Origin of the sequence: Bradyrhizobium iriomotense, from assembly GCF_030160715.1 — a bacterium.
GTDB lineage: Bacteria > Pseudomonadota > Alphaproteobacteria > Rhizobiales > Xanthobacteraceae > Bradyrhizobium > Bradyrhizobium iriomotense.
In genome coordinates this window covers 1-56,185 of sequence record NZ_BSOW01000046.1, presented here as the reverse complement: position 1 = coordinate 56,185, position 56,185 = coordinate 1, and the positions used below count along the sequence as shown (strand labels likewise).

General features: G+C 63.3%; 57 protein-coding genes and 1 tRNA gene (1 of these 58 cut by a window edge). 31 read left to right on the top strand and 27 right to left on the bottom strand.

Features of this window, described 5'->3' with window-relative positions; genetic code table 11:
• From QQL28_RS40625 to QQL28_RS40610, 4 genes are all read left to right on the top strand, one after another.
• Positions 1-184 carry the 3' portion of a TRAP transporter substrate-binding protein gene (locus QQL28_RS40625; RefSeq protein ID WP_284274696.1) on the top strand. It extends 836 nt beyond the left edge of the window, so 184 of the gene's 1,020 nt are visible here — the last part of the coding sequence; its start codon lies beyond the left edge, outside the window; its stop codon occupies positions 182-184.
• A gap of 15 nt (positions 185-199) precedes the next feature.
• Positions 200-2,089 carry a TRAP transporter large permease gene (locus QQL28_RS40620; RefSeq protein ID WP_284274695.1) on the top strand — a complete coding sequence of 630 codons (1,890 nt, stop codon included), beginning with the start codon at positions 200-202 and terminating at the stop codon, positions 2,087-2,089.
• Between the two features lie 20 nt (positions 2,090-2,109).
• Positions 2,110-3,759, top strand: a complete 1,650-nt coding sequence (locus tag QQL28_RS40615) for an acyl-CoA synthetase (RefSeq protein WP_284274694.1) — start codon at positions 2,110-2,112, stop codon at positions 3,757-3,759.
• A gap of 424 nt (positions 3,760-4,183) precedes the next feature.
• Positions 4,184-5,464, top strand: a complete 1,281-nt coding sequence (locus QQL28_RS40610; RefSeq protein ID WP_284274693.1) for an autotransporter outer membrane beta-barrel domain-containing protein — start codon at positions 4,184-4,186, stop codon at positions 5,462-5,464.
• 10 nt (positions 5,465-5,474) lie between these two features.
• On the opposite strand, the gene QQL28_RS40605 is transcribed toward QQL28_RS40610, so the two are convergent.
• From QQL28_RS40605 to QQL28_RS40580, 6 genes are all read right to left on the bottom strand, one after another.
• Positions 5,475-6,272 (bottom strand): MBL fold metallo-hydrolase, encoded by a 798-nt coding sequence (locus QQL28_RS40605; protein ID WP_284274692.1) that lies wholly within the window; start codon positions 6,270-6,272, stop codon positions 5,475-5,477.
• A gap of 115 nt (positions 6,273-6,387) precedes the next feature.
• Positions 6,388-7,164: a TatD family hydrolase gene (locus QQL28_RS40600; protein ID WP_284274691.1), complete on the bottom strand. Its 777-nt coding sequence runs from the start codon at positions 7,162-7,164 to the stop codon at positions 6,388-6,390.
• Between the two features lie 11 nt (positions 7,165-7,175).
• Positions 7,176-9,152, bottom strand: coding sequence for a methionine--tRNA ligase (gene metG / locus QQL28_RS40595; protein WP_284274690.1), 1,977 nt, complete (start codon positions 9,150-9,152; stop codon positions 7,176-7,178).
• 47 nt (positions 9,153-9,199) lie between these two features.
• The gene (locus tag QQL28_RS40590; protein ID WP_284274689.1) at positions 9,200-10,246 is read right to left on the bottom strand and encodes a DNA polymerase III subunit delta'; all 1,047 of its coding nucleotides are present in this window, start codon (positions 10,244-10,246) and stop codon (positions 9,200-9,202) included.
• Positions 10,243-10,929, bottom strand: a complete 687-nt coding sequence (gene tmk, locus QQL28_RS40585) for a dTMP kinase (protein WP_284274688.1) — start codon at positions 10,927-10,929, stop codon at positions 10,243-10,245. The genes QQL28_RS40590 and tmk overlap by 4 nt, the downstream gene beginning before the upstream one ends.
• A gap of 2 nt (positions 10,930-10,931) precedes the next feature.
• On the bottom strand, positions 10,932-12,191 hold the full coding sequence (locus QQL28_RS40580; RefSeq protein ID WP_284274687.1) for a D-alanyl-D-alanine carboxypeptidase family protein: 1,260 nt from the start codon (positions 12,189-12,191) through the stop codon (positions 10,932-10,934).
• Between the two features lie 154 nt (positions 12,192-12,345).
• Between QQL28_RS40580 and QQL28_RS40575 the strand changes: the two genes are divergently transcribed.
• A complete protein-coding gene (locus tag QQL28_RS40575) occupies positions 12,346-13,302 on the top strand; it encodes an alpha/beta fold hydrolase (protein ID WP_284274686.1) in 957 nt (318 codons plus the stop codon).
• Here QQL28_RS40575 and QQL28_RS40570 read toward each other — a convergent pair.
• Entirely contained in the window at positions 13,296-14,207 is a 912-nt protein-coding gene (locus QQL28_RS40570) for a septal ring lytic transglycosylase RlpA family protein (protein WP_284274704.1), read from the bottom strand. The two genes, QQL28_RS40575 and QQL28_RS40570, sit on opposite strands and share 7 nt — an antisense overlap.
• Before the next feature lie 836 nt (positions 14,208-15,043).
• Between QQL28_RS40570 and QQL28_RS40565 the strand changes: the two genes are divergently transcribed.
• Complete coding sequence (locus tag QQL28_RS40565) at positions 15,044-15,175, top strand: hypothetical protein (protein ID WP_284274685.1); 132 nt, start codon at positions 15,044-15,046, stop codon at positions 15,173-15,175.
• A 27-nt stretch (positions 15,176-15,202) separates the two neighbouring features.
• Here QQL28_RS40565 and QQL28_RS40560 read toward each other — a convergent pair whose 3' ends face one another.
• Positions 15,203-15,460 carry a hypothetical protein gene (locus QQL28_RS40560; protein WP_284274703.1) on the bottom strand — a complete coding sequence of 86 codons (258 nt, stop codon included), beginning with the start codon at positions 15,458-15,460 and terminating at the stop codon, positions 15,203-15,205.
• 167 nt (positions 15,461-15,627) lie between these two features.
• On the opposite strand from QQL28_RS40560, the gene QQL28_RS40555 reads away from it, so the two are divergent.
• Positions 15,628-16,206 (top strand): TIGR00645 family protein, encoded by a 579-nt coding sequence (locus QQL28_RS40555; protein WP_284274684.1) that lies wholly within the window; start codon positions 15,628-15,630, stop codon positions 16,204-16,206.
• Positions 16,207-16,208: 2 nt separating this feature from the next.
• Here QQL28_RS40555 and QQL28_RS40550 read toward each other — a convergent pair whose 3' ends face one another.
• Positions 16,209-16,526, bottom strand: a complete 318-nt coding sequence (locus tag QQL28_RS40550; protein ID WP_284274683.1) for a DUF1476 domain-containing protein — start codon at positions 16,524-16,526, stop codon at positions 16,209-16,211.
• Between the two features lie 235 nt (positions 16,527-16,761).
• Between QQL28_RS40550 and QQL28_RS40545 the strand changes: the two genes are divergently transcribed.
• The 8 genes from QQL28_RS40545 to QQL28_RS40505 all read left to right on the top strand — a co-directional run bounded on the left by QQL28_RS40545 (position 16,762) and on the right by QQL28_RS40505 (position 24,624).
• Positions 16,762-16,986 (top strand): hypothetical protein, encoded by a 225-nt coding sequence (locus QQL28_RS40545; protein WP_284274681.1) that lies wholly within the window; start codon positions 16,762-16,764, stop codon positions 16,984-16,986.
• Between the two features lie 260 nt (positions 16,987-17,246).
• Entirely contained in the window at positions 17,247-17,579 is a 333-nt protein-coding gene (locus tag QQL28_RS40540) for a DUF3551 domain-containing protein (protein ID WP_284274680.1), read from the top strand.
• Between the two features lie 726 nt (positions 17,580-18,305).
• Positions 18,306-18,461: a hypothetical protein gene (locus QQL28_RS40535; RefSeq protein WP_284274679.1), complete on the top strand. Its 156-nt coding sequence runs from the start codon at positions 18,306-18,308 to the stop codon at positions 18,459-18,461.
• 205 nt (positions 18,462-18,666) lie between these two features.
• Positions 18,667-18,942 (top strand): DUF3551 domain-containing protein, encoded by a 276-nt coding sequence (locus QQL28_RS40530; RefSeq protein ID WP_348522558.1) that lies wholly within the window; start codon positions 18,667-18,669, stop codon positions 18,940-18,942.
• Between the two features lie 2,455 nt (positions 18,943-21,397).
• Positions 21,398-21,595, top strand: a complete 198-nt coding sequence (locus QQL28_RS40525; protein ID WP_284274678.1) for a hypothetical protein — start codon at positions 21,398-21,400, stop codon at positions 21,593-21,595.
• Positions 21,596-21,910: 315 nt separating this feature from the next.
• The gene (locus tag QQL28_RS40520) at positions 21,911-22,165 is read left to right on the top strand and encodes a hypothetical protein (protein ID WP_284274677.1); all 255 of its coding nucleotides are present in this window, start codon (positions 21,911-21,913) and stop codon (positions 22,163-22,165) included.
• 518 nt (positions 22,166-22,683) lie between these two features.
• Entirely contained in the window at positions 22,684-22,896 is a 213-nt protein-coding gene (locus QQL28_RS40515; protein ID WP_284274676.1) for a hypothetical protein, read from the top strand.
• Positions 22,897-24,078: 1,182 nt separating this feature from the next.
• Positions 24,079-24,624 carry a hypothetical protein gene (locus tag QQL28_RS40505; protein ID WP_284274675.1) on the top strand — a complete coding sequence of 182 codons (546 nt, stop codon included), beginning with the start codon at positions 24,079-24,081 and terminating at the stop codon, positions 24,622-24,624.
• Positions 24,625-24,723: 99 nt separating this feature from the next.
• On the opposite strand, the gene QQL28_RS40500 is transcribed toward QQL28_RS40505, so the two are convergent.
• Positions 24,724-24,906: a hypothetical protein gene (locus QQL28_RS40500; RefSeq protein ID WP_284274674.1), complete on the bottom strand. Its 183-nt coding sequence runs from the start codon at positions 24,904-24,906 to the stop codon at positions 24,724-24,726.
• Positions 24,907-25,435: 529 nt separating this feature from the next.
• On the opposite strand from QQL28_RS40500, the gene QQL28_RS40495 reads away from it, so the two are divergent.
• Positions 25,436-25,897, top strand: a complete 462-nt coding sequence (locus QQL28_RS40495; protein ID WP_284274673.1) for a hypothetical protein — start codon at positions 25,436-25,438, stop codon at positions 25,895-25,897.
• A gap of 109 nt (positions 25,898-26,006) precedes the next feature.
• On the opposite strand, the gene QQL28_RS40490 is transcribed toward QQL28_RS40495, so the two are convergent.
• Entirely contained in the window at positions 26,007-26,183 is a 177-nt protein-coding gene (locus tag QQL28_RS40490; protein WP_284274672.1) for a hypothetical protein, read from the bottom strand.
• 648 nt (positions 26,184-26,831) lie between these two features.
• On the opposite strand from QQL28_RS40490, the gene QQL28_RS40485 reads away from it, so the two are divergent.
• From QQL28_RS40485 to QQL28_RS40450, 8 genes are all read left to right on the top strand, one after another.
• Positions 26,832-27,116 carry a DUF6894 family protein gene (locus QQL28_RS40485; RefSeq protein WP_284274671.1) on the top strand — a complete coding sequence of 95 codons (285 nt, stop codon included), beginning with the start codon at positions 26,832-26,834 and terminating at the stop codon, positions 27,114-27,116.
• Positions 27,117-27,333: 217 nt separating this feature from the next.
• Complete coding sequence (locus QQL28_RS40480) at positions 27,334-28,563, top strand: tyrosine-type recombinase/integrase (protein WP_284274670.1); 1,230 nt, start codon at positions 27,334-27,336, stop codon at positions 28,561-28,563.
• Positions 28,560-28,970 (top strand): hypothetical protein, encoded by a 411-nt coding sequence (locus QQL28_RS40475; RefSeq protein ID WP_284274669.1) that lies wholly within the window; start codon positions 28,560-28,562, stop codon positions 28,968-28,970. The genes QQL28_RS40480 and QQL28_RS40475 overlap by 4 nt, the downstream gene beginning before the upstream one ends.
• 87 nt (positions 28,971-29,057) lie before the next feature.
• Positions 29,058-29,255, top strand: coding sequence for a helix-turn-helix transcriptional regulator (locus tag QQL28_RS40470; RefSeq protein ID WP_284274668.1), 198 nt, complete (start codon positions 29,058-29,060; stop codon positions 29,253-29,255).
• Positions 29,256-29,258: 3 nt separating this feature from the next.
• Positions 29,259-29,579 carry a hypothetical protein gene (locus tag QQL28_RS40465; protein ID WP_284274666.1) on the top strand — a complete coding sequence of 107 codons (321 nt, stop codon included), beginning with the start codon at positions 29,259-29,261 and terminating at the stop codon, positions 29,577-29,579.
• Entirely contained in the window at positions 29,576-29,914 is a 339-nt protein-coding gene (locus tag QQL28_RS40460) for a hypothetical protein (protein WP_284274665.1), read from the top strand. Before QQL28_RS40465 ends, QQL28_RS40460 begins: the two co-directional genes overlap by 4 nt.
• 2,118 nt (positions 29,915-32,032) lie before the next feature.
• The gene (locus tag QQL28_RS40455; protein ID WP_284274664.1) at positions 32,033-32,332 is read left to right on the top strand and encodes a hypothetical protein; all 300 of its coding nucleotides are present in this window, start codon (positions 32,033-32,035) and stop codon (positions 32,330-32,332) included.
• 106 nt (positions 32,333-32,438) lie between these two features.
• On the top strand, positions 32,439-32,642 hold the full coding sequence (locus QQL28_RS40450; protein WP_284274663.1) for a cold-shock protein: 204 nt from the start codon (positions 32,439-32,441) through the stop codon (positions 32,640-32,642).
• A gap of 727 nt (positions 32,643-33,369) precedes the next feature.
• Here the strand turns inward: QQL28_RS40450 and QQL28_RS40445 are convergent.
• From QQL28_RS40445 to QQL28_RS40430, 4 genes are all read right to left on the bottom strand, one after another.
• Positions 33,370-33,459: transfer RNA gene (locus QQL28_RS40445), tRNA-Ser, on the bottom strand.
• A 318-nt stretch (positions 33,460-33,777) separates the two neighbouring features.
• Positions 33,778-34,104: a hypothetical protein gene (locus QQL28_RS40440; protein WP_284274701.1), complete on the bottom strand. Its 327-nt coding sequence runs from the start codon at positions 34,102-34,104 to the stop codon at positions 33,778-33,780.
• A 243-nt stretch (positions 34,105-34,347) separates the two neighbouring features.
• Complete coding sequence (ilvD, locus tag QQL28_RS40435) at positions 34,348-36,198, bottom strand: dihydroxy-acid dehydratase (protein WP_284274662.1); 1,851 nt, start codon at positions 36,196-36,198, stop codon at positions 34,348-34,350.
• A gap of 191 nt (positions 36,199-36,389) precedes the next feature.
• Positions 36,390-37,265: a VOC family protein gene (locus QQL28_RS40430; RefSeq protein WP_284274661.1), complete on the bottom strand. Its 876-nt coding sequence runs from the start codon at positions 37,263-37,265 to the stop codon at positions 36,390-36,392.
• 809 nt (positions 37,266-38,074) lie between these two features.
• Here QQL28_RS40430 and QQL28_RS40425 point away from each other — a divergent pair.
• Positions 38,075-40,321, top strand: a complete 2,247-nt coding sequence (locus QQL28_RS40425; protein ID WP_284274660.1) for a TOMM precursor leader peptide-binding protein — start codon at positions 38,075-38,077, stop codon at positions 40,319-40,321.
• Between the two features lie 95 nt (positions 40,322-40,416).
• A complete protein-coding gene (locus QQL28_RS40420; protein WP_284274700.1) occupies positions 40,417-41,790 on the top strand; it encodes a SagB/ThcOx family dehydrogenase in 1,374 nt (457 codons plus the stop codon).
• Positions 41,791-41,847: 57 nt separating this feature from the next.
• Here QQL28_RS40420 and QQL28_RS40415 read toward each other — a convergent pair whose 3' ends face one another.
• From QQL28_RS40415 to pncA, 10 genes are all read right to left on the bottom strand, one after another.
• Complete coding sequence (locus QQL28_RS40415) at positions 41,848-42,708, bottom strand: ABC transporter permease (RefSeq protein WP_284274659.1); 861 nt, start codon at positions 42,706-42,708, stop codon at positions 41,848-41,850.
• Complete coding sequence (locus tag QQL28_RS40410; protein WP_284274658.1) at positions 42,705-43,634, bottom strand: ABC transporter permease; 930 nt, start codon at positions 43,632-43,634, stop codon at positions 42,705-42,707. The genes QQL28_RS40415 and QQL28_RS40410 overlap by 4 nt, the downstream gene beginning before the upstream one ends.
• The gene (locus QQL28_RS40405) at positions 43,634-44,626 is read right to left on the bottom strand and encodes an ABC transporter ATP-binding protein (RefSeq protein ID WP_284274657.1); all 993 of its coding nucleotides are present in this window, start codon (positions 44,624-44,626) and stop codon (positions 43,634-43,636) included. The genes QQL28_RS40410 and QQL28_RS40405 overlap by 1 nt, the downstream gene beginning before the upstream one ends.
• The gene (locus QQL28_RS40400; RefSeq protein ID WP_284274656.1) at positions 44,623-45,606 is read right to left on the bottom strand and encodes an ABC transporter ATP-binding protein; all 984 of its coding nucleotides are present in this window, start codon (positions 45,604-45,606) and stop codon (positions 44,623-44,625) included. Before QQL28_RS40400 ends, QQL28_RS40405 begins: the two co-directional genes overlap by 4 nt.
• A 3-nt stretch (positions 45,607-45,609) precedes the next feature.
• Positions 45,610-47,247, bottom strand: coding sequence for an ABC transporter substrate-binding protein (locus QQL28_RS40395; RefSeq protein WP_284274655.1), 1,638 nt, complete (start codon positions 47,245-47,247; stop codon positions 45,610-45,612).
• Between the two features lie 30 nt (positions 47,248-47,277).
• On the bottom strand, positions 47,278-48,099 hold the full coding sequence (locus QQL28_RS40390) for a sugar phosphate isomerase/epimerase family protein (RefSeq protein ID WP_284274654.1): 822 nt from the start codon (positions 48,097-48,099) through the stop codon (positions 47,278-47,280).
• A 368-nt stretch (positions 48,100-48,467) separates the two neighbouring features.
• Positions 48,468-48,854 carry a GrlR family regulatory protein gene (locus tag QQL28_RS40385; protein ID WP_284274653.1) on the bottom strand — a complete coding sequence of 129 codons (387 nt, stop codon included), beginning with the start codon at positions 48,852-48,854 and terminating at the stop codon, positions 48,468-48,470.
• Positions 48,855-48,884: 30 nt separating this feature from the next.
• Complete coding sequence (locus QQL28_RS40380; protein ID WP_284274652.1) at positions 48,885-50,918, bottom strand: NAD(+) synthase; 2,034 nt, start codon at positions 50,916-50,918, stop codon at positions 48,885-48,887.
• Between the two features lie 106 nt (positions 50,919-51,024).
• Positions 51,025-52,149 (bottom strand): alpha/beta fold hydrolase, encoded by a 1,125-nt coding sequence (locus QQL28_RS40375; protein WP_284274651.1) that lies wholly within the window; start codon positions 52,147-52,149, stop codon positions 51,025-51,027.
• Position 52,150: 1 nt separating this feature from the next.
• Positions 52,151-52,777, bottom strand: a complete 627-nt coding sequence (gene pncA / locus QQL28_RS40370) for a bifunctional nicotinamidase/pyrazinamidase (RefSeq protein ID WP_284274650.1) — start codon at positions 52,775-52,777, stop codon at positions 52,151-52,153.
• A gap of 218 nt (positions 52,778-52,995) precedes the next feature.
• Here pncA and glk point away from each other — a divergent pair, with 218 nt between their 5' ends.
• On the top strand, positions 52,996-53,973 hold the full coding sequence (glk, locus tag QQL28_RS40365; protein ID WP_284274699.1) for a glucokinase: 978 nt from the start codon (positions 52,996-52,998) through the stop codon (positions 53,971-53,973).
• 122 nt (positions 53,974-54,095) lie between these two features.
• Positions 54,096-54,335, top strand: coding sequence for a hypothetical protein (locus tag QQL28_RS40360; protein ID WP_284274649.1), 240 nt, complete (start codon positions 54,096-54,098; stop codon positions 54,333-54,335).
• A gap of 11 nt (positions 54,336-54,346) precedes the next feature.
• Here QQL28_RS40360 and QQL28_RS40355 read toward each other — a convergent pair whose 3' ends face one another.
• A complete protein-coding gene (locus tag QQL28_RS40355; protein WP_284274648.1) occupies positions 54,347-54,559 on the bottom strand; it encodes a hypothetical protein in 213 nt (70 codons plus the stop codon).
• A gap of 236 nt (positions 54,560-54,795) precedes the next feature.
• On the opposite strand from QQL28_RS40355, the gene QQL28_RS40350 reads away from it, so the two are divergent.
• Together QQL28_RS40350 and QQL28_RS40345 are read left to right on the top strand one after the other, a co-directional pair.
• The gene (locus tag QQL28_RS40350) at positions 54,796-54,999 is read left to right on the top strand and encodes a hypothetical protein (RefSeq protein ID WP_284274647.1); all 204 of its coding nucleotides are present in this window, start codon (positions 54,796-54,798) and stop codon (positions 54,997-54,999) included.
• A gap of 154 nt (positions 55,000-55,153) precedes the next feature.
• Entirely contained in the window at positions 55,154-55,309 is a 156-nt protein-coding gene (locus QQL28_RS40345) for a hypothetical protein (protein WP_284274646.1), read from the top strand.
• Between the two features lie 105 nt (positions 55,310-55,414).
• Here QQL28_RS40345 and QQL28_RS40340 read toward each other — a convergent pair whose 3' ends face one another.
• Positions 55,415-56,029, bottom strand: a complete 615-nt coding sequence (locus QQL28_RS40340) for an adenylate/guanylate cyclase domain-containing protein (protein ID WP_284274698.1) — start codon at positions 56,027-56,029, stop codon at positions 55,415-55,417.
• Between QQL28_RS40340 and QQL28_RS40335 the strand changes: the two genes are divergently transcribed.
• Positions 55,959-56,185 (top strand): hypothetical protein (locus QQL28_RS40335; RefSeq protein ID WP_284274706.1); only part of this gene is annotated, 227 nt, incomplete at its 3' end. The genes QQL28_RS40340 and QQL28_RS40335 overlap by 71 nt on opposite strands.

Below are 56,185 nucleotides of genomic sequence, written 5' to 3'. Positions count from 1 at the left end.
CACGGCCAAGCTCAACGCCAATCTCCAGCAGGAGCTGGCCGGCAAGGGCCTGACCTTCAACCAGCCGGCAACGGCGCCGTTCCGCGACAAGCTGCGCAGCGCCGGCTTCTATGCCGAATGGAAGGGCAAGTATGGCGACCAGGCCTGGGATCTCCTGGAAAAGGCCGTCGGCAAGCTGTCGTAACGCATCAAGGCCGTCATGGCTCATGTCGAGGTTCAGGTGACCGAGGTGGTGGGCGAGGTGACCGTGCAGTCCCCTCGCCGACCTTCGTTTCCGGCTTCGCTGGAGCGCGTGCTCGGCTTCATGGTCGAGATCCCGGCGGCGATCCTGGTCGTCGCCGAGATCGTCATCCTGTTCGCCGGCGTGGTCGCACGCTACGGCTTGCACCGGCCACTGGTGTGGTCGGACGAGCTCGCATCCATCCTGTTCCTGTGGCTCGCCATGCTCGGCGCGGCGGTGGCGTTCCGCCGCTCCGAGCACATGCGCATGACGGCGATCGTCGCGAGCGCCAAGCCTGCGATGCGGGCCTATCTCGATCTCGTGGCGGTCTGCGCCGCGCTGGCGTTCCTCGTGATGATCGTCTGGCCGTCCTACGACTATGCTTATGAGGAAAGCTTCATCACGACGCCGGCGCTCCAGATCTCGAACATGTGGCGCGCCGCTGCGCTGCCGGTCGGCATCTGCCTGATGGCGGCGTTTGCCGTGCTGCGCCTGCTGCGCGCCGCCGACTATCGGATAGTGCTGAAGGCCGTGGTGACCGTCGCCGTCGTCGTCGGTTTGTTCTGGCTCGCAGAGCCGTACTTGCGGCCGCTCGGCAATCTCAACCTGGTGATCTTCTTCGTCGGCGTTGCCGGCTTCTGCGTCTTTGCCGGCGTTCCCATTGCGTTCGGCTTTGGCCTCGCGATCTTCGGCTATCTCGCGCTGACCACGCGCACGCCGGTGATGGTGCTGATCGGGCGGATGGACGAGGGCATGAGCCATCTGATCCTGCTCTCGGTGCCGCTGTTCGTGTTCCTGGGGCTTCTGATCGAGATGACCGGCATGGCGCGGGCCATGGTGGCGTTCCTGGCGAGCCTGCTCGGCCATGTCCGCGGCGGGCTGCATTATGTGCTGGTCGGCGCCATGTACCTCGTCTCCGGCATCTCCGGCGCCAAGGCGGCCGACATGGCGGCGGTCGCACCGGTCTTGTTCCCCGAGATGAAGCAGCGCGGCGCCAAGCCAGGCGATCTTGTCGCCCTGCTCGCGGCCACCGGCGCGCAGACCGAAACCATTCCGCCGAGCCTCGTGCTGATCACCATAGGCTCGGTCACGGGCGTCTCGATCGCGGCCCTGTTCACCGGCGGCCTGTTGCCCGGCGTGGTGCTGGCGCTGACGCTCTGCATGCTGGTCTGGTGGCGCTACCGCCACGAGGACATGAGCCATGTCCGCCGCGCCAGGGCGTCCGAGATCGGCAAGACCTTCGTCATCGCCCTGCCCGCGCTCGCCCTGCCCTTCGTGATCCGCTACGCGGTGGTTGAGGGCATTGCGACCGCGACCGAGGTCTCGACCATCGGCATCGTCTATGGCGTGCTGGTCGGCCTTCTGATCTACCGCCGCTTCGACTGGCGACGGCTGTTTCCGATGCTGGTCGAGACCGCGGCGCTGTCCGGGGCGATCCTGCTGATCATCGGCACCGCCACGGGCATGGCCTGGGGCCTGACGCAATCCGGCTTCTCGCGCTCGCTCGCATCAGCCATGACGGGCCTGCCCGGCGGCTCGGCCTCCTTCATCGCGGTCTCGATCCTGGCCTTCACCATCCTCGGCAGCGTGCTGGAGGGGATTCCGGCGATCGTGCTGTTCGGACCGCTTCTGTTTCCGATTGCCCGCGCCGTCGGCGTGCACGAGGTGCACTATGCCATGGTCATCATCCTCGCCATGGGCATCGGCCTGTTCGCCCCGCCCTTCGGCGTCGGCTATTATGCGGCCTGCGCGATTGGACGCGTTGACCCCGCCGAGGGCATCAGGCCAATCTGGGGCTATCTGCTGGCGTTGCTCGTGGGATTGATTATCGTTGCAATCTTTCCGTGGATTTCGATCGGATTCCTTTGAAGCGTTGAGGGAGGGTGCCGATGAGTGAGAGGCAGAACCACTACAATATCGGCCTGGACAAGACGCCCGCCAACTACGTGCCGCTGACCCCGCTGAGCTTCCTCGCGCGCAGCGCGGCCGTTTATCCCGACCATGTCAGCACCGTCTATGAAGGCCGCAGCTTCACCTGGGCGCAGACTTATGAGCGGTGCCGGCGCTTTGCATCATATCTGGCGGGCAAGGGCATCGGCGTCGCCGACACCGTGGCGGCCATGCTGCCGAACGTGCCGGCGATGAACGAGGTGCATTTTGCGGTTCCCATGACGGGTGCCGTGCTCAACGCGCTCAACATCCGCCTCGACGCACCCTCGATCGCGTTCCAGCTCGATCACGGCGGGGCGAAGATCATCCTGGTCGATCCCGAGTTCTCCGGCGTGATCACCGATGCGCTGGCGCAGATGAAGGGACCAAAGCCGTTCGTGATCGACGTCGACGACGCCGCCTTCAACGGCGGCAAGCGCATCGGCGAGATCGAGTATGAAGCAGCGGTCGCGCAGGGCGATCCCGGCTTCACCGCGATCCCGCCGCAGGACGAGTGGGACGCCATCGCGCTGAGCTACACCTCGGGCACCACGGGCAATCCCAAGGGGGTCGTCACCCATCATCGCGGCGCGTATCTGAACGCCGTCAGCAACATCCTCGCCGGCAATCTCGGCCAGCACCCGGTCTACCTCTGGACGCTGCCGATGTTCCATTGCAACGGCTGGTGCTTCCCCTGGACCATCGCCGCATCCGCCGGCATCAACGTCTGCCTGCGCAAGGTCGAGCCGACAAAGATCTTCGAGCTGGTCAAGCAGCACGCCGTCACCCACATGTGCGGCGCGCCGATCGTCTACAACACGCTGATCAACGCGCCCGATGCGCCCAAAGGCAACGCTGCGCGCCGCGTCGTCGGCCTGATCGCGGGCGCGGCGCCGCCAGTCGCCGTCCTCGAGGGGGCCGAGAGCATCGGCATCAAGCTCACCCATGTCTATGGCCTGACCGAGGTCTATGGGCCCGCCTCGGTTTGCGCCGAGCAGCCGGGCTGGGACGAGCTGTCCGCGCCGGAGCGCGCGCGGATGAAGCGACGGCAGGGCGTGCCCTACCCGCTGGAGGAAGGCGTCACCGTCATCAATCCGCAGACCATGCAGGAGGTGCCGCGCGACGGCGAGACCATCGGCGAGGTCATGTTCCGCGGCAACATCGTGATGAAAGGCTATCTGAAGAACGACAAGGCGACCAAAGAGGCCTTCGAAGGCGGCTGGTTTCACACCGGCGATCTCGGCGTGCTCGACGAGCACGGCTACGTCATCATCAAGGACCGCTCCAAGGACATCATCATCTCCGGCGGCGAGAACATCTCCTCCGTCGAGGTCGAGGACATCCTCTACAAGCACCCGGCCGTGCTGTTCGCGGCCGTGGTCGCAAAACCCGATCCGAAATGGGGCGAGGTGCCCTGCGCCTTCGTCGAGCTGAAGGACGGCGCCAGCGCGAGCGAAGCCGACATCATCGCGTTCTGCCGCAGCCACATGTCCGGCTTCAAGACGCCAAAGGCGGTGGTTTTCGGACCAATCCCGAAGACGTCCACGGGCAAGATCCAGAAATTCCTGCTGCGCAACCAGGTGGACTCGGCAAAGGCGATATCGGCCTGATTCGCCGCGCGAATTGCGACCGCCCGTGAAACCCCGGAAACGGTCGGAAAAGATATGAAAAAGATGGAGACGCGCCTACGGTTCCTCAGGATCGGATTCGCTGATTCCCGAACGAGGCGCCGCGCGATTCGTGTGGCGGGCGACCGGACCGGTGGGGCGCTTCATGCGATTTGTCTTGCGCACAGACGCATCTTTGCGTCTGGCGCCGCTATTGATGATCGGATTGCTGCCGGGCATCGCGCAGGCGCAAGGCCTGACGGAGCCTCCCGTCAGTGCGTCCGCGCCTGAACAGACCATCGCTCCCGCACCTTCCCCGCAAACCGCTCAAACGCCCACAAGCCCGGCAGTGCCAGCGAGCCCGGCAGCGCCAACGAGCCCGAGTGCCGGCAGCGCAGCCACCGCTTCAGTCGCGCCCAGCGTCAGCGTGGCCACCGCCAGTACGACTTCATCTCCAGCTGCCAGCCAGCCGAGCGTCGCCACCGCGCCACCGTCACAGTCAGCTTCGTCGCCGGCCGCGAGTGCCACCAGCGCCACGACCTCGCCTTCCGCCGGCGGCAATCCGACCAGTCAGCCGAGCGTCGCTGCGACCACCGCGCCGACCACGGGTGCGAATGCCAGCTTCGGTCCGGCATCGTCGCCCGGTCCGGCAGCGCTGTCGCAGGCCGAGACCGCGCAGGCGACTCTCCTCGCGATGACGCAGTTCACACAGACGCTGCTCGATCCCACGATCGACGGCCGCGGAGTGGATGCATCGCCGGCGCTCGCCGACGAAACGCTGGCGGCCTATGCCGCGATCCCATCGGATCGAATGCGTGGCGGTGTCGGGCGCGAGGTCTACGAGGCCGTCTACGGCAAGATGCCCCTCGCCGGCTCCTCTTACGCACCGCATTGGAGCATCTGGGCTTCGGGCATCGGCGGTTCACAAGTGGCGGGCAGCAACGTCGCACCGGGTGCGAGCTCATCGAGCCGGATTTTCGCGACCGTGGTCGGCGCCGATTATTCGCTGTCACAGCAAACGCGATTTGGCTTTGCGATGGCCGGCGGCGGCACCAATTTCGCCGGCAGCGCCGGCAGCGGCCGTTCCGATCTGTTTCAGGCCGGCGCCTTCGTCCGGCATACGGTCGGGCAGGCCTATGTCGCCACGGCGCTTGCCTATGGCTGGCAGGCGATCACCAGCGATCATCCCGGCATCGATCAGCTCAACGCGGCCTTCAACGCCAATGCCTATTCCGGGCGTATCGAAAGCGGCTACCGCTTCACCACGCCCTGGCTCGGCGTGACCGCCTACGCCGCCGGACAGTTCATGGCCTTCAGCCTGCCGGCCAATGCGCAGCAACCGGCCTTTGCTACGAATGCGTTTGCCGCGGCCTTCGGCAGCGATCGCGTCACCGACAGCCGCAGCGAAGCAGGCTTGCGCACCAATGCGTCCTTCGCGCTCCAGGGCGGTGTGCTGAATTTACGCACGCACCTCGCCTGGGCACATGATTTCAGCGCCGCGAACACGGTTGCACCGGCCTTCCAGGCGCTGCCCGGGCTTGGCTATGTCGCCAGCGGCGCAGCGCTGGCTCCGAACTCGGCGCTCGCGGGCGGGGCGATCGAGTTAAAATGGCTGAATGGCTGGGCCGCGGCCGCAAGCTTCGACGGCGAATTCTCCAGCCAGGTGCGGTCCTATACCGGCAAGGCCATCATGCGCTACGCTTGGTAGGACACGCGCTTTAGCGCGTTTCCAGCCGCATACCGTCATAGGCCGGCACCACGCCCGCCGGCAGCGACTGCCTCACCACCTCGTAATCGACGTCAGCGGTCATGTTCGTAATGACGGCGCGCTTCGGCTTGAAGCGTTCGATCCAGGTCAGCGCGTCGTTGATGCTGAAATGGCTGACGTGACCGGTGTAGCGCAGACCATCGACGATCCAGAGATCGAGATTTTCCAGCGCACCCCAGCTCTCGCGCGGAATGTCGTTGAGGTCGGGCGTGTAGGCGGCATCGCCAATGCGATAGCCGAGCGCGGGGATCTGGCCGTGCTGCACCAGGAAGGCCGTCATCTTCACGGCACCGCCCTTCCCCAAGATGGTCTGGGTCTCGCCTGCCTCGATCGAATGCCGCGTCAGGATCGGCGGATAGTCGCTGCCCTCCGGCGAGATGAAGCAATAGGAGAACCGCGCCATGATGTCCTTGGCGGTCGACTGATTGAAATAGGTCGGAATGCGCTTGCGCATGTGCAACACGACCGAGCGCAGATCGTCCATGCCGTGAGTCTGATCGGCATGCTCGTGCGTCAGGAATACCGCGTCGATGTGATCGACATTGGCATCGATGAGCTGCTCGCGCAGGTCGGGCGAGGTGTCGATGACGATCCGCGTGGTGCCGTGCTCCCCGGCCTGCTCGACCAGCAGCGAGCAGCGGCGGCGGCGGTTCTTTGGGTTGTTGGGGTCGCAGGCGCCCCAGCCGAGCGCCGGGCGCGGCACGCCGGCGGAAGAGCCGCAGCCCAGAATCGTCAGCGTCAGTGTCATGCGGCGTCCCTGCTTTAAAGCATGATCCGGAAAAGTGTGAAGCGGTTTTCCGAAAAGATCATGCGCAAACAACAACCTAAAGCGCGACGACGATTCATCCTAATCTCATCGCGCTTTAGGCATTCACCCTGGAGAACAGGCGGAAGAAGTTGTCGGTGGTCTGGCGCGAGATCTCGTCAAGCGATACGCCGCGCGTCTCGGCGAGGACCTTTGCCACTTCCACCACATAAGCCGGCTCATTGCGCTTGCCACGGAATTTGCCGGGCGCAAGATAAGGCGAATCCGTTTCAACGAGGATGCGGTCCGCCGGCAGCTCGGCCGCAAGCGCGCGCAAGGCTTCCGACTTCTTGAAGGTCAGGATGCCCGTGAAACCGATGTAAAGCCCGAGCGAGATGGCCTTCAGTGCAAGCTCGCGTCCGCCCGTGTAACAATGCAGCACGGCGGCAAACGATCCTGTCGCGACCTCCCCCTCCAGAATGCGCGCGCAGTCCTCGTCCGCCTCGCGGGTGTGGATCACGAGCGGCAGGCCGGTTGCGCGTGCGGCCGCGATATGGGCGCGAAAGCCCCTCGCCTGCGCCTCGGGTGAACCGTTGTCGTAGAAATAGTCGAGTCCCGCCTCCCCAAGCGCAACCACTTTGGGGTGCTTCGTCAGCGCGATCAGTTCGTCCGGCGAGATGCCGTCCTCCTCATCCGCATTGTGCGGATGGGTGCCGACCGAGCAATAGACGTTGTCGTAGCGCTCCGCGATAGCGATGAGCTGGTCGAACTTGCGCACCCGCGTCGAGATCGTGACCATGCGGCCAACGCCAGCGGCAGCCGCACGCGACACGATCCCGTCGAGATCGTCCGAGAAATCCGGAAAATCCAGATGGCAGTGACTGTCGACCAGCATCGTCTTAAGCCTTAGGCCGCCGGCTCGACGTAGCGCGGGAAGGCCGGCATCGGCGCGGGCAGCGTCGAGCCGGGCGCGATCCGCTTCTCGCCGCCGAGCATAGCGAAAGTCCGCTCGCCTTCGGGGATGCCGAGGCTGTCGAGCAGCTTGGCTGAGGCGCTCGGCATCGCAGGCTGGGTCAGGATCGCGATCTGGCGCACGACTTCGGCGGTCACGTAAAGGACCGTCTTCTGCCGCGCCGGATCGGTCTTCGCCAGCGCCCAGGGCGCTTCGCCCGCGAAATAGCGGTTGGCTTCGGCGACCACGGCCCACACCGCGTTGAGCCATTGATGGATCTGCTGCGTCGCCATCGCTTCGCGCGCCGCTGCGATCATGCCGTCAGCTTGCGCCAGGATCGCCTTGTCGTTGTCGCTGAACTCGCCCGGCTCCGGCAGCACGCCGCCGAGCTGCTTGGCGATCATCGACAGCGAGCGCTGCGCGAGATTGCCGAGGTCGTTGGCAAGGTCCGCGTTGATGCGCGCGACGATGGCCTCATGGTTATAGTTGCCGTCCTGGCCGTACGGCACCTCGCGCAGGAAGAAATAGCGCATCTGATCGACGCCATACTGGTCCGCGAGATTGAAGGGATCGACGACATTGCCGACCGACTTCGACATCTTCTCGCCCCTGTTGAACAGGAAGCCGTGGGCATAGACCCGCTTTGGCACGGGAATGCCGGCCGACATCAGGAACGCAGGCCAGTAGACGGCGTGGAAGCGGATGATGTCCTTGCCGATGATGTGCACATCGGCCGGCCAATAGCGCCAATTGCCGTCGCTCTCGTCGGGGAAGCCGACGCCGGTGATGTAGTTGGTCAGCGCATCGACCCAGACATACATCACGTGGTCTTCATCGCCGGGCACTTTCACGCCCCAGTCGAACGTGGTGCGCGAGATCGAGAGATCGCGCAGGCCGCTCCTAACGAAGCTCACCACCTCGTTCTTGCGCGCATCCGGGCCGATGAACTCGGGATTGTCCTCATAGAGCTTCAGGAGCTTGTCCTGATACGCCGACAGGCGGAAGAAATAGCTCTTCTCCTCGACCCACTCGACGGGCGTGCCCTGCGGGCCGAGCCGCACGCCGTCATCGTTCAGGCGCGTCTCGTCCTCGGCGTAGTAGGCCTCGTCGCGGACGGAGTACCAGCCGGCATAGGTGTCGACATAGATGTCGCCGCTCTCAGCCATCCGCCGCCAGATCTCCTGGCTGGAACGATGGTGCTGCTCCTCGGTGGTGCGGATGAAGCGATCGAACGAGACGTCGAGCCGCTGGTCCATCTCCCTGAAGCGGTTGGCGTTGCGCGTCGCGAGCGCCGACGGCGTCAGCCCCTCGTTCTGCGCGGTCTGGATCATCTTCAGCCCGTGCTCGTCGGTGCCCGTCAGGAAGAACACGTCCTTGCCGTCGAGCCGCGCAAAGCGCGCGAGCACGTCGGCCGAAATCGCCTCGTAGGCGTGGCCGATATGGGGCTGACCGTTGGGATAGGCGATCGCGGTCGTGATGTAGAACGCGTTGCCGCGCGCAGCTGCGGCGGCGGGCGCTGCCACTTGCGGAGCAGCCACCTTCTTCGCAGGCGCGCGAGGTGCCTTCGGCTTCGCGACTTTCGGAGGCGCCACGACCGGAGCTGGCGTCGCGGAAGGCGCTGCTGCCACGGTCGTCTTGACGGCCTTGGCCGGTTTCTTGGCGACTTCCTTCTTGGCAGCGACCTGCTTCGTCCCGCTTGTCTTGCTGGCCTTCTTCGTCGTCTTGGTTACGCGCGCCTTGGCCTTGGATTTGGACTTCTTCGCTGCCTTGGCTGCAGCCTTCTTCGTCGTCTTGGCAGTCTTGCCCGCACGCGACTTCGCCGACCGCTTCGCGGCCTTCTTGGCAGCTTTCTTGGCGGTTTTTTTGGCGACCTTCTTTGCAGCCTTCTTGCCGCTTTTGCGTTTGACGGTTTTCTTAGCTCGCGTTGCCACCACGAATTCCTTTACCGGCTTCTCAAAATTTGGAAACGAACCTGCGCCTAGCGCGTTGCGTCCGCCAGCCAGCCGAACACCGAGAAAACCAAGGGCTTTCGCTCCAGATTGTAGGTTTCGGTGTCGCGCGCGGCGCGGACGATCTTTTCCCATACCTCCGCAAGGCGCGCAAGGCGCGGCAGGTTCTGGTTGGCGCTCGCCTCATCGGCATGCAGCCGCTCGGCGATCCAGCGGTCGATGCCGTCGATGAAGGCGGCGAGCGCCACGCGGTCGCTGGTCCCGAGCGAATCGCCAAGCGTGTGCAATTCCTTCGGATCGACCTGCGGCAGGCGCGCGAGCAGCGCCGCGGTGCGCTGCTGGAGCTTCAGCGCATCGCCGCCGAGCAGCGTCAGCGCGCGCGCGACACTGCCCTCGGCGGCATCTGCGGCCTCACGCAGCGACGGATCGGCCTCCTCGATATCGGCAGCGATCGCAGCAGCTCCGATCACCTCGTCGGTCGCAAGCGCGCGCAGCCGCAGCTTGCGGCAGCGCGACTGGATCGTCGCCAGCACCCGCGCCGGCGCGTGGCTGACCAGCAGGAACAGGGATTGCTGCGGCGGCTCCTCGAGGATCTTCAGAAGCGCGTTCGCCGCGTTCGGATTGAGCTCGTCGACGGTGTCGACGATGCAGACGCGCCAGCCTTCGGCGGCCGCCGTCGAACCAAAGAATGCGATCGTCTCGCGCGTCTCGTCGACGGTGATGACCGTGCGCATCACGCCGCGGTCGTTCGCCGTGCGCTCCAGCGTCAGCAGCCCACCATGCGAGCCGGCGGCGACCTGCCGCGCAACGGGGTCGTTTGGATCGATCGACAGATCCCCGGCCCGCTGTACGGCGGGCGCGAGCGGATGGCCGTGCGCGAGCACGAAGCGCGCCATCCGGTACGCCAGTGTCGCCTTGCCGATGCCTTGCGGTCCGCCGATCAGCCAGGCATGCGGTATGCGCCCGCTGCGATAGGCTGACAGCAGCGCCGCTTCGGCTTCGCGATGGCCGAACAGGCGGCTGGTCTCGCGCGGATGCGGGACCGCGGTCTCGCGCTCGGTCTGGCGAGGGCTCATGCGGACGCCGCCCTGGTCGGTGCGCTAAACACACGATCGCGCACCGCCGCCCAGATTCGCGCGGCGACCGTATCCGCATCGCCGCTGGCGTCGATCAGCACGCAGCGCCCGGGATCGCCGGCTGCGATCCTGCGATAGGCCTCGCGCAGATCCTGGTGGAATTTGAGGCTCTCGCCCTCGAAGCGATCCGGTGTGCCGCTGCCGCGCCGCGCGGCCGCGCGCTGCAGACCGATCTCGACCGGCAGATCGAGGACGATCGTGACGTCCGGCTTGAGATCACCGATCGTGACCCGCTGCATCGCGTTGATGACGCCTTCAGGCACGCTGCCAAGGCTGCCCTGATAGGCCCGCGTCGAGTCGGCGAAGCGGTCGCACAGGACCCAGGTGCCTTGGTTGAGTGCCGGCTCGATCACGGTGCGGACATGGTCGTCACGGGCAGCCGCGAACAACAGCGTCTCGGCATCCGGCCCGAGCAGCTTGCCCATCCCCGACAGCACGAGATGGCGCATGATCTCCGCGCCCGGCGAGCCGCCAGGCTCGCGGGTGACGATGGTCTTCAGCTTCGTGGCGTTGAGCCGGTCGGCGAGCCGCTTGATCTGGGTCGACTTGCCGGAGCCCTCGCCGCCTTCAAAGGTAATGAATCGCCCGCGCCCGGACGGCGGCTTCACTGCGATCTCGGTCATGGTCAGAGCTTCTCGGCGCCCGCGCGGAACATGCCGATCACGAGCTCGCTCGCGCCGTCAATCGCGCGCCGCATGGTTGAGCCGGTGCCGATCGCCTCCGCCGCATAGACCGGTGTCTCGACCGCGATTTGGCCGCTGCGCCAGACCCGCACCACGCCGACCGGCTGCCCCTCCTGGACTGGCGCGCGCACCGGGCCGCTATAGACGATGCGCGCGATCAGCTTGTCGCCGCCATTCTTGTGCACCATCACCTTGACCGGAGTTTTGGCGACGAGCTTGACCGAGCGGCTCTCGCCGCCGAACACCTTTGCGTAGCCCACCGGCTGATCGGCTGCGATCAGGGTCCGGGTCTCGAAGTTGCGAAAGCCCCATTCCAGCATTTTCTTGGCTTCGGTGGCGCGATCCTCGGAGTCTTCCAGGCCGTTGACGACGACGATCAGCCGCGTGCCGTTCTGCACGGCCGAGCCGACCATGCCGTAGCCGCCCTCCTTGGTGAAACCGGTCTTGAGCCCGTCAGCGCCCTCCATGGCATTGAGCAGCGGATTGCGGTTGGGCTGGCGGATCTTGTTCCAGGTGAACTCCTTCTCGCCGAACAGTTTGTAGAACTCCGGATAGTCCAGGATGATGTGGCGCGCGAGGACGCCGAGCTCGCGCACCGTCATCTTGTTGCCGGGGTCGGGCAACCCGTTCGAATTGGCGAAGGTCGATTTGGTCAGGCCGAGCTCGCGGGCGCGCTTGGTCATGAAATCGGAGGCGAACAGGCGCTCGTTACCCGACAAGCCCTCGGCGAGTGCGATGCAGGCATCGTTGCCGCTCTGGATGATCGCGCCGTGCAGGAGATCGTCGACCGACACCTTGCTGTTGATGGCGGCGAACATGGTCGAGCCGCCGGAGGGCGCACCGCCCTTCCGCCAGGCATTCTCGCTGATCCGGTACTCGTCGGTCAGCTTGATGTCGCCCTTCTTGACCGCGTTGAAGACGACCTCCGCGGTCATCAGCTTCATCATGCTGGAGGGCGCGCGCAGCTCGTCGGCGTTCTTCTCAAAGAGGACGCTGCCGCTCGACGCCTCGATCAGGATCGCGGTGGGCGCGTCGCCGTCAAAGCCGGCCTCTTCCTTCTTGGCGCCCTGCACACTCTGATTGGCGGCGTAGAGCACCCCGCCCCAGCCGAGGCTCAAGGCCACGCCGGCCGCCACGAGCCCGCGCGCAAGCCACCTGGCGGTGAACCGGGTTGGGCGGGTCGGAGGAAAGCGAAATGCCATGGCGAAGCCCTGAGAGCGGCGTTCTAACAGTTGGCCCCTGCGCAAACAACACGGGGAACCGGATCATCACCCGAAGATTGCACAGGTGGGCCGGCGTCCCTATCGTAGCGCGTCACGATTTCCGACCAAACCTCTGAAAGAAGGCGGAAAAGCGATGTCCTCCTCCCGCGTGATCTCAGCCAATGGGATCGATCTTTTCGTCCGCGAACAGGGCCAGGGGCCGCTGGTCGTGCTGTGCCACGGCTGGCCGGAACTGTCCTACTCCTGGCGTCATCAGATCCCGGCGCTGGCGGCGGCTGGTTTTCGCGTCGTTGCCCCGGATATGCGGGGCTACGGCCGGACAACGGCACCGTCCGGCGTTGCCGCCTACTCCATCTTCGACACGGTTGGTGATGTTGTTGCCCTCGTGCAGGCGCTTGGCGAGACCAAGGCCATGGTCATCGGTCACGACTGGGGCGCGCCGGTGGCCTGGCATGCGGCGCTATTCCGGCCGGACATGTTCACGGCGGTGGCGGGTCTAAGCGTCCCGCCGCCGTTCCGCGGCCACGGCAAGCCGCTCGACCTGCTGCGCGAGAACGGCATCACCAATTTCTACTGGCAGTACTTTCAGACGCCCGGCGTCGCCGAGGCCGAGCTCGAGCGCGATGTCGCCCACACCATGCGCATCGTGCTGGGCGGGCGCGGGCTGTCCGATCCGACGGCGGCGATGTTCGTTCAGGACGACAAGGGCTTTCTCGGCCACGCCAGCGGCTCGGAGCCGCTGCCGAGCTGGTTGACGGAGGCGGACCTCGCCTATTTCACCGAGACCTATCGCAAGTCCGGCTTCCGCGGCGGCCTCAACTGGTATCGCAACATCGACCGCAATTGGGAACTGACCGCGCCTTGGCAGGATGCGCAGATTCATCAGCCCTCGCTGTTCATCGCCGGCTCCAAGGATGCCGTCATCACAGGACTGATCGGTGCCAGACGCGTCAATGAGCTCGATCGCGTGCTGCCCAACCTGAAGCGCAAGCTGATCATCGACGGCGCCGGACACTGGGTGCAGCAGGAGCGGCCCGACGAGGTCAACGCGGCCCTGGTGAAGTTCCTAAAGGAAAGCGCGGTTCAGTAGAGCCCGCGACCGCTCAGGATATTGCGCGCCTCGGCCGCACCGTCGTCGGAGACATAGGCTGCCGATGGCGCCGTATCCGACGCATAGCGGCCGTCCTGGTCATAAGACACCGCGCGCGCGTTCTGGAGCGCCCGGCCGCGAGTGCGGCTCGAGGCCGACATTTCCGAGGTCGCGTTGATCGAGGCGACGTCGGGCGACGTGTTGCCGAGGCTGTAGGGCCGCCCTTCCGGCAGCGGAACCTCGCCACGGATCGCGCCATGGCTGGAAACGGAGAGCTCCGGGACGAACGGCCTGGCCGAGGCGACGCGGACCATCGAGGGGGTCGGAGCCGGAATGCCGGTGCGCAAGGTGGCCATCAGCTGGCGGTCGTCGGAGCCCTCGAGGGGCGCCCGGCCGACATATTCGACGCGCACCTTGGCGACGCCATTGCCTTTGAATTCAAGCAGTTCAGCGGCCTTGTTCGAGACGTCGATGAGGCGGTTGCCGTGATAGGGCCCGCGGTCATTGACCCGGACGATCAGCGATTTGCCGTTCGAAAGGTTGGTCACCCGCGCGTAGCACGGCATCGGCAAGGTCGGATGCGCCGCGGTGAGCGAGCCCATGTCGAAGATTTCGCCATTGGCGGTCAGGCGGCCGTGGAAGTCGTCGCCATACCAGGAAGCGAGGCCCTCGGCGCGGTAGTTGGCGTCCTCCTCCGGCACGTAGGTCTTGCCGGCCACCACATAGGGCTTGCCGACGCGATAGGTGCCGCCGCCCTTGGGCACGGGATCGCCAAAAGCCACCACGCGCGGGCTGGAGGACACGCCGTATTTCGGATCGACGCGGCTGGCGAATTTGCCCGATGAGGCGCAGTTGGCGAGCGCGAGGCAGGTCGCGGCAGCCGCAACACCACGCGCGGCCCGCATCATCGAATCTGACCGTCGGATCCCCATTCGCCCCAATACCATCTCGCCGGACGCGTGCCCACAAGGAGGCCTTCTGCCGGTCTTTGCCCGAAACGGCCCACCACCGGTTCGGAAGTGGTGACGATATCGCAACGTGATCACGGCGGAAATGGGGAGCGCGCGGCCCTCGCGCCGAGATGGTAAACCAGAAGTTCGCGTTCTCTCCGTTGATCTACGGAGCGTCGGCGCGCGACGCGCGCTATTCCCGTCCCGGTCCTGGACAAACTGTTGCGCCGAAGCCTCACTGCTTCCCCATTGCAAGCGCGCACATTGGAATCCTTTTGACTGTGCAAGGCGGTACGCGTTTTGTCGCGTGTGCGAGGGGCGCAACGGAAGTTTGCGATGATTGAGACGGTTTCAGCACTGATGGGTCTGGTGAGCGCGGGAATCTTCCTGGCCCATGCATTCGAAGGATACCGCACGAGGGCATAATGCCTCGTGCGGAAGCATCACCTCTTTCAATTGAGCGCGTTCGGAAATTTTTAATCAATCCGGTCGAGCATCGAGTACGAGAGCGGCAGGTGTCCTATGCGCAACCATGATCTGGTGTCCGACGGCTTTCTGGCGTTGACCGCAGGCGGCTTGGTTCTGCTCTGCTCGAGTCTGATGGCCCTGGCGTTCGCCTGAGCCGCGCCAACTTTTTCCTGACCCAACGGCCGCCATGCTGCGGCGCACTAGTTGCCGAGTGACAAGTCCAGTCGTTTTCGCGACGCGAGCCTCCCTTTTAGTTGATTGAATTTCCGCCCCTCGCGCCTCGACCTAAATTCAAGAGGCCATCACCAACGAGGGTGAGAAACATGCTTTCCGAGAAATTCATACTGGTTCTGGAATCGCTGATCCGCACCGATCGCACCCATCCCGACGGAAGCCCGCGCGTCGTCAGCACCTCCCCGCACGTGCCGGTCAAGCTGCCGAGCGAGAGCAAATAGCCCGCAAAGCACCCGGCCTGCGCGAGCTCAGCGCACGCCCAGCACCGAGCGGCGATAGCCGCTGGTCCTGGCTTCGTTCAGGCAGACGAAGCTGCCATCGAAGCCCTGCCCGTAGAGCTTCTGCCCCTTGGCGTAGTAGCGGCCCTTCCTGAAATCCAGCCACACCACCTTGTCGGTCGGACAATAGCGCTGCGCCTGGTCTGCGTAGCGAAATGGCGTCAGCGGCAACGCGACCGCTTTGCTGATCACGGCTCCGCAGAGCACGATGGTTGCAACAGCCGCAATCGTCCGCACGATGTCTCCAGTGATGTCAGCCGAAAATCAGCGCCGCCCGGAGGTCAGGATAGCATCATGTCGCAGGCGGCGCATGATCCTGACGTCGCGTCTTCCGCAAGCCATCGTGCCGGGCTACATCTGGTCGCCGTGCAACCGAAGCGGGGAATTGCCTGAAAATGTCGAGCGAGCCTGAGACGACACGCCAGCCCCGCCTTCCGGCTCCGCCGCGCCTGCGCGTGCTGCCAATGGTCATCTTCGGCTCGCGCTGGCTGCAATTGCCGCTCTATCTCGGGCTGATCGTCGCACAATGCGTCTACATCGTGCTGTTCCTCAAGGAGCTCTGGCACCTGTCCTGGCACGCGCTGGATCTGACCGAGCAGCAGATCATGATGAGCGTGCTGGCGCTGATCGACGTCGTCATGATCTCCAACCTGCTGGTGATGGTGATCGTCGGCGGCTACGAGACCTTCGTCTCGCGGCTCGATCTCCAGGGCCATCCAGACGAGCCGGAATGGCTCGGCCACGTCAATGCGAGCGTACTGAAGATCAAGCTCGCGATGGCCATCATCGGCATCTCCTCGATCGCGCTGCTGCGTACCTTCATCGAGGCGGGCAATCTCGGCTCGGGCCGCGCCGGCTTTACCGAGCAGGGCGTAATGTGGCAGGTCCTGATCCACATCACTTTCATCCTCTCGGCGATCGGGATTGCCTTCGTCGATCGCCTGAGCGACGCGGCCTTGCGCAACCACGAATAATCCTATTCGGGGCCCTTCAGCTGCTGCACGGCCTGGTGCAGGAATTCCTGGAGCTTCTGTGCGACCTGCTCGGGCGAGATCCCCTTGCCGGCGAGGTCGCCGGAGACCTTTGCCAGGACATGATCGACGGTCTTGTTTTCGAGATTGGCGGTCACGAGCTCCGTTGAGTAACGGGTTGCGGCATCACCGCTCAGCCCGAGCTGTCCCGCCGCCCACATGCCGAGCAGCTTGTTGGACCGGGCCGTGGCTTTGAACATGAGCTCCTCGTCGTGAACGAATTTGGCCTCAAAGCCCTGCTCGCGCTTGTCGAACGTGGTCATGGTCAGGCTCCCTACCGTTACGATCGTCTCCGTAGTCGCTTTGCCATCTGCTTCAGATTGCCTGGCCGAGTCGCCGACCGAGCGGTGGAACCGCGGTTAGCCGACCATTGCGGATCAGGTCATGTGTCGGACTATAGCACAGGCGTAGTCACCAGCTTGTGGCCAGCCCCGCCTGTTTTACTACTCATTAAGGAGAATCGCGGTTGGCTTGTCTCCAAGCACCGGGAGACAGCGCATGAATAGAGAGCTGCGGGAATTCCGCCGTTTGGAGCGTGTGTGTCTGGAGCAGGCGGAGCTCTCCACCCTCGACCTCGCGCGGATCGGCCTTCTGAAGGTTGCCGCGGATTGCCGTGTGGCGGCGGAAGCAATTGAAGCCAAATCGCCGGCGCGTCCGACCACGGGCTTCATCGCGGCGCTGAAGCAATCCCTCAGTCCCGTGCGCTCGTCCGGCCGGCACTGAACGAAATCGCCACCTGACCGGATTCCAACAAGGCGGCACCCTCGCCCCAGGACCGCACACGCAAAAACACCCCCGGCATGCGACTGCCGGGGGTGTGTTTTCTAAATAATGGATAAGTAAAGCAATGCGTGCTCTATAACAGGCGATCGGCACCCCCAATGTGAAGCAGTTCACAGATGGCGAGAAAAAAAGTGCGCCTACGTAGACCGGCGGGCCTCTTGGCCTGATCCTCAACATGCTTGATCGCGTTGAGGCGGCATATGCAATCGTTCGAGGTCTCGCCGACCGCCAAAGACCTCATGACAGGAGATATGATCATGCGCACGACGCTAGCCATCCTGGCCCTGCTGGCCGCAGCAACAGCCGCTCACGCGGGTCCCACCTCTCCCGTCTCCTATGACTACCCCTGGTGCGTCTTTGGAGGGCAGCTCGGCTGGTCCGGTGACTGCTCGTATGAAACGAGGGCACAGTGCCTCGCATCCGCTTCGGGCCGGTGGAATACCTATTGCGACCTGAACCCGCGCGTCCTGTGGCAGCAGCAGACCGGACAGCAGCCGGGCGCGCAGCAGCCCCGGGCGTACCGCAGGCAGTGAAGCTTCCGGCGCCCAAACAAAAATATCGAAAACAACCCCATGCAAAGGGGCGCAGCCGCCGCCCGATGGCCGGAAAAAGCGCGGCCATCCGCACCGCCCGCGTGGCGAGGCGCGGCACGATCCTGCGGCGGACCGAAGCCCTGCCTAGAGCATGATCCGGAAAAGTGTGGAGCGGTTTTCCGAAAAGATCATGCTCAAACAACAACCGAAAGCGCGATGACGATTCATCCTAATCTCATCGCGCTTTAATGGGATGCTTTCTGTCGGGCAGCATTCAGATCCGCTTTTATTCCCGGCACCGCCGTTTCATTGGCGGGCTCTCGATTTGGAGGCGGCTCATTGAGGTCGCGGGCCCATGATGCGCCCGACCGAACTGTCGGCCTCGCATGGTCGGAATTCGCGCAAGCAGAGACGAGTAGACCAACAATGGTCAGCGAACCTGTCCATCTCATCACCCGAATGCGCATGCGCACCCAACCGATTGCCCCGAGAATCGATCCTCGATCTCGCAATCACTGAGCGGGGAATTCTGGGGAACGGCCCGCTCCGCCGGGCAAGGCAGCGCGCGGGGACTCCTCCGGCCCCGCGGCTGCGATCGTGATTTTGTCCATCCCGATTCGGCGTTCGGCACGTCCGTCGCTCCATTGCTACTTTTAGGACGCCTTGTGGCCGCCCCGGGGTTGAGGGACACTGTTCGCATTTCAGGCAGTTATTTGGGGGCAGGTCATGCCCAAGATTCTGGAAGACCTATTGTGGTGCGCGGCCCTCGCGACATGGCTCACGCTTCTCTGCGGCTTCACCGTCGCGGCGTTGCGGCCTCTTGCAAAGACCATTCGCCAGCAACTCGAGCTGAGGCTGAGGTCGAAAGAGAAGCGAAGCTGAGCGAGTAGTCGCCTTCGCGAAAGCGACAGGAGAGAGAAGAACGCGCCGCAGTTTTGAAGGCATTTCTGCATGCCCACGACGCGTAGGGCAGCGCAGCGAGGCCCAAAGCGTTTGGGGTGAACCGTGACTGTCCGGGGTTGGTATCAGGGCGAGGATCTGAAGATGCTCGCTCCAACCTCAAGCACTTTCGACAGGACATACGGTCATGCGCACAATGCTTGTCATATTCGCCTTGCTGGCAGCAGGGACAGCCGCTAGCGCAGGCTCCTCTCTTCCCATCTCGTATGACTACCCCTGGTGCATCTACGGTGGGGAACTCGGCTATTCCGGCGATTGCTCTTATGAGACGAGAGAGCAATGCTTGGCCTCGGCGTCCGGCCGGTCGAACGTGATATGCAAGGAAAACCGGCGCCTTCTATTCAACCAGCAGGCCTTCCCGCAGCAGAATGTGCAACAGCCGCGGGCGCCCCGCAGAAATTGAGAAAGCTGGCTTGAACCCGCGGCCGCCCGGTCCCCCCCCCCCCCGTGGAGACCACCCGGTGACCGGCGTCGAGCCCCCGCGCCGTAAGGCTCATGTCAGTTTTCGGTCGTAGCATCCGATGGCCTTGCAGGCTGGGACGAATAAGGTGATCGCGGCTGGCGACCACCATTTGAATTATTCGGCCTCGGGCCGCCGGTTATTTCGAGGTCTGCGCCGACGGCCCTACTGCCCGGGAAGGCGTCGCGTTTGATTGAGCGCGAGGTGATCGGTTTCCGTCCTGGCTGCGTATGCACGCCCTAGAATCCAATGCCGTGAATGGCAGCGGCGCCAAGCGCTATCTTGTCTATCCACCGCAGCTTGCGCAGGCCGTGTTGTTGTCCATCCATCGCCGTGTGGCCTCGTCGGTCCAACCCGGGACGGCAAAGCCGGGGGTCGCCACACCTTGATCGTGAGGAATGACTTGAGCGGGAGGAACGACGACATGTTGGCGCATGCGTAACGGCACTGTGGAGCGATGCACCGTGGCGGCATTCGCAACAGCACTCAGAGCAATCAATAGGCTCAAGGCCAAAGCGGAGCGCATCATTAGCTGTTTCCGACCGAGCGTTGCCAAGCCAGGCATGTGGTTCGGCCCTCAATCACCCCCAAGCGCTGAAGGCTTCACGATCGGTCAATTCGGCGGGAGGACGTGCGGGGAATTTTCCGCGCGCCCTCCTGATCTCTCTCATGCGCCAAGCCAGTTGCCATCGTGGGACTGGCGCGGGCAACCGGGGCGCCGGGGCAAGCCTGGCGCCCCACCAACACTGCACGCGGACCGAGCCCCGCGCGCCGCGTCACAGCCTCAGCCTGCGCACCTGACCCGCCCTGAGTTCATCGGACTTCCTGCTCGGCGCAAACCGATGGATCGTAAGCCTCGCAACGTAGTTCCAGGGCACCAACGCTTTTACGGCAGCGACAGCCTTGTCCGGATGGACCGCGGCCACCCAAAGGGATCTGCCGCCGTCGGGAGCGGTGACTTCGATAATTGGCCAACGGGTATGAACGCTGTCGTCCATGTCAGATGTCCGTCTCCGGACGATGTGCCACAATGTCGCACCCCTAGCAGTTCACAAACGCCTGATGGCGCGACTGGGACACTGCGAAAAATCCGAGGTAAATCGGTTGCACCATGGCGTGGTGTTCGGCCTCGGGCGCATCTTGGCACGCTTGGGCCAGCGTCCAGCTTGGTTGGTCCGGTAACATGGCCTCAGCTTCACCAGCCTCAAGTCGGGGCCGTTTTTGTGCGACACTCGCGGCGGGGTTCTGGAACCGTCAGGCCAAAGCCGAGATTAGATCGGCCAACATCGGAGGTGCCAATTGAGCATCCTCTCCGAAATCCAGTATCCGCACTGGCTGATGGTGGCTGGGGCAGTCTTGGTGGTTCTCGGGTTTATCGGTCTCGCGTTTCAACGAAACAGGAATGCTGAGCCCGATGGCGAGCCGTAGGAAACGCAGGCGAATGGGAAATGAAAACGGCTGCCGACTGGTCGAACTCGGGCTGAGGGCGAAGGAGAAGCGAAGCTGAGCAGCGGCACATTGGCCAAACTCGTTGTCGTCGCATTGCTCCTGGGCGCTTTCACGGTATGGCGCGCATCGGAACGCATTCTCGCGTCCTGCCACCACCATTGCCCCACCGACTTCTCCGCCATTCGTCGATAGTGTCGCGCCACGAAATTGCTGAAAACGGCCGTGACCCTGTTCGCATGAGGGGCAGCAAAGCAATCGCATCCGTCTTGGCGGCATCCACTGCGCTTGCCGTTGCTATCTGGGCGCTTGCTGGTCCACCGCCGGCCGACGGTCACCATCAAGGTCGGCTACCAAAACAAGTTGCCGTCCAGCCGTAGCCCGCCCCTCGTGCTATCCCGGCGGTTGAGGAAACTTCGGCTGCTCGCCCTCCCTTGCAGGCGGACACAAGTGCGGCAACGGCATTGCGGAAAATCCGAGGTAAATCAGCTGCCCCATGGCGCGGAGTGCTGCCGACAGTGCATGCTAGCGTGCCTGGACTGGTGAATAGTCTCGCTAAGTTCAGCAACTCGGCCTCAGCTCTACCAGCCTTGAGTTGGGGCCGATTTTTGACGGGCACTTGCTTCGCCATGACGCGCAAGGGGTACCTCCTTAGAGGCGCGGAACAAACGACTTGGCAGAGAGTCAATTTGAAGCTTCCAGCCGGAAAGGACAGCCCCCCCGACTGCTGGAGGAAAACCCCTATCGTATGGGTTGGCGGCCCCCGGTTGGGGCCGTTTAACTGGCGCTGCACTTCACGCAAGCACGACCATGAAGTGCAGCTCTACGTATTCGACATTCTGGCGATGGGTGGAGAAGGCCCTTAGCTCGCTCAGCAGCGCCGGATTGTAGTTAATAGACCAGCAAGGCTACTGGCGTAGGATGCAATCAGCTCACTGCCAGGACGCTCGAAATGGCCGAGTACGTCATCAGGGAAGTTGGCCTTCACCAATGGCTCGTGTTCGCCGATCGGAAGTGCATTGCTTTCTGCGCCGCTGAAAATGAGGCGGTGAAAGCAATGAACGAACATAGCGCGCGCAGCCGTCGACCACCTGACTCAATGCATATTGAGCCGGGCCAAAGCTCTCCGGTTCGAGCCGGCGAGCTGTAGCGCGGTTCTCTGTTACCGCGTCGACCGGCGGGCATTGCTTCGCCAGCCGCTGCCGGCAGCGCTTCATATGCGATCGGCGCCGCGCTTCATTTGCCGAGCTCGTCGACCGTCCCTGGACAAACTCTCTTGCGGATTCCGAGAGCGCGCCGCTTGCAGCGATCGCGCTGCAATTGTCGGCGGATGGCCTTGAGTTTGATCTGAGCCTTGTCGACGTCGAACCGACATCGCGCAGCTCCCGGGGTAATCCGCTTGCGCGCGCGCATGTATTTCCGAGACACCCTACGGTAAGCGAACGGCTGACCCTCCGGCAGGGAAATGGATAAGCAGCGCCGATACGAAATACAGGACATGGCTGACCGGCTAGATGCGATCATTCAAGAAATGATCGCTTTAGCCGATGAGGAAGAAACTGCGTTCAAATCGCGTCCACCCGCCTCTCAGTTGAGCGTTGCCGGTCAAGACTCGCAGGAGGCCTATGAGGCCCTTCGGCTGATCGCCGCTGCCATCGCAGACGAGACACTAACGCTTCGCGAAATCGGCGAGCCTCGCCCCAAACACCAGCGTCTCTAGCGCCATGCCCCAGCCCCCTTGCGCTCGCCCCTCGCCTGCCGAAACGTCGACTGGTCCCGGTCGGAGGCGCGCGACGATCCGAATCCTGCTGACCGCGTCCGTGGTGCTCGGTTGTCTTTCAACGGGTGCCCAAGCGCAAAACTGCATGCAATATCCCCCGGGGCCGTTCCGTCATCAGTGCGCCGCTGCAAACAATCCGCGGTTCGAAGCAAAGCTGGAAAGCTGCAAGGACGAAGCCCGAGCGATGGGTCTCGGCAAGGGAGATCCCGGCCTCAAGGAGTACGTGCAAGCGTGTATGCACCGTCGATAACCGCGAGGAGAAACGGACGAATCCATCACTGAGGGAGCGCATCGGTGCCACCAATTGTAACGGCGGCTTCGCTACCGACTCGGTCGCCCGGCATGCGTCGCCTTTGAGCAAGAGGTGATCCCTTCCTGGCACAAACTGCATAGCCAGCATCTTAAGAAAGCAACGGCACTATTCGTTACTGTTTGATTTTAGTTCTGAGGTGATTTCCATGGTCGAAACGAATTGCGTAACCGTACGCGCTTACGGCAGGCAGCTGGATCAACTGCGCGCAGAGGCGTCGCGTATTGCACGGGGAACCAGGCTTGATTGGTGGATCGAGCGAGCCGACATCGGAACGCGCTTTTGCTTCGAGGACGCTGAAGCGAAACGGGCCTTTGCCTCAATCTGCGAAAACTTCGCCGTTTCGTTCATCGATGCCTGAAGGAAACAGTTCCACCGGGACTGATGAAAAGCGAGCGCGGCTTCCTGCTGTCGCGATCGCCGACCTCGTCCTTCATGAGCTTCGCAAAATAGACGGCTTTCCGATATCCGGAGTCTCTATCACTGTTTACGGATACCGACGCTGGAACGCCATGATCCGGTTTGCGCCGTTCTCGACCACCACCCAGAACGCGGCACGTCTCCGTCAGGCTTTGCCGGACGTTGTGTGCAGGCTTCGTGAATACATCGACCTCGAAGGATAGCAGTCATAGCCACCTTGTGATCGCACGGTCACCGCCTGCGGTGGCCAACCGACGACCAGGTCGCCAGCATCTCGCTCATTCTGACGCAACCGCAAGTATCCCGATCGCGCAACACCTCATGCGTCTTCCCTGGGCTGCGTTAACCCTGCCTCCGATCTTATCCCGTATCAGCGCCGGCTCGTTCACTTCTGCCGCCAAGCCGCCTCATTGGATCTCTGCAATCGCCTTCGATTTTCGGGAGCTCATTTCCGGCGGGCTTTGAGCGAGGCTTCCTCCTCGGACAGCGTGAAATCAGATGAGAGCGGCTCTCATCATTGTTGGCCTCAGTACACTCGCGGTGATGGAGCTCAAGGCACCGCAGCGCACGACAAAGCCTATAAGCGAGCCGCCCGCTCAGACGGCCGTTGGCTCACGCGATACGCTGACGACGGCGGACCGTCTCGAAATCCCGCATAGGCTTGCGGCGCCCCCGCAGCCGATCTCGTCGAGCGAAGTGACGCCACCGCCGGATCAAACCTCAAATGTTGCGCAAGAACCTTCGAAGCAAGCGCCTTCGAAGATTCTCGAGCAACACAAGCACAGTGCACGCAGAGGAATATCCGCGGTTGTGCTGCCCAGAGCTCGGCCCGAGCGGGGAACTTCCAAGGCAACTGCGAAACTCGATCGCGCCAAACCGGTCGCGGAGGTCAAACCCTGCCCGTCAGGTGTCTTCGATGACCTGCTCCGAGCATTGAGCCTACCAACGCGATGCCAGACCTAGCGCCACGGTCCCCGAAAGCCGCGGCGACGAAAAGGAAGGCTCCTCCACCGCGGTCTGAGGCGAACCGAGCCCAAATCATAGTAAACCAGCCCTTAACCTGCGGTTGGTATGGTCGCCTCGTCTGGGTGGTGACCGTCCGATCATACGGGAGCAAACACACATGCCCGTCGAGATGCTTACTTACGCCGAGTTGGGCGAAAGGTTGAAAATTTCTCCGGAAGCTGCGAGAGCGCTCGTCAAGCGACATCGATTCCCGCGCTCGCGTTCGAACGATGGCAAGACGTTGGTCCAGATCGACCTCAGCGAGATCAGCCATTCTCCTATCACACGCGCATCCCAGTCCCCCGCCGGTCAGGAGGTGGTCACCGCCTTGAAGGAGCACATCGCGACCTTGCAGGCGGATCTCTCGGAGATGAAGGTCATCGCCGGCGGTCACCGGGCGGACTTCGAGAGAGAGTGTGGCCGCACCAGCAAGCTCCTGGCCGAGCTGCTGAAAGCAAACATTGAAACTACGGCAGCCCGAGAGAAAGCCGCTCACCTGGAGGGACGACTGTCGACTGTAACGCCGCCCTGGTGGCGACGACTCACGGAAACCCTGACGCATATCCCGCTCGGTGCCGTTCGGCGGAATTGGCCATTGCCAAGTCACGCAATCAATATCGTCGCGCGCGGAGACGAGAAGCAGGACGTCGCCAGCGCGGTCTGAGCCGCACCCGTCCACGCCAGCACGTGCGGTATCCGACGGCGGCTTCATCGCCTCGGGTTTTGATCGCGCTTGACCACCCGTGGCCAGCGATCTGCGCTGCTAATCTACCTTGTCATCTGCCTTGGCCTCATAGGCCCGAATCAGCGCGAGATTCTTCAGAACGCGCTCGGCCAAAGCCTCCTGCTCGGAACCGCTGTCGCAATCCGAGCGTCGGTCTGACTCATAGTTAGCGAGGTCCTTGCGGTCGTTCTCTACCGCCCAACGTAGCCGGTCGGATTTCATTCGAATTGTCCGCCACAATGTGCCCGTATCGGCGGCCCAGCACACTGCCCCCGCCGAAACGTGTGCCGGGCCTAGCCAGTCTCGGCTGGTCGAACCCTGACCGGCTAGTGTCGATATTGGGGCAACAATGTGATTTTGAAAATTGCTCCGCTGCAACACTCGATAGTTTTTTCCGAGCGGTTGCACGATGGCACGTGCCACCGGCCAACCTGCGCCGAGTCATCGTGGGTAATACGAATGATGCCACGCATTGGCCGCCGACAGGCCAGAATCACAGTCGCATTGTGACTCGTCGAGGACCTTGGTCGATTTCGGCGTTGGTACGATCGAAAACCTCGACTCCCGCTCCATCGCTATTCAGCCCCCAGCCCCAGCGATGGAGCGGGGCAGGAACCGCCTAAAGATATTCGCCTGCGGGATCCTCAACCGAGCGCAGTCCAGGACCTAACCCGCTGCATAAGCCTCTCGTCTTATTCTGGGCAAATTCCGACTCGACGCTTGGCGCGCTTGACGGTCGGGACCAATCGACATGATCAGGATGATTGCCGCTTGCACGATGTGCGTGGTTGGCGTGGTTTCCCCGCTCGGCCCGAGCCGCGCGCCGGCACCGGCTACCGAAGTCGGCATGGCATCGAGTTTTCCGGCCGTCAGCGGCAACAAGGGCGATCGGCTTCCGATCTACACGGAAGCAATCGCGCCCAAGACCGCCGCCGAGGTGGCTAAGCCACCCGAACTGACAACTCCAATCGCTGTGGCTCCGCCGCTCGCCAGCCCCACTGCCGATCGAACGCAGCCCAAGTTCATTGCGCGCCATTGGCACGACCCGGCGTCTTCCAAGTATCAGATCAAAACGCGCAGGGCCGCTGATGCGAAGACGTCACAGACACCTCCGATCGACAAGTCAAAGCAAGTGAGTGAAGTGAAACCCTGCAGTTCGGACGGACTGGCTCCTCTCCTGCGAGGCCTCAATCTGCAGCCACGTTGCGAGTGACAAGGAGCGTGCGGACCGAACTGTCAGGAACAGGGCGCAACGCCTGTCGCTCGAGGCGTTGCGCTCGAACCGGCAAATGCTTGCACCGCTTTGAAAGGCCCGCCGGCCTTTATGCGGCGATATCGAACGACGCAATCAGGGCGCGCAGATCGTTTACACGATCGCGATAGCGCTCGCCTAGCCGCAGGTATAGCTCGCGCTTGCTTCCATCCATTCGCGTGGCAATCAACTCGCATTCGGCAGCGAGGCTTTCAAAACGTTCTAGCTTGGCTTGGAAACCGGTCATCGGGGCCCCCGAACTCTGCACTAAGCGGGACGCGGACCTTAATCGCCCGATTAGGTCAGAGCTAACATTGTTACCAAGCATAACTAATTGAGCTGAGACGCTGCGCGCGCCAACAGGGCTTCCCGCGTTTCGGCAAGTGCAAGCCTAGCCAAAGGCGCGAAGGCTGAGTGTTCACCCCTGAACCGAGCGGCCCCGACAGCTGGCCGGCGGCTGCCGACGCTAACCATAACCACGACCATGTCTTGTTTTTGTAACTCCTTAAACTTACAGTTGCGGCTTTCAGTATGGAATTCTTTGATGATGGTCCGCTTACCCATAGTCGCGGTCATCTCGACCGACGGGGAAAGGTCATACTGGGTTGCAGCGGTCGAGCCAGAGCGCGCGGCCGAAGCTGTCACGCTGGTCGTCGGCCAAGGGCACGTCATGAGGCTCTTGCAGCACCGCTTGCGCGTGAAATCAGATGCGCTCCGACCAGGCGAAGTCCGCCGGCTCGGGCTCTGACCGGAAACCTACCCATTAAGGGTATTCATCTCCCTCAAAAGAGCCGCCTTCCGGGTTCCACGGCCGGTCTATTTTTGTCTCGTCACCCACATTGGCGGAGTGAGATCGGGCGCTCTCGCTGCCGTCCCTGGGAGGGGAGTCGTGCGGATGACCCGCTTTTTCTTCCACGTTCACAACGGCATTTCCGTCTTCGATGACGTCGGGCTGGAGCTTCCGGATATCGAAGCTGCAGAAGCTGCGGCGATCGAATTGAGCGGCCAGATTCTCGACGATGGACCCGACGGTCCGTTGTGGCGGGACAACAAATGGCGTGTCGAGGTTACTGACGGCCCCGGAATCCGCGGGCAGACTTTCCTCATCGTTCAGTTTTCGATCACGCGCACGGCGATTAACCCAGCCGCGGCGGCCGGCAGAAGTTTTGGTCCCGGGTGAAGAACCGCAGCGGACGAGGCGAGAGAGTGGCGGAAGGGGTGTCCGCTCTGGAACTCTGCGCACCATTGCGCACCAATGCAAATACTCAATAGAAATCAGAAATATATGGAGATTGTCATCGCGGACTCTTGCGCACGGTTACGGACACAACCATAATCAATTTGTGCGTAGGTTTGTCGAGAGGGCGATCGTGGGGCGCGCAACGAATAAGCTTTCAGTGAAATTTGTCGAGCGTAAGGACCTAAAGCCAGGCCTCTACGGGGACGGAAATGGTCTCTACTTACAGGTCAGCAACCGCAATACGAAGGCCTGGGTCTTCCGCTTCATGATCAATCGCGTTCCCCGGAAGATGGGGCTTGGCGAGGTCGCGAAGGTGAAGCTGGCGGATGCCCGCAAGAAAGCCAACGCCGCGCATCTGCTGGTGGTGGACGGGGTCGACCCCATCGCTGAAAGGGATGCCAGGAAGGCCGCGCTGGCCGTCGAGAAGGCCAAAGCGATGAGCTTCGAGGAGTGCGCCAAAGGCTACATCGAGGCGCACCAGTCTGGCTGGAAGAGCCCGAAGCACGCCAAGCAGTGGGAGGCGACCCTAGAGGCGTATGCGTATCCGGTTATCGGCAAGCTGCCGGTCGGATCAATCGACGACGCGCATGTCATGAAGATCCTCCAGCCGATCTGGAACACAAAGACCGAGACAGCCAGCCGCGTCCGTGGCCGCATCGAAAAAGTTCTAGACCGGGCCAAGGCTCTCAAACTGCGGACCGGCGAAAACCCGGCCAGATGGAAGGGCCATCTAGATCAATTGCTGCCGGCGAGGTCTCAAGTCAAACCGGTTCGTCACCACCCTGCTCTCCCGTATCGCGAGTTGCCTTCGTTCATCGCGAAGCTTCGCGCCCGCGACGGCGTCAGCGCCCGCGCGTTGGAATTCACAATCCTGACGGCCGCGCGCACTCAGGACACGATCGGGGCCACCCTGCCCGAGTTCGACCGCAAGGAAGGCACCTGGACCGTTCCCAAGGAGCGCGTGAAGGGCAAGAAGGGAGCGCGGAAGCGTGACCATGTCGTCCCCCTGTCCGACGCCGCCCTTGCTGTGCTGGAAGCACTGCCAGCCGTTGATGGCTGCAAATTTGCGTTCCCCGGCGGCAACGAAGGCGAAGGCCTGTCGAATATGGCCATGGCAGAAACCCTCAAGGAAATGGGCTATGAGGGCGACGTGGCGACAGTTCACGGCTTCCGCTCCGCGTTCAAGGACTGGTGCAGCGAGCAGACCGCCTACCCTAACGAAATGTCAGAGATGGCGCTATCGCATTCGGTCTCCGATAAGGTCGAGGCGGCCTACCGGCGCGGCGACATGCGGGAGAAGCGACGGCGCCTGATGCAAGACTGGGCCGACTACTGCAGTAGTAAGAAATCGACAGACGGCAACGTCACTCGAGGGGCTCGCCAGTGAGGGGTAACAAGCGAGCCGCATTTTGGACGCGGAAGCTTCGCAAGCGCTTCGGAGACGACTGGACGCTCCGTCAAGTCGACGAGTTTTTTGAGCGCAAGCGCACCAGAAGCACCGGCCGCCCCCAAAAGTGGGACGACGATATCGCTGGAGATGTCTATCTGATGGTCCGCGGGATCATGAGTCGGGGATTCAAAAAAACTGAGAGCCTGCGAATGCTCGCTCAATATCCTGGAGCGAAGGGAGGCTGGTTTTCATTCGAACAGGTGAAGCGCGGCTTTAGACGGGGAGAGGAAAATCTCGGCAAGCTGCTGCCAAAAGAGCTTGATCAGCGTAGCGCAGATATTTTCGAATGGATGCCCTTGCTTAAAATATATGTCGATGGACAGAAGCCCAAGTTGCGAAAATAGCTAATTCGACATCAATACACACCCGACTTTTTCGGGCACTTCTCCGAACGCAAGCGCACTTAGGCGCACGCAACGGAGAACAAATCAATGACACTGCGACTGGAGCGCATCCGCAGCGTTCAGGAACGGACTGGCCTCTGCACTACCGAAATTTATCGGGGCATGCGTGAGGGCTGGTTTCCCAAGAATTTCCCCATTTCGAAGCAGTCCCGCGCGTGGAATTCGGAAGAAGTCGACGCCTGGATTGCATCGAAGATTGCGGCGCGCACGACGGAGGCCGCATAGATCATGGCCTCTGACATGCAAAACCCGGCGCTGGCGGGCGCCGGGGTTCGCGGAAATTCTGACCAAGCTGGACGGCAGGTCGAACGCGAATATAACCAGCCCTCTGCTAGGCCGCAACGGCTCATTGCCTCGGTCACGAAATCTGGACGGGAAGAGTTTCGCGTCACGCTGCGTGACTACAACGGGACGATGAAAGCTGAGATCCGCATCTTCGAGCGCAGGCAAGACGGCAACTGGATTTCGACGCCGCGCCATATCGTCGTAGGACGCGGATCGCTCACGGAGATGATTGACGCACTTGTCGAGGCGGAGGCTCGCCTATGAACAAGCCCGTTATCCCCAGACAGCTTGAAATGACCTGCGGCCTGCCTCTTGTAGAAAGCCCCACGCTCAAGGCGGACCTAGCGAAGCTCGATCAGATGACCATCGCGGAGGTTACTCCTGTGGGCGAGGCGGAAGATGACTTCGACTGGAATGATGACGATTCCATCATCCTTAAAGAGCAGCGTGCGACAGCGGCCTATCGCAACAAGGCCGGTGAGCTAATCATTCGCCAGCGCGCAAGCTGGGACGAGGAGCGCGACACGTTCGTCTTTATCTCGCGCGAGAACGAGGTGACGTTCCTGGAAGGCCTCGCCAAGCGAGCCAAGGAAAGCTGATCGCTTGGGCAAGAGGCGCAACAACCAGATAGACGGGCAGTTCTCTGCCCGTACTATCGAGATGCTGTCCAGTCCACCATGGCGCGTGCTGAGCCTTTCGGCACACCGCGTGTTCGACCGCATCTGTATTGAGCTGGCGCAACACGGCGGGAACGACAACGGCAAGCTGCCCGTCACGTATGAGCACTTCGAAGAATATGGGGTGGATCGCCAGGCCATCGCGCCGGCAATCCGCGAGCTTGAGGCGTTGGGCTTTGTGGAAGTGACGCAGCGCGGACGACCGAGCGCAGGTGAGTTTAGGTGGCCAAACCTGTTTCGGCTAACCTGCATCAATTGCAAGAGCACGCCGAACCCGACGCACGAATGGCGTCGCATCAAGTCAGTCGACGATGCAATTCTGCTTGCGCGACTCGCCCGCAAAGCCAAGTCGAGGACATCGCGAAAACAAAATCCCAGGGTGGAAAACCCACACTGTCACAGTAGGGAAAACCCACACTGTCAGGAACAATCCCCAGGGTGGGAAACCCACACTACTGTCCTAGGAGGGAAAACCCACACTACCTCTATATCTCGGGGTGTTCCCCCGAAGTGTGAGGGATGATGGTGGCAGGCCACGGTTGCCAAACCTTCTAAGTCGGAAGGTTCTGTCCTCAGATATAGAAATAGACCAGAGGCAGAAAGACGTATGTCCACCAGGCTAAGCCGGCCAACCCGGACAGCATGGCCATATCCTCGTCGCTCATGGGATCTCCCGAGAGCAGTTTCGATTACTCTCCAACCAACGAGCAGCGGTGCGCGTTTCAATCGCGCATCAAAATATCCTTCAAAGGGGAACAGTTTTATGTGGCACCGTAGCACTGTAGCAGTAGCGTAGCATTCTGTAGCATTGCTACGGGGCATGGGGTGTAGCGTAGCACACCCCTTTAGGGGTGCTACGATTGCTACGCCTGCCGCCTACTCGATCATGGCCTATGGTGGCTTTTCGAGAGAACCATGCAGCGCCTAAGTCTGCGGCGCAGGGAGGTTGTGAACATTATGTAGAACAGCGCTCCGGCCGCGAAGGTGATGAGACTAAAAACTTGGTCCAGAGTCATGTTCGTCTTCGCCGCCCTAGTTCCTGGGCTGCATTGTGCAGCCATGAACCGGACCATGAAGCGATCGAGACCAAGCTTCCGTGATGATGCTCACATGACTCGGCGAGGGTTCGACTGAACGCGATATCCTGTGACTTGTGTCAGTTTCGCTCTCGGGAAAAGTTGGCAGCAGCCGTCTGAAATCCTAAGATTCTCACTCAAATCCCTGGGTTTCATGAGATTTGGCCATGGGTATTTACTTGCTCTCTCTTGTGGCGTGCGTTGTTGGGGTTCTTCTCGTCATGGCATTCCGATAGGACCGACTACGGGCGCAACAGTTGCTTTGAATCCTCAGCCGAAGGCCGAAATTAAGAGTTTCGGCGGGTTGTTTTTGACTGTGCACGCATCAGCGCGTTCAATTCCCATGACGGGAGGTGAACGTGATTATTACGTGGCTGCTTGTCCTGCTCATCGCTGCCAGCGTAGCGGTCTTGATCGCCCACGCGATCGACGCAATGCGCTCACGCTAGTTCGGCATTTCTTCGATCCGGCTCGGCCATTTGACTTTTTCGTGAGTTGGATCTGACCGCCGCGTGGCCTGTAAGTGACTTGAATAACATTCTGGCAGATCTGTTATCGCTTAGTATGTTGCTGCGGGTCCTTGATGCGACACCTCGAGCCCTCCAGCCAGAGCCTCGCGCCATCCACCTGCACAGCCCCCGTCGAACACATCGGCGGGGGCTTCCTCCGTAAGGCGAACCCATTCGAACTCGCCAGCGCGACGCCGATCGGTGGCTGTTGCACTTCCCTACCCTCATTCTTGATCGCGTTGGCGGAAACAACATCCGTCAACTTGTGTAGATTTTCCCGATATTTCTGCAAATAATTTGTAGTCACAACGGTACGCACACCGCTGCGTACAAACTCTTCCTTGAACGCGACGGATTATCGCGTATATTTCCACCATCGAGTTCGCTCGATGTGCTCATGGGTCGCGTAGATCGCGCGGCAGCGGGCTTCCAGGTTCAACACGGAAGCACTGCGCATGGGCGAACGCATCGCCAATCACCGTTGCCAGGTCTGCCGCCATCCCGAGCGATGGCGCGTTGAATTGCTGCGTGCTGGTGGCGCGTCTCTCGATGCGCTGGCCGACAAGTTCAGCCTGGACCGTGACGCGATCTGGCGACACTGGACCAAGCACGTCTCGCCCGAGATGAAGGCCAGTTACGGGTGCGAGTGGCCGCACCTTTACGATCTGGAAGATCCCGAGTGCGAGCATACCAAGCCTTGGGAGTTCTTCCTCCATCGCACTCTGGTCCGGTCGCTTGAGGCCATTGCGGTGTAATCCGTCTTAGACTGACAGCAGGGCCCGCTGGCTTGCCGCGGGCCCTTTGTTTCGCCAGATTTCTGACCCCATCCTTTCATGTTTCGAATTAATGGGGAGAATCGACGTGGCTACAGGGATAGTGAAGTGGTTTAACCCGACGAAAGGTTATGGGTTTATTCAGCCTGACAAAGGCGGCAAGGACGTATTTGTCCATATCTCGGCCGTTGAGAAGGCCGGCCTGAGCAGCCTCAACGAGGGCGCCAAGGTCAGCTATGAAGTAGTCACGGACCGCGGCAAGGAATCCGCCGGAAATCTTCGGGTTGGTTAGAGCTTGCAAGGCCCGCCGGGTTCACGCTGGCGGGCCTTACTCCTTCGACGGTTGCACGGGCGTCTTCGTTTGAGCAATTCTGCTACAGCGGGGGCAGACGAACTCGTGCAGTATCATCTGTTCAGACGCGATGAGGACGGAGCGGGACCAAGCCATCTCGATGTTGCAGGTCCCGCAAACCGGAGTGGTTACTTGCTCTAACGATCGTCTGAGGATTTCCATCCGAGGCGCGCCCAATTCGGCTCCCATCGGAACATCTTAGGCCCGTTGGACGGAACCGGACAACAAACTAGGACACTGTTAGATTTCACCACAAAAGGACTTGGGCACCCTCAGCGACGCTCTGCGAGATGAGCCGCTGGTTTCTGGTGGGTTGCCTGAAGGCGCCCCCATGATCGCCCATATGGGATTGCTAAGGCCAGGGCCGTCAAGGCGGTGGACGATCGGTAACCGTCTGGCTCGAGCCATTACTGTGACCGTTCGAGCTTCCGGATCTCCTGCAACCGAGTTAGGCAATAGTCCCGATACAGATCTTCAATGAATGCCCACATGACCGAATCCCCATTGGTCTATGTGCGCGAGCTTGGGCCGGCTCTATTTCGGGAGCACTTCGCGGAGCCGGCAAACAGGTTTCGTTGGAAGGCACGCCCGCTCGTTGAGGCCTTGTACGTTCATTTGTGCGCTGACCGGCGAAATCAGGACTAAATATTTGATTTTGCTGATGTTTTGGCGGAAGGGGTGGGATTCGAACCCACGGTACCCTTGCGGGCACGCCGGTTTTCAAGACCGGTGCCTTAAACCACTCGGCCACCCTTCCATGGCAGGAATTTCAGTCGCTTAACGCAGGCGGCACGCAAAGACAACGCGAAATTGGGCGGGTCGAGGCGCGAAGTGCCCTCGCCCACCGGAACCAGCTGTAAGGTCGCTGTCAGCTTGGCGCTTTAAGCTGCGCGCGTTCGCGACGGCCCTCGCGACGCGGCCGGACACAATCAATTTCGCAACATCGGCGCCGCCGCCCAGGGCATCGCCGGTTACGAGGCCCGGTTGGACTGGTCTCCAACTCCGGGCCTCGTTCGCTTCAAACGAAAGCGCGGCGCCAGGGGCGCCGCGCTTTTTGTCTGCAACCTGGTCCGGTTCAGTAGCCGCCGCAGGAAGCGCAGCCCGTCGCGACCGGCGCGTAATAGGAATAGCCCGGCGAGACCATCTCGACGCGCTGGCGCGTTGCATACTGCGGCGGGATGCGCTCGTACTGCACGCCGGGCGGCGCGACCATCACCGTCTGCGGGACCATCACGGTGCGGTACTGCGCGGGCGTGCGATGGGCGACAACCGAACCGGGCGAGACCATCACGGTCTCATCGACGGTGCGATACTGCGGCGCCACGTATTGCTGCTGGTAGCAGGTCGTGCACGGCGGCGGGGTGTAGCAATTGTAGCAGCCGGCGGACGCTGCGCCCGTCATGGCGATGGCGGCGGTTGCGCTGGCGAAAACGACGGCAATGGTACGTGACATAGTGGTGGTGCCCCAGTTGCGCGGAAAATGATTTGGATCCGAAGCTCGGCGTGCAGCAGTATACGCTGCGAAATCCGCATCGACGAAAGTTCGTTGGGGCATCCTTAATGTGACCGGACAATTCTGGCCGGCCGCTAACGCTTCATTGACCATGCACGCCGTGATCGCTGGTCGCTGCGCGCGATAGCCCGCTCAGTTCGAGCGGCGCTTGACCTCGCGCACGGCGCCGCGCGCGGCGCTGGTGGTCAGTGCGGCATAGGCTTGCAGCGCAGTCGAGACGTTGCGCTTGCGGTTCTGCGGCTGCCACGCGCTCTCGCCCTTGGCCTCCTCCGCCGCGCGGCGCTTGGCGAGCTCCTCGTCGGAGACGTCAAGCTGGATGCTGCGGTTCGGGATGTCGATCGCGATGCGGTCGCCGTCGCGCACGAGGCCGATGTTGCCGCCTTCGGCGGCTTCGGGCGACAGATGGCCGATCGACAGGCCCGAAGAGCCTCCGGAGAAACGACCGTCGGTGACGAGCGCGCAGGCTTTGCCAAGGCCGACCGACTTCAGGTAGCTGGTCGGATAGAGCATCTCCTGCATGCCCGGCCCGCCGCGCGGACCTTCGTAGCGCACGACCACGACTTCGCCTGCGACGACCTTGCCGCCCAAAATGCCTTCAACCGCCGCGTCCTGGCTCTCGAACACGCGCGCGGGGCCGGAGAATTTCAGGATCGAGGCATCGACGCCCGCCGTCTTCACGATGCAGCCGTCCTGCGCGAGATTGCCGTAGAGCACGGCGAGGCCGCCGTCCTTGCTGAAGGCGTGTTCGAGATCGCGCACCACGCCCTTCTCGCGGTCGAGATCGAGCTCGTCATAGCGGCGCTCCTGGCTGAAGGCGACTTGGGTGGGGATGCCGCCGGGCGAGGCGCGATAGAAGGTGCGGACCTGTTCGCTCTTGGAACGCTTGACGTCCCAGCGCTCCAGCGCGTCCGCCATGGTCGGCGCATGCACGGTCGAGACCTTGGTATCGATCAGACCGGCGCGGTCGAGCTCGCCCAAGATGCCCATGATGCCGCCGGCGCGGTGCACGTCCTCGACGTGGACGTCGGCCACGGAAGGAGCGACCTTGCACAGCACGGGGACGCGCCGCGACAGACGGTCGATGTCGCGCATGGTGAACTCGACCTGCCCTTCATGGGCAGCCGCAAGCAGATGCAGCACGGTGTTGGTCGAGCCGCCCATCGCGATATCCAGCGTCATCGCGTTCTCGAATGCCGTGAAATTCGCGACGTTGCGCGGCAGCACCGAGGCGTCGTCCTGCTCGTAGTAGCGGCGGACGAGGTCGACGATGGTATGGCCAGCCTCGACGAACAGGCGCTTGCGATCGGCATGGGTCGCGACCACCGAGCCGTTGCCGGGCAGCGCCAGGCCGAGCGCCTCGGTGAGGCAGTTCATGGAATTGGCGGTGAACATGCCCGAGCACGAGCCGCAGGTCGGGCACGCCGAGCGCTCGATCACCTTGACGTCTTCGTCGCTGACCTTGGAATCGGCGGCGGCAACCATCGCGTCGATCAGATCGACCGCATGCGTCTTGCCGTGCAGCTTGACCTTGCCGGCCTCCATCGGCCCGCCCGAGACGAACACCGCGGGGATATTGAGCCGCAGCGCCGCCATCAGCATGCCGGGCGTGATCTTGTCGCAATTGGAGATGCAGACGAGGCCGTCGGCGCAGTGCGCATTGGCCATGTACTCGACGCTGTCGGCGATCAATTCGCGCGACGGCAGGCTGTAGAGCATGCCGTCATGGCCCATGGCGATGCCATCGTCGACGGCGATGGTGTTGAACTCCTTCGCCACACCGCCGGCCTGCTCGATCTCGCGGGCGACGAGCTGGCCGAGGTCCTTGAGGTGGACGTGGCCCGGGACGAACTGGGTGAAGGAGTTGACGACCGCGATGATCGGCTTGCCGAAATCCGCATCCTTCATGCCCGTCGCGCGCCAGAGGCCGCGCGCGCCCGCCATGTTGCGGCCGTGGGTGGTGGTGCGGGAGCGATAGGCTGGCATAGCGGTTTCCGTCCTGGTTGGAGTCGGCCCGGGCGGGGAAATTCGGAAGCCGCCTCAGGCCTTTCCGGCCGGATAGCGCACGGGCTGGCCCTGCGCAACGGGAACTTGGCCCGAACCGGGCCCAAAAGCCGCGTGCGCAGGCCTCCCCTGCTCCCGGCGCGGCTCATGGCCGCGTCGGCGCAAGGCAGACGCTAGAGCGGGCGCTTTGGCTTGGGCAGCACCATTCTGCCCTGAGAAGCAATGCCACCCCACTTGGCGGACCACCCGACTTCCGAGGCAGAGGATCGCTCGATGCCTGTCTGACCTCGAGCACCTTGCAACGCAAACAGGGCGCCTTGAGGATCGACACATCGCGCGATCCAGCAGCCATCAGGCAATTCGATCGGCCCCTGGAGGATCCGGCCTCCGCCAGCATTCACATGCCTTGTGGCCGCGCCCATGTCGTCGACATTGAAGTAATGCAGCCAGCACGGCTGCGCTACGCTCGGAAGTTTTGTGAGCATGCCGCCGACCGTCTGCCCACCCGCCGAAAACAATTGATACAAGTCCGCCGATTCGGTTTGAGCGTCGGCCTTCTGCCAACCAAATTGCTCCCTGTAGAAATCGAAGATCACGTTCCGGTCTGCGGCCAGGAGCTCATGCCAGCCAACGCGCCCCGGCGCGTCAAGCCCGTGAGGTTTCCATCGGGCGCGTGTCGGTTCCTCGATCAGCCCAAACGTCGCCTTTTGCGGATCGGCAACCACTGCAATCCGGCCAATATTGGTGTCGGTCGGCGGCACAAAGATCGCGCCTCCGAGGCGCCTGACCTGCGCGGCGGCCCCATCCAGGTCATCGACGGCGACGTAACCGATCCATCTCGGCGTTGCCCCCAATCTCCGCCCCTCTTCCGGGAGATCCATAATTCCGCCTACCCGAGCGCCGCCACGACCAAGCACCGTGTAAGCCAGCTCCGGCGTCGATTCATCCTTCACACTCCAGCCGACGACCCCGCGATAAAAGGCGCCGGCTGCCGCGACATCCGTGGTCAGGAGTTCATACCAAGCGAAACGTCCGAATTGATCCGCCACGCCGATCTCTCCGTTCAGGCTTGGATGCAATAGCGGCTGCACCAGGCTGCACGCAGTGCACCTGCGCAACGTGCGTGGATCGTCCATGCCCTGTCAACGGGACGTGCCGATATCGTTCATGAAGATGAATGCACCCGGAACGTGCGCCACGTTTTCTACGCGTGATTCTTGCTTGCCCTGTTTCCTGGGCGTAGAGTTACCGAGGCTGGGATACCTTGCAATGCGCGGAGGTTCGACCATGCGGCAGGCGAAGCAATCTTCTAAACGGAAGAAGCGAGTGACCAAAGTGGCCGTGCCGGCGTTCGGAGCCGCAGGGTTGACTTTCTCGCTGGCGGGAGGCGCATCGGCGTCAGCCGTGCCAGCAGCCGACGTACAGCAAATGCCCCACCTTGTACCCGGTCAGGCAATCACGCTCGGCGAAGAGGAAATGGCCGACGTCAGCCTCGCCACCTTCCATCTCTTCGACAAGGAAGACGTGGCCGGCGGCGTGCAGGTGGCCTGGCGCGGATGCGGCGGTTGCCGCGGCTGCAGAGGCTGTCGAGCGTGCCGAAGCTGTCGGTGTGGCGTCGGTTGCCGATGTGCCGGATGTGCCGTGGTGGGATGTGCCGTGGTATCATGCGCAGGTTGCTGCGCATCGTGGGGCCGCTGCCGCTGGTGCTAGGCCACGGCGCGTTCCGATGGCGTGTCCACAAGCCGATAATATCATTGGCCGGCCGCGAGAAACGGGCCGGCCAATTCCTTGGGTTGGTTACGACGCGTGCCTCTGCGGCGATCTAACGTAGCGTCAACAGGATCAGCGTGCTGACTCAATGACTGGCAATCGCAAGACCCGCGTTGTGCGGCAGACCCGCAAAGACATCCTGCGATTTGCACCGAACTTCACCGCCTATGTACTGCCTCCCGATGCGGTTTGTCTCTACTCCGAGGATCGCAAGTTCTTCCTGCACGGCGAACTCTATTGCGCCTTGGCCACCGCGATCGGAAAGCATGGCAAGGCGAGGCGGGAGATCATTCGTCAGCTTTCGAAGTCGTTCCCGGCCGACAAGATCGATGAAGCGCTCAAGCGGCTCCTCGATCGCCGATATGTCGTCGCGCAGACCTCACAAACATTCGACGGCGCCACCGGCGGTTTTTGGGCGAGCATCGGCTTGTCTTTGGAGGTCGCGGAACAGAATCTTCGCGATTGCCCCGTGCAGGTCGAGTCGATCGACGTCAAAGGCGCCAGCGAGCTAACGGCGGCCTTGAGCAAGCTCAGCGTTCAAATCGCCAAGCGCGCGCCGAAGCTCAAGATCACGCTGGTGAACGATTATCTGGACCGTCGGCTCGCTGAACTGAACCAGGAGCGTGTGGCCGGCAAGACGCCCTGGCTGCTGGTACAACCGTCCGGCGCATTTCCGCTGGTCGGGCCCATGTTCAAGCCCGGTGAGAGCTCGTGCTGGACCTGCCTGTTCGATCGCATGATCCGCAACCGGGAGATCAAGGGGTTTCTTGACCGGGCACCGGCGCGTGCGGTCGCCGTTTCGCCGCTCGCCAACGATAGCGTCGGACAGACCGCAATCCATTTCGCAGCCGTCGAGATCGCCAAGGCAATCGCCTCGGGCTTTCGCACCGATCTGCGCGATCACATCGCAAGCTTCGACCTGACCGGCGCCGTCATCGCCAAGCACTACGTCGCGCGGCGCCCGCAATGTCCGACCTGCGGCAGCAAGAAGCTGCACAGCCCGCGCCGATCTCCGACGCCGGTTGAGATCGGCGAAGGCAAGAAGCTCGTCATGACCAGCGGTGGTTATCGCACCGTGACGTCTCGGGCGACGGTGTCGCGCTTCCGCAAGCATGTGAGCCCGCTGACCGGCGTGGTGACCAGGCTCGAGCGGATCGACGCCGATCTGCCGATGAATACCAACTACTTCGCCCAGCACAATTTCTCCGCACCGGCCCGGAGCATCGACCAGCTCAGGTCCGGATTGAGCGGCGGAAGTTTTGGTAAGGGCTCGACCGCCGAGCAGGGCGAGGCCAGCGCGCTGATGGAATCGATCGAGCGCTATTCGGGTATTTTCCAGGGCGACGAGATCAGGACGACTCGCCGCTTCGTCGATTTCGCGCCCGGCGAGGCCCTACTTCCCAACGATATCCAGCTCTTCAGCGAAACGCAGTTCATGAACAGGTTTCTTCAGCAGCCGGACGATCCCCATCCGGTTCCCGAGCCGCTCGAGCCATCGACGAGGACCGAGTGGTCGCCGGTCTCATCGTTGCGCGACAAACGCTTCAAATATCTTCCGACCGGTCTCTTGTACTTTTTCTATGGCGGCTTCCATACGGATTCCAACGGCTGCGCGGCCGGCAACACCCGCGACGAAGCCGTCGTTCAAGGCTTCCTCGAACTGATCGAGCGCGATGCCTACGCGATCTGGTGGTACAACCGCGTGCAGCGCGCCGAGGTCGACCTCACGCAATTCGACGATTTCTATGTCCGGGACCTCCAAGCCCAATTCACGGAAGCCGGGCGCAAGCTGTGGGTGCTCGACGTCACCAGCGATCTCGGCATTCCGACTTACGTGGCGATCATGCACTGGATGCAGAATGGACACGAGAATATCGAGTTCGGCTCCGGCGCGCATTTCGACCGCCGCATAGCCCTGCTGCGTTCCCTCACCGAGCTGACCCAGTTCATGTCCGTCGGCATGATGGGCGGCGCAAGCGGCGAGAAGCCGACGCTTGACGGCGTCACACCGCTGCGCCTGGAAGACTACCCGTTCCTGATACCGAGCGAGACCCCGATCATCCCCCCGGCGCCGAGCTTCAAGGTTCACAACAATACGCGTGATCAGGTCAATGCCTGCGTCGAGATCGCCACCCGCGCAGGTTACGATTTCCTCGTGCTTGACCAGACACGGCCCGACGTTGAGGTCCCCGTCGTTAGAGTGCTCGTTCCGGGCTTGCGTCATTTCTACCGCCGCTTCGCGCCGGGCCGCCTTTACGACGTGCCGGTGAAGCTTGGATTGCTGGAGCGGCCGCGACTGGAAAGCGAACTGACTTCATTCCTTCCACACACCTGAAGGACTGCTCTTTCGTGCGCGCTCCCCGGAAAAAGCCGACCAGGAAGACCGCGCCAGACATCGCAGCCCGATTGAGCCACCGTTTCTCCCTCCAGATGCAGGCGGACGGCAACATCACCGCCTCGCTGGGCGACTATTCCGTCAGCCTCGGACAATTCAGCGGGGCCGCGATGGACCGGGCGCGAAATCTGAGCACCGGCCTTCCGCTCGCGTCCTTTACAGGCAAGAGCCTCCTCGCCAGGGAAGTCGACGCCCTGGTGCATCGGTTGGCCCGGCACGGGCTTCTCGAATACCGCCTCGCCTCCTCGCGTGAGGAGCAGGACCTCGTGGTCATCGAGCCCCAGGTCCCCGAATACTGGCCGCGACGGGCGAAGCTGAGCAGCCGTGACACCGTTGTGTTGTCGCGTTTTGCCCATCTGCGCCGGCGCGGCAATGAGATGGTGCTGGAATCACCGCGGGCCGGCGCGCTGTTCCGGATTGGCCATCCCGCCATCGCCGCCACCCTCGCTGCGCTGTCACAGCCTCAGAAGATCAGCGAGCTCAACCGGCAGGGAGCCACCTTCAACCTCTATCTGTTCGAACTGTTGCTGGACAGCCAGATCCTGCTCAAGCTCGATGCGAAAGGCGGCCAAGGCCTGCGGGTGAATGAAGGCGACGGCAATCTCGTTCTCTGGGATTTCCATGATCTGGTGTTTCACACGCGGAGCACGGAGGGCCGGCAAGCCAACCCGGTCGGCGCCACCTTCACCTATGCGGACGCAGTTCCGCCGCCGCCCGCAGTGCGCCCGTCCTGGCCCGGCAGCAGGATCGACCTGCGCAAATTCTCCGCGGAGCCAAGCTCCCCCTTCGCGACGCTGTTGCGCGAACGCCATTCAACACGGGATTTCGACGACAAGCATCCCGTGACGCTCGGCGAACTCGCGCAGTTTCTCGACACCACGGCACGCGTCATGTCCGAATGGAAGGGCGGCCCGTATTTTGATGGCGGTCCTGAGGTCACCTACGGCACTAGGCCGTATCCGTCGGCCGGCAGCGCGTACGAGTTGGAATTGTACCTGACGGTCTCGAACTGCGAAGGGCTTGCGCGCGGACTCTACCACTACGACGCAGGGAGCCACGCGCTGGTGGCGATCACCGCCTCCGCCCAACAACTCCAGGCGCAGTCGGTGGCGGCCCAGTTCGCCATGGACGCGCCCGGTCAGCCGCAAATCCTGATCACGATCGCCGCGCGCTTCGGGCGGATCTCCTGGAAATACAGCTCAATCGCGTATTCGTTGATCCTGAAGGATGTCGGCTGCATGATCCAGACGTTCTACCTGGCGGCGACCGACATGGGCCTCGGCGGCTGCGCCATCGGTAGCATCAACATCGACCTGTTCGCGAAAATGACGGCGCTGGAATTCCATATAGAGGGCCCGGTCGGTCAATTCGCGCTCGGGCGCGGCAAGAAGCTGGAGGTCCCGAGCTAGAATCTCGCCCCATCAGGGTCCGACGCGCAAATCGACGTACGCGTCCAGCCAGTCGTGCTATTGCAGCGTCGGATCGAGCTTGTCACGCAGCCAGTCCCCGATGATGGAGACCGCCAGCGTGGTCACGACAATCGTTGTGGCCGGCGCCAGCATGATCCAGGCCGCCCGGGTCAGGTATTCGCGGCCGTAGCCGACCATGTTGCCGAGGCTGGTCATCGGCGGCTGCACGCCCAGCCCAAGGAAGGACAGGCCGGATTCCAGCAGGATCACCTCGGGAAAGACCAGCGTGGTCGAGACGATCAGGGTCGAGGCGATATTGGGCAGGATATGCCTGAGATAGATCCGCGACGGTGTCGCGCCGAGCTGCCGGACCGCGGCCGCGTAACCCTGCGCATTGGCGGAGATCGCGAGCCCCCGCGCGATGCGGGCGTAGCGCTCCCAGCCGAACAGGCCCATCAGGCCGATGAGCAGCGGCAGCGAATTGCCGAAGAAGGCGAGCACCGCGAGCGCCATGATCAGGAAGGGCATGCTGGCCTGGAAGTCGGATAGCATCAGGACGATTTGCTCGACGAGCCCGCGGAAATGCGCAGCGAGGAAGCCGAGCATGGTGCCGGCGACGGCCGAGATCGCGGTCGCGCCGAAGGCGATCAGGAGCGAGATGCGGATCGAAACCAGGAGCCGCGACAGCACGTCGCGCCCCAGTTCATCCGTGCCGAGCCAGTGCGCGACATTGCCGGGCGCGGCGAGCCGGTTGCGCAGGTCCAGCTGGGTGAAGCCGTAGGGCGCGATCTTGTCGGCAAGGGCCGCGATCACCAGCATCGCGGCGATCCAGGTGACGGCGAGGGCGACCGAGACCGGGATCGCGGGACGGTTGATCCGGCGGCGGACGGCCGTATCCTTCAGCGTTGCATCGGTCATGCATGCGCTCCCTTGGCGCGCAGGCGCGGATCGAGGAACCCGTAGAGGAAGTCGACGATCAGGTTGGACGTGACCATGGTCAGCGCGACCAGGAGCAGGATGCATTGCACGACGGCGAGGTCGCGGTTGGCCACGGCAACGACGAGCAGCCGCCCTACTCCCGGCCAGGCAAACACGCTCTCGACCACGACGGCGCCCGCGATCAGCGTGCCCACCATGAAGCCCAGAACCGTCACTGTCGGGATCGCCGCGTTCGGCAAGGCGTGCGAGGTCACGACCTTGCGCCATGGCACGCCCTTGGCAGAGGCGGTCCGGATATAGGGCTGGCCCAGCACCTCCAGCATCGCGCTACGGGTGAAGCGCGCCAGCACCGCGGCGCCGCCAAGGCCGAGGGTTGCGATCGGCAGGATCGCGTGGCGCCAGCCCTCCTGCCCGCCTGAAGGCAGCCAGCCGAGCTGCACCGCAAAGACCAGGACGAGCAGCAGCGCCAGCACGAAGCTCGGCACCGTGAAGCCCGCCACCGCCGTGATCATCACCGCGCGATCGATGGCCGAGCCGCGATTGAGCGCAGCGTAGATGCCGGCGGGAATCCCGAGCGCGACCTTGAAGGCAAAGGCCGGCAGCGTCAGCGCCAGTGTCGCGGGGATCCGCTCCAGCACGAGCTGGATCGCGGGCCTGCCGTCGCGCATGGAGCGGCCGAGCTCGCCTTTGGCGATGGCGCCGAAATAATCGACGTACTGCATCCAGATGGGATCATCGAGGCCCCAAGCCTTGCGGAAGGCGGCAAGGACCTCCGGGGGTGCTTCCGGCCCCAGGATCATCAACGAGGGATCGCCGGAGAGGCGCAGCACGACGAAGGCGAAGGTGACGACGAGGATGATCGTGAGCAGCGCGCGCGCGATGCGGATGGCGAAATAGCGTCCCATCACGCCGCATCCCGACTCTGGGCCTCTGGTCCGGTCACGAGATGGCAGGCGACCTGGCGGTCGCTCGCCACGGAGGCCAGCGCCGGCAGCTCGGTCACACAGCGCGCGATGGCGAGCGGGCAGCGCGGATGGAAGGCGCAGCCGGAGGGACGCGCGGCCGGATTCGGCGGATCGCCCGACAGCACGATGCGGCCCGCGCTGCGACGGCCGGGCGCCGGCGAGGCCGAGACCAGCGCCTGCGTGTACGGGTGTTGCGGACGCGCGAAGAGATCGTCGGCGCTGCCGGTTTCGACAATGCGGCCGAGATACATCACGGCGACGATATTGCTGATCTGCCTGACGACGCGCAGATCGTGGCTGATGAACAGCATGGTCAACCCGAGCTGCGCCTGGAGGTCGGCAAGCAGGTTGACCACCTGCGCCTGAATCGAGACGTCGAGCGCGCTGACCGGCTCGTCGCAGACCAGGAAATCAGGTTTCGTGGCGAGCGCTCGCGCCAGCACGATGCGCTGGCGCTGCCCGCCGGAGAGCGCGCCCGGATAGCGCCGGCCGTGCTGCGCGCTGAGCTCGACTGACCTGAGCAGCTCCTGCACGCGCACCTCGCGCTCGGCCCTGGTGCCGAGGCCATGGATATCCAGCGGTTCGCGGACTTGCTCGGCAACGACCAGCCGGCGGTCGAGCGCTCCGAGCGGATCCTGGAAGATCATCTGCATGCGCGCACGCTGAGCGCGCCATTCTCGTGTTCCCGGCGCGGCCATCGGCTCACCGTCGAACCGCACCTCGCCGGCGTCAGGCGGCTCGAGCCCGAGCACGATGCGTCCCGTCGTCGACTTGCCGGAGCCGGACTCGCCGACGAGGCCGAGGGTCTCGCCTTTACGGATCGAGAATGACACGCCGTCAACGGCGTGAACCGCCGTACTCCGCCCGAACATACCTGAGCGCATCGTGTAGGTGCGCGAGATCGCGGAGACCTCGACGAGCGGCGCGCTCATTCCGCAGCGATCCCGAGCAGCGCGCGCCGCGAGGCCTCGGCGCGGATGCAGGCGACGGCGCGCGCGTCGCCGAGCGGCGCAAGGCTGGGTGCCCCCACACCGCACTGTTCGCTCGCCACGGTACAACGCGGCGCGAACGCGCATCCTGCGGGCATCTTTGAAGGATCGGGAACGGTCCCCGGAATGGCGGTCAGCCGGCGACGCGGTCCGTCCAGCGGCGGCAGCGCGCCGATCAGGCCTTGCGCATAGGGGTGCCAGGGATCGTCGAACAAGGCCGTCGCCGGCGCCTCCTCGACGATGCGGCCGGCATACATCACCGCGACACGGTCGCAGTTTTCCGCGACGACGCCGAGGTCGTGGCTGATCAGCACCATCGCCATGCCCATCTCGCGACGGATCTGTGACAACAGATCGAGGATCTGTGCCTGGATGGTCGCGTCAAGCGCAGTGGTCGGCTCATCCGCAACGAGCAGATCGGGGTTTCCCGCGAGCGCCATCGCGATCATGATGCGCTGGACCTGCCCGCCGGAGAATTCATGCGGATAGGCCGAGAGCCGCCGCGCCGCATCGGGAATGCCGACGAGATCGAGCAACCGCCGCGCTTCAACCTTCAGCGCGTCGCCCGAGAGATCGCGGTGCAGCGCCAGGGCCTCGCAAAGTTGCTTGCGAATGGTCAGCACCGGATTGAGCGCGCTCGCGGGATCCTGGAAGATCATGGCGACACGGCCGCCCCGCACCTGATCGAGCGTCGCGGCGGGCGCGCTGAGGATCTCACGCCCGTCCAGCCGCACCGAGCCCGAGACGCGCGCGTGGCGCGGCAATAGCCCGAGCGCGGCCAGCCAGGTCACCGACTTGCCTGATCCGGATTCGCCGACGAGGCCGATGGCCTCGCCTTTCCGCAAGGAGAGATCGACGCCGTGCAGCACCGGCACGCCGTTGAAGGCAACGCTGAGGCCCTCGATGCTGACCAGCGGCGACACCGCTTACGCCTCGAAATTGCCGGCACGGAAGTCCATCGCGAACGCGGGCGCGGCCTTCCACCTGATCGACTTGGGCTTGGCGGTGAAGGTCGCGTTCTGATGCAAGACCGTGTAGGCGGGATCTTCCCGCTCGGCGATCTCCAGCATGCGGCGGAATGCTTTCTTGCGCGCCTCGCGATCGGTCGAGGTCTCCAGGAACTCGGAGAGCTTGTTCAGCTCCGCATTGGTCCATTCGCCGATCTGCTGCTGCTGGCCGTTCGGACCGTGCTGGGCAACCATCGACGAGACGGGGTCGTTGAAGGCGGCCGAGTTCGACCAGTCACGCACCGCGCGGGTGTCGCCGCGCTCCATGATCTGCGACCAGTTTTCCTTCGTCTCGATCTGCACGTTGAGACCAACCTGCTTCCACATCTCGACCAGGATCTGCGCGGTCGCGACCTGGTTGGTGTAGTAATTGTTCAGCAGGCGGTAGGGAATCGGGTCGCCCTTGTAATTGGCTTGCTTCAACAGATCCTGCGCGAGCTTCGGATCGTAGGCCGGCACGCTCCAGTCGGCGTTGAACATGTCGCCGTAGAACTCCCATTGCAGCCCCTTCGGCACTCGGGTGCGGCCAGCCCACAGGCTGTCCACGATCGCCTGCCGATCGATCGCATGGGTGAACGCGCGCCGCACCAGCGGATTGGCGAGCTGGGCGTGGTTCTTGTCGAACACGGTCAGGCGGTGATTGAGGATGGTGCCGCCCTGCACCTCGAACGCGGCGTTCTTCTCGATGCCGGCGATCTGGTCCGGCGGAATGTCGCAGGCGAACTGGTATTCGCCCGAGAGCAGCCCGTTGATGCGGCTCGCGACTTCGGGCACCTCCAAGAAGCGGATTCGCTTGAGCGGCGGGCGGCCGCCCCAATATTCGTCATGGGCCTCAAGCGTCAGCGAGACGTCCGGCTTGAGCTCGACGACCCTGTAGGGTCCGGTTGTGATCGGCTTGCGCGCCCAATCCAGGTAGCTCGCGGACTCGTCCCAGGCGCGGCGGTTCATGATGTCGGAGCCGTAGCGCTGCAGCCGGCCTTCGATCGTGACGTCGGGCGTCGCGTTGTAGAAGCGCACCGTGTACTTGTCGACGGCGTCGACGCGGACGAGGTCGGGCCAGATGCGGCGCGCGACGGCCGGCACGTCCGGCGGCAATTCCTTGCCCGGCCGCGGCGTCGGGATTTTTTCGAACGCCTGGATGGTGCTGCGGCTCTTCGCCTCGGTCTCACCGAACATGCGCTCGCGGCTGAAGGTGAAGACGACGTCTTCCGAGGTCAGCTCGTCGCCATTGTGGAACTTGACGCCCTGGCGCAGCTTCACCTCGACGGTCTGGTCGTCGATGCGGTGCCATTCGGTCGCAAGCCCCGGCACGGCCTCGAGATTGCCGCGCCAATTCTTCGAGATCAGGCCTTCCCAGATCGACGAGAAGAACACGCGCTCGCCGACGTTCGACTGCTCGCGCAGCACGTCGAGCACGTTCGCATTCGTCACCTTCTGAACCGCGATCGTCACCGCGGGACGGTTATCGCCCTGCGCGATCGCAAAACGCGGCAGGATCAGCGCGCCTGCCGCGCCGGCGCCGGACTTCAGGATGGTGCGACGGGTGAGCTTGCTCATGACGATGACCCCTGCCCTTATTGGTGTTGGCTATTCAGCGAGACCGAGCGACTTGAGATATGCCGCGCCTGCGCGCACATGATCGTGATTGCGCAATTCGAGGATCAGCCGCGGATTGGAAGTGAGCCGTCCCAGCGCACGGAACACGGCGGTCCAGCGGATGTTGCCCTCGCCCGGCGCCCAATGGCGGTCGGCAAAGCCGTCGGTGTCCTGGAGATGCACATGCGTCAGCATGTCGCCGGCCGCATCGACGTAGTAGTCGACCGGCGGCGCGCCTGTTGAGACATGCGCGTAGTTGGCATGACCAGTGTCGAGCGAGACGCGCACTTTCGGGCTCTCGAGCGCTTTCGCAAGGCGCACGCGATCACGGGGATCCTTGTCCTCGATGTTCTCGATGACGACCTCACAGCCGATGGTTTCGGCCCGCGCGATCACTTCGGCGAGCGTCGCCCGGACCCGCTCAACGAGCGTGCCGCGGCTCTCGGGATAGAGATCGAGATTGTTGTGGTCCCAGGTCGTGAACGGCGAATGGATCACCATCTGCGTCGCCCCAAGGAAGTCGGCTGCGTCCAGGCCCTGCAGCAGCCGCTTCGTGACCGCCTGACGGATCATCGGGTCGTGGCTGTCGATCTTGAAACCCCAGAACGGGCCGTGGATGCCGAGCCGACCGGTGTGGCCCGCGAGCATCTGCTTGATCTCGCTCGCCGTTGTGCGCCAGTCACTGTCGAGCAGGTCAGCGCGGAAGAAGTCCTGGATCTCGAGATCGCGTTGGCGTTCGAGGAGCCAGTCGCGGTGCGCGGGGATCGATCTGATGGACAGAGCAGCGCCCAGAACAGGCAGCACAGCGGACATGTCTTGAACTCCCTTGGCCATCGCGTGATGACAGGGGCAGCGCTAACGCAGTTCGGTGACAGGCCAGTGAAAGGCAGGTTTCCGACGTCCAGCAGATGTGGACATCGCCCGGGTCGGCCCACGCACGCGTCGCACCAAGACAGACGTTCACGCCCGTAATGACGCGGATAGCAACGCGATCGGATTTCGCGTATCCCCGCGCGACCGACGGCCAACGCGCATCACACTTTCCTGGCCGCGTCACATGGGCGGGGGCCTCATGGGGCGGGGGATGAAGTCACGAGGTCCGGACTCCTAGGCACTCCGGACCTCGTGCTCTCTTCAGATCACAGGCGGATCAGGTTACATGCGGCGATACGCCGCCGCACCTACATCGCCTCTTTCAGCGTCAACCGCGCCGTGAAGGTCACGCTGGTCTTGCCCACCAGCGCCATGCCTTCGACCTCGGCGCCGCCGGCGGAATAGCCGCCGGAGAAACCGCAGGTGACCTCCCTGCCGGCGAACGCCAGCGACTTGCCGACCGCCTCGGTGTGCTGATTGACCGTCATCTCGCCGCGCCACTTGCCGTTCCGGAAGGTGTAGTGGCCGGTGTAGTAGAAATAGCTGTCGCCACCCATGATCCTGCCGTCGCAGAGCACGGCGACGCCCTTGGCCTGGCCGCGCCTGCCGTCGCGCATCTCGATCTCGAACAAATAGAGGCCGTTGACGACCCCGGTGTGATCATCGGCCGTTTCCGGCCCTGCCTTGGCCGCCATCAGCCTATCCCCTTCTTTCGCCTGTCTCCATTATTTCGGCACGTTGCGCGCGAGATCGTCGAGCCAGGCGGCGGCGCTGGAATCGGACGGCGCGCGCCAATCGCCGCGCGGCGAGAGCGAGCCGCCGGCCGAGACCTTTGGACCATTTGGCATCGCCGAGCGCTTGAACTGGCTGAAAGCGAAGAACCGCCGCAGGAACACTTCGAGCCAGTGGCGGATGTCGGCGAGCGCATAAGCCCTGCGCCGATCGTTCTGGAACGCCGGCGGCCACTCGCCCCCGGCAACATCCTTCCACGCATGCAGCGACAGGAACGCGATCTTGGACGGGCGGAACCCGTAGCGCAAGGTGTAGTACAGGTTGAAATCCTGGAGCTCATAGGGCCCGATCGCGGCCTCGGTGCTCTGCGGCTTCTCGCCGGGCTTGACCGGCACGAGCTCGGGCGAGATTTCGGCAGCGAGGATCGACGCAAGCGTGCGATTGACGTCATCGGTGAACTGCTTCGACGCGATCACCCAGCGGATCAGATGCTGGATCAGCGTTTTTGGGACACCGGCATTGACGTTGTAGTGCGCCATCTGGTCGCCCACGCCATAGGTGCACCAGCCGAGCGCGAGCTCCGACAGATCGCCGGTGCCGATGACGATGCCGCCGTGGTGGTTGGCGAGGCGGAACAGGTAATCGGTGCGCAAGCCCGCCTGCACGTTCTCGAAGGTGATGTCGTAGACCTTCTCGCCCTTGCCGAAGGGATGACCAATGTCCTTCAGCATCTGCGTCGCCGTGGTGCGGATGTCGAGCTCCTGCCAGCTCGTCTGCAACGCCTTCATCAGCGCGAGCGCGTTGGTCTTGCTCTCGCTGCCGGTGGCAAAGCCCGGCATGGTGTAGGCGAGGATATTTTCGCGCGGCAGTCCGAGCAGGTCGATCGCCTTGGCCGCGACGATCAAAGCGTGGGTGGAATCGAGACCACCGGACACGCCGATCACGACGCGCTTTGTCCCCGTCGCGCGCATGCGCTGCACGAGGCCGGCAACCTGGATGTTGTAGGCCTCGTAGCAGTCCTGCTCGAGCAGATGCTCGTCGCTCGGCACGAATGGAAAGCGCTCGACCTTGCGCAGGAATCCGATGTCGGCAACCGGCGGCTTCAGGGCGAATGTGATCTTCCGGAAGCTTGCCTCGCGCTGACGACGGTTGTCGTCGAACGTTCCCATCAGCGAACGCTCCTGCCGCAGCAGGTCGAGATCGACGTCGGCAGTCGTGATCTGTCCGCCCTGCCGGAAGCGCTCGCCCTCGGCCAGCAGAACGCCGTTCTCGTAGATCGAGGTCTGGCCGTCCCAGGCCAGGTCGGTCGTCGACTCGCCCGCGCCCGCGGCTGAATAGACGTAGGCGGCAAGGCAGCGCGCGGAGGTCGATTGGCAGAACAGCGCGCGCGAGCGTGCGCGGCCAATCGTGATCGGGCTGCCCGAGAGGTTGATCAGCACGCTCGCTCCCGCCAGCGCCAGTTCAGAGGCCGGCGTGACCGGGATCCACATGTCCTCGCAGATCTCAACCCCGATGGTCAGGCCCGTGACGTCCTCGGCCGCGAACAGGAGATCGACGCCGAAAGCCGCGCGTAAGCCGCCGACCGTGATCTCCTCGCCGACGATCCCGGCGCCGGAGGCAAAGTGGCGGCCTTCGTAGAACTCGCGATAGGTCGGAAGGTACGTCTTGGGCACGACGCCCAGAATGCTGCCGCGATGGATGACGGCCGCGCAATTGTAGACGCGCGCGCCATGGCGCAGCGGCGCGCCGACGATCAGCACGGTCATCAGCGCAGACGACGCCTCGACGATCGGAGCAAGTCCGCGCTCGACCGCATCGAGCAGCGGGTCCTGCATCACGAGGTCTTCGATCGCATAGCCGGACAGGCACAGTTCAGGGAACACGGCGACCGCCACCGACTGCTCGTGGCAGGCGCCCGCCGCCGCGACGATGGCCGTCGCATTGGCGGCGGGATCGGCCACGTGCGAGGTGGTGACGCAGGCCGCCACGCGCGCAAATCCGTGGGCGTAGATCGAGTGAAAGCTCATTGCGTACCTTTTGTTCACCGTGCGGCGTCGTTGTTGCGAACCATTCTTAGCCGATTGCCGCGGATCAATGCACGCAATTCACCATCATGCATAACGGCCCTGTCGCTCACGCCCTCCGCGCGAGAACGCCGCCGCCGAGATCGGAACGCAGCCATTCGGTGATGCGAGGCCAGGCATGTGCATGGGTCCGCGCTCCCATGAACAGCCCGAGATGATCCGACGGCTCCGACGCCGCCGCGATGAATACCGGCGACGTCCCCACGAGATCGGCGGTCGCCAATGCCTGCGTCGCCGGCACGACCTCATCGTCGAGCCCAGCGAGCAGGAAGATGGGTGCTCTCACATCCTTCAAATCTATCCGCCTGCCGAGCGCCACGAAATCTCCCGCTGCGATCCGGTTCTCGCGGAAAATCCAGTTGACGATCTGGAGATAATAAGCGCCCGGCAGATTCATGGTCTCCTCATTCCAGCGATTGAAGCGTTCCAGGAGCTCCGGACCGCCCTCCTCCGACAGGCTCCTTTGCAACGCCACCGCGATATCATCCGCACTCAGTGACCTCGACCAAAAGCGCAGCATCTCCTCGCCGCTGACATTGCCGCCGCCGCGCGCCACGAGCTGGTCGTAGACCAGCTCCGGCGCATTGCGCGCAAGGCGGGACAATGCGGACTCGATCGCGAGGTCGACGGGGGCGCCGACCAGCACCAGGCGGCGCACCTTGTCCGGGAAGCGCGCGGCGTAGAGCAGCGAAAGCCAGCCGCCCTGACAGAGGCCGATGAGGTCGGCCGGCGCGCCGATCTCATCGATCGCGACGTTGAGATCGCCGAGATAGCTATCGATCGAGAGATAACGCATCTCCGGCGACGCCGATCGCCAGTCCGTGAGATAGACCCGATCAACCCCACCCTTAAGCAGAGATTCAACGACGCTGTGCCCTGGCGCAAAATCGGCGATCAACGCGCGATGCAGGGCATAGGGCGCGCAGACCAGCGCCGGCGCGCCGGCGCGCTTCCTCGTGCAGTCGCGCAGGCGCATGGTCGAAAGTTCCAGCGCGACCTTGTTAGGCGTGGTCCAGGGCAGTTCCGTCTCGCGCGGTTCGGGCGAAGAGCGCTCCAACCACCAGAACGCGGTTTCCATAGCGAGCTTGGCCGCTGCAAACGGCCACAGCAGCGGATCGTCGGAACTGGTCCCGGATCCCGTCTGCGTCGGCGGCTTGTTGGTCCCTTGCGCCATCTCAGAAGAACGCCTCGATGCTGACCACGGGAATGCCGAGCGCCTTGAAGCTTTGATGGGTGGCGGCCACCGATCCGTCGAGATCGATGCCGCGGCAGGCATCCTCGACTACGGCGACCTCGAGCCCCGCCTTGCGGGCATCCTCCGCCGAAAAGCGGATGCAAAAATCCAGCGCCAGGCCCGCGACGAACACCGTCTTCAACTCACGCTCGCGCAAATAGCCGAGCAGCCCGGTCGGCGTCCTGTGGTCGTTCTCGAACAGCGCCGAATAGGAATCGATGCCGCGGCGAAATCCCTTGCGCACCACGAGGCTCGGCCGGCGGACGTCGAGATCCGGATGGAATTCGGCACCTGGCGTGCCCTGCACGCAATGGGTCGGCCACAGCACCTGCACCCCGTAGTCGAGGTCGATCGCCTCGAACGGCCGCTTGTTGGGGTGATTGGAGGCAAACGAGACGTGGTCGGCAGGATGCCAGTCCTGTGTCAGCACCACGTTGGCGAATTTTTGGGCGATACGATTGATGGCAGGCACCACCCTCTCCCCGCCCGGGACGGCCAGCGCCCCGCCGGTGCAGAAGTCGTTCTGGACGTCGATCACGAGCAGGACGTCCCGGTCGGATATCTTCATCGCTGGTCTCCACCCGGTCTGGCCCCAATGTCGATCTTCCGGCGCCGCTTCGCAACCGCCTCCGTGGTCGCGGGCGGATTGCTGCCGGCGCAACGGTTCGCCCGCATCGACGTTGACGACATCATCAAGCCGCGGTGGTATGCGAATCTGACCGCGAAGCAATGGAGACAAAGGTTCCCGCGATCACCCATGACGGTGGACGCGGCGGCCACGAGGACATGACCAGTCGGACGACAAGAGGTTGCGCATTGCTCGCCGACATCGGCGGCACCAATTCGCGGTTCGCGCTGATGGAGGAGGACGGCCGGATCGGGCCGGTCACCTATGCGCGGGTCGCCGACTTCCCCACCGTTCGCGACGCCATGGCCGACTTCCTGGCGCGGCAGGCCAGTCGCGCGCGCGTCGGCACCGCCGTGCTCGCCGTCGCGGGACCCGTCGTGAACAACCGCTGTGTCTTGACCAACAGCCCTTGGATCATCGATGGCAATGAGCTTCGGGGGGCTTTTGGCCTCGACGCGGTCCAGGTACTCAACGATTTCGAGGTGCTGGCCTGGGCGCTGCCGGCCCTGCAGCCTGCCGACCTGTTCCCGCTCGATACCCAGACCGGCGCGGCCGGCGAGCCATTGCTGGTGCTCGGACCCGGCACGGGCTTTGGCGTCTCCTGCCTCGTCGAGCGTCACGGCGCCCGGGTGGCCGTGATCACGGAAGCCGGTCACGCGACCCTGCCGGCGGAGACCGAGCGCGAGGAGCGCGTCATCGCGGCGATGCGACGGCGCATGGGCCATGTCGAGATCGAGCTGGGCGCGCTGTCCGGTGCGGGGCTGCAAAACCTCTACGAGGCGGTCGCCGAGGTCGATGGCATCAAGGCCCCGCAACGCGACGCGGCCGCCATCACCACTGCCGCCCTCGACGGAAGCTGCGACCTCAGCCGCACGGTGCTCGAGATGTTTTGCGCCATCCTCGGCTCGGTCGCCGGCAATCTGGCCGTGACCTTCGGTGCCCGCGGCGGCGTCTATGTCGCTGGCGGCATCGTCCCGCGCTTCCCGAAATTCCTCGCCGCCTCCGCGTTCCGCGAGCGCTTTGAAGCCAAGGGACGCTTCCGGGATTACCTGCATCCGATTCCGACCAGCATCATCGTCAAGCCGGACGCAAGCTTTGCAGGCCTGAAGGCCTTTTGCGATCACAGCACGACCTGACTCCACCTCCTGCGGCGAGCCCCCGGCCGAGCGCCGATATGGTGGCACCCAATAGTGAAACGCCTCACTGCGTGCCGTCGCGCCATGCTAGGATCAGCGGGTTGGGCTCGGGGAGGCTTTTTGTGATTCACCTGATCCGGATCATTGCGATTTCGTTTGTTTTGATGACCCCCGTCTTTGCGCAAAAACTGGTCGATCCAGCCATGGTTGCGCCGGAGTACCGCGACGCGGCGGAGCATCGCCGCGCCGAGCAGTTGAAACAGCGCGCCTGCGGCCTCAAGGCGGAGCAGGCCAAGATCGTGCTGCGCGACCGCGCCGCCTTCGTGTTGAAATGCATGGATGCAGCGGACGCGAGCAGATAGCCCGCCGTCTGCTAGCGACGCTTGCCAAGCTCGCCGCGCTTGCGGCCGAGCGTGCCGGCAAGTGTCACGAGTGCGATCAGAACAGCCGTCAGACACGCCCATCCGCGCAATTGCGCGAGCGACCAGCCAAGCTCGGCCTGGGCGAGGTAGTCCAGCATCATGGCGACATAGCCGGCCACCCAGACGGCGACGATGATCGAAATGAAATCGAATTCGTCTTGCATTCTCGTGTTCCAATGCCCTGCCGCTTAGCTATAGGCCCGGGCTGGCGAGAGCACTGTGACCTCATTCACAGCGGATGCGCGTTTTGCTGTTGATCTCGCGCAAGCCGCGCGGCGCAATCCACAGCTGATTGCATCGATTCACGTCACCGAACGCGAGTTCCTGCTTGCCCGCTGCCGTCGCTTGAGAAACAATTCGCCCGTGATGCGTGTGTGTGCGGTACGGGGCGGGGCGTGGCATGCGTAAGCAGGATATCGGGTTTGACTACCATCGCTATCACCGGTTGCTGACCGAGGCGGTGGATGAGGACAGGCGATTGGCGCTCATCGATCTATTGATCGCGGAAAAGGCCAGGGATCGGCTGGCCGCGCAGCGTGCCTCCGACCGGGCGGCGATGACGGCGCAAACCATCGCCAAGGTGCTGGGAACGGGCCGCAACTGATCGCCGGGACGTCGGCCCTGCTTGATCGCCGCCGCCGCGGAGTCGGGTACCGATTGCGATTCCGTTAAGGATGCCTGGCAATCCCGTATCAAACTTTCTGCGCTAGAGATGTCCCCTGCCTGATGCAATTCAGGGTCAAACAGGGGGAAATGACATGAGCATGCTTTCACTCGCCTCGGCGCCGGCCGGCATCAAAATTCGTTCGATCGACAGTTCCTTCAAGACCATCCTGCTGTTCTGCTGCGCTGGTCTGCTTGCCTCGTTCGGCCTGATGGCGCGCGGCATCGACCTCAGCGCCGGCTGGATGTGAGCGACACACCTTGATTAGAAACGTTCACTAGAAGACTTGCATCGCAAATCATCTCTCGAATGGCTGCTCCCAGGCGGCCATTTTTGTTTGCGGCGGGGCGAACCGTCAGCCTGCGAACAGCATGACCGGTTGTTGAAATCCCTTCAGCTTATGCTCGGCGCCCTCTCCCGCGACCAGGTCGCCGGCTCGGTCACGCACCGCCGACGTCACCAGGATCTCGCCCGAGCGAGCCGCGGCCTGGGCGCGTGCGGCGCGGTTGACCACGGTTCCGACCGCGGTCAGGTCGCGATGGGTCTGGCCGAACTCGCCAAAATTGGTTTCCCCGCTGTCGATGCCGATCCCGATGCCGACCTCGAGCGCGCCACTCCCGATCAAGCGCAACAGCTCGTCGCGCCTGCGGGCAAACCGCTCCTGGATATCCCGCGCGGCAAGCAGCGCCTGAACCGCGTGGTCCGTCTGCCGCACCGGGAAATTGAAGATCGCGAACACCGCGTCGCCGATCGTCTTGTTCAACAGGCCGTCATAGCGCCAGATCGCTGCGGCGCAGTCGTCGTAGAAGGCATCGAGCAGCGCAGTCAGCGCGGCCGGCTCGAGGCTTTGCGTGAGCGCCGTATAGCCGCGCAGATCCGCGAACATGACCGTGGCCTCTATGGTGACTGAGCGCGCCTTCATCACCTGCGAAAACGCCATCTCGCAAATGGTGCAGGTGTTCGGATTCATCCGGCTTGGCTTGATGCCGAACAGACGGAACGGTGCCGATAACGGCCCGCGCAGCGGGATTGCGGATTCCAATGATCGCGCGCAGGTATTCCAATCTGATGCCGCGCAGCGTTTCCAATCTGATCGCGCGCAGGTGAGGCACCCGATCGTTAAAGG

Bases quoted from the DNA above. Each gene is read 5' to 3' on its own strand.
- QQL28_RS40495 (WP_284274673.1), top strand. From the start codon at position 25,436: ATGATCAGGATGATTGCCGCTTGCACGATGTGCGTGGTTGGCGTGGTT.
- QQL28_RS40555 (WP_284274684.1), top strand. From the start codon at position 15,628: ATGTCGAGCGAGCCTGAGACGACACGCCAGCCCCGCCTTCCGGCTCCG.
- QQL28_RS40580 (WP_284274687.1), bottom strand. From the start codon at position 12,191: ATGGCATTTCGCTTTCCTCCGACCCGCCCAACCCGGTTCACCGCCAGG.
- QQL28_RS40385 (WP_284274653.1), bottom strand. From the start codon at position 48,854: ATGGCGGCCAAGGCAGGGCCGGAAACGGCCGATGATCACACCGGGGTC.
- QQL28_RS40490 (WP_284274672.1), bottom strand. From the start codon at position 26,183: ATGACCGGTTTCCAAGCCAAGCTAGAACGTTTTGAAAGCCTCGCTGCC.
- QQL28_RS40410 (WP_284274658.1), bottom strand. From the start codon at position 43,634: ATGGGACGCTATTTCGCCATCCGCATCGCGCGCGCGCTGCTCACGATC.
- QQL28_RS40605 (WP_284274692.1), bottom strand. From the start codon at position 6,272: ATGACACTGACGCTGACGATTCTGGGCTGCGGCTCTTCCGCCGGCGTG.
- QQL28_RS40355 (WP_284274648.1), bottom strand. From the start codon at position 54,559: ATGCAAGACGAATTCGATTTCATTTCGATCATCGTCGCCGTCTGGGTG.
- QQL28_RS40390 (WP_284274654.1), bottom strand. From the start codon at position 48,099: ATGTCCGCTGTGCTGCCTGTTCTGGGCGCTGCTCTGTCCATCAGATCG.
- tmk (WP_284274688.1), bottom strand. From the start codon at position 10,929: ATGACCGAGATCGCAGTGAAGCCGCCGTCCGGGCGCGGGCGATTCATT.
- QQL28_RS40455 (WP_284274664.1), top strand. From the start codon at position 32,033: ATGGGCGAACGCATCGCCAATCACCGTTGCCAGGTCTGCCGCCATCCC.
- QQL28_RS40470 (WP_284274668.1), top strand. From the start codon at position 29,058: ATGACACTGCGACTGGAGCGCATCCGCAGCGTTCAGGAACGGACTGGC.
- QQL28_RS40375 (WP_284274651.1), bottom strand. From the start codon at position 52,149: ATGGCGCAAGGGACCAACAAGCCGCCGACGCAGACGGGATCCGGGACC.
- QQL28_RS40350 (WP_284274647.1), top strand. From the start codon at position 54,796: ATGCGTAAGCAGGATATCGGGTTTGACTACCATCGCTATCACCGGTTG.
- QQL28_RS40570 (WP_284274704.1), bottom strand. From the start codon at position 14,207: ATGCGGGCCGCGCGTGGTGTTGCGGCTGCCGCGACCTGCCTCGCGCTC.
- QQL28_RS40545 (WP_284274681.1), top strand. From the start codon at position 16,762: ATGAATAGAGAGCTGCGGGAATTCCGCCGTTTGGAGCGTGTGTGTCTG.
- QQL28_RS40520 (WP_284274677.1), top strand. From the start codon at position 21,911: ATGGATAAGCAGCGCCGATACGAAATACAGGACATGGCTGACCGGCTA.
- QQL28_RS40530 (WP_348522558.1), top strand. From the start codon at position 18,667: ATGCGCACAATGCTTGTCATATTCGCCTTGCTGGCAGCAGGGACAGCC.
- QQL28_RS40465 (WP_284274666.1), top strand. From the start codon at position 29,259: ATGGCCTCTGACATGCAAAACCCGGCGCTGGCGGGCGCCGGGGTTCGC.
- QQL28_RS40395 (WP_284274655.1), bottom strand. From the start codon at position 47,247: ATGAGCAAGCTCACCCGTCGCACCATCCTGAAGTCCGGCGCCGGCGCG.
- glk (WP_284274699.1), top strand. From the start codon at position 52,996: ATGACCAGTCGGACGACAAGAGGTTGCGCATTGCTCGCCGACATCGGC.
- QQL28_RS40420 (WP_284274700.1), top strand. From the start codon at position 40,417: ATGCAGGCGGACGGCAACATCACCGCCTCGCTGGGCGACTATTCCGTC.
- QQL28_RS40345 (WP_284274646.1), top strand. From the start codon at position 55,154: ATGAGCATGCTTTCACTCGCCTCGGCGCCGGCCGGCATCAAAATTCGT.
- QQL28_RS40615 (WP_284274694.1), top strand. From the start codon at position 2,110: ATGAGTGAGAGGCAGAACCACTACAATATCGGCCTGGACAAGACGCCC.
- QQL28_RS40440 (WP_284274701.1), bottom strand. From the start codon at position 34,104: ATGACGGGCGCAGCGTCCGCCGGCTGCTACAATTGCTACACCCCGCCG.
- QQL28_RS40460 (WP_284274665.1), top strand. From the start codon at position 29,576: ATGAACAAGCCCGTTATCCCCAGACAGCTTGAAATGACCTGCGGCCTG.
- ilvD (WP_284274662.1), bottom strand. From the start codon at position 36,198: ATGCCAGCCTATCGCTCCCGCACCACCACCCACGGCCGCAACATGGCG.
- QQL28_RS40620 (WP_284274695.1), top strand. From the start codon at position 200: ATGGCTCATGTCGAGGTTCAGGTGACCGAGGTGGTGGGCGAGGTGACC.
- QQL28_RS40600 (WP_284274691.1), bottom strand. From the start codon at position 7,164: ATGCTGGTCGACAGTCACTGCCATCTGGATTTTCCGGATTTCTCGGAC.
- QQL28_RS40405 (WP_284274657.1), bottom strand. From the start codon at position 44,626: ATGAGCGCGCCGCTCGTCGAGGTCTCCGCGATCTCGCGCACCTACACG.
- QQL28_RS40415 (WP_284274659.1), bottom strand. From the start codon at position 42,708: ATGACCGATGCAACGCTGAAGGATACGGCCGTCCGCCGCCGGATCAAC.
- QQL28_RS40540 (WP_284274680.1), top strand. From the start codon at position 17,247: ATGCAATCGTTCGAGGTCTCGCCGACCGCCAAAGACCTCATGACAGGA.
- QQL28_RS40535 (WP_284274679.1), top strand. From the start codon at position 18,306: ATGCCCAAGATTCTGGAAGACCTATTGTGGTGCGCGGCCCTCGCGACA.
- QQL28_RS40590 (WP_284274689.1), bottom strand. From the start codon at position 10,246: ATGAGCCCTCGCCAGACCGAGCGCGAGACCGCGGTCCCGCATCCGCGC.
- QQL28_RS40340 (WP_284274698.1), bottom strand. From the start codon at position 56,029: ATGAATCCGAACACCTGCACCATTTGCGAGATGGCGTTTTCGCAGGTG.
- QQL28_RS40380 (WP_284274652.1), bottom strand. From the start codon at position 50,918: ATGAGCTTTCACTCGATCTACGCCCACGGATTTGCGCGCGTGGCGGCC.
- QQL28_RS40505 (WP_284274675.1), top strand. From the start codon at position 24,079: ATGCCCGTCGAGATGCTTACTTACGCCGAGTTGGGCGAAAGGTTGAAA.
- QQL28_RS40525 (WP_284274678.1), top strand. From the start codon at position 21,398: ATGGCCGAGTACGTCATCAGGGAAGTTGGCCTTCACCAATGGCTCGTG.
- QQL28_RS40500 (WP_284274674.1), bottom strand. From the start codon at position 24,906: ATGAAATCCGACCGGCTACGTTGGGCGGTAGAGAACGACCGCAAGGAC.
- QQL28_RS40565 (WP_284274685.1), top strand. From the start codon at position 15,044: ATGCTTTCCGAGAAATTCATACTGGTTCTGGAATCGCTGATCCGCACC.
- QQL28_RS40485 (WP_284274671.1), top strand. From the start codon at position 26,832: ATGACCCGCTTTTTCTTCCACGTTCACAACGGCATTTCCGTCTTCGAT.
- QQL28_RS40550 (WP_284274683.1), bottom strand. From the start codon at position 16,526: ATGACCACGTTCGACAAGCGCGAGCAGGGCTTTGAGGCCAAATTCGTT.
- pncA (WP_284274650.1), bottom strand. From the start codon at position 52,777: ATGAAGATATCCGACCGGGACGTCCTGCTCGTGATCGACGTCCAGAAC.
- QQL28_RS40575 (WP_284274686.1), top strand. From the start codon at position 12,346: ATGTCCTCCTCCCGCGTGATCTCAGCCAATGGGATCGATCTTTTCGTC.
- QQL28_RS40515 (WP_284274676.1), top strand. From the start codon at position 22,684: ATGGTCGAAACGAATTGCGTAACCGTACGCGCTTACGGCAGGCAGCTG.
- QQL28_RS40425 (WP_284274660.1), top strand. From the start codon at position 38,075: ATGACTGGCAATCGCAAGACCCGCGTTGTGCGGCAGACCCGCAAAGAC.